The 57,512-nt window shown below is 71.3% G+C and carries 48 protein-coding genes (2 of these 48 only partly in view); 26 read left to right on the forward strand and 22 right to left on the reverse strand.

Features of this window, described 5'->3' with window-relative positions; translation table 11 throughout:
* The 6 genes in view from HS109_12610 to HS109_12635 are tightly spaced (at most 25 nt apart) and all read left to right on the forward strand, a layout consistent with a single transcriptional unit that may run on beyond the window.
* On the forward strand, window positions 1-862 hold the 3' portion of the coding sequence (locus HS109_12610; protein MBE7523211.1) for an MmgE/PrpD family protein. Its footprint begins 521 nt before the window's first position; only the last 862 of its 1,383 coding nucleotides appear in the window; its start codon lies beyond the left edge, outside the window; its stop codon occupies window positions 860-862.
* 15 nt (window positions 863-877) lie between these two features.
* On the forward strand, window positions 878-1,684 hold the full coding sequence (locus tag HS109_12615; GenBank protein ID MBE7523212.1) for a CoA ester lyase: 807 nt from the start codon (window positions 878-880) through the stop codon (window positions 1,682-1,684).
* 20 nt (window positions 1,685-1,704) lie between these two features.
* Window positions 1,705-2,325, forward strand: coding sequence for a class I SAM-dependent methyltransferase (locus tag HS109_12620; GenBank protein ID MBE7523213.1), 621 nt, complete (start codon window positions 1,705-1,707; stop codon window positions 2,323-2,325).
* 25 nt (window positions 2,326-2,350) lie between these two features.
* Entirely contained in the window at window positions 2,351-2,989 is a 639-nt protein-coding gene (locus HS109_12625) for a class I SAM-dependent methyltransferase (protein ID MBE7523214.1), read from the forward strand.
* On the forward strand, window positions 2,986-3,645 hold the full coding sequence (locus HS109_12630; GenBank protein MBE7523215.1) for a hypothetical protein: 660 nt from the start codon (window positions 2,986-2,988) through the stop codon (window positions 3,643-3,645). The genes HS109_12625 and HS109_12630 overlap by 4 nt, the downstream gene beginning before the upstream one ends.
* Window positions 3,642-5,426, forward strand: a complete 1,785-nt coding sequence (locus HS109_12635; protein MBE7523216.1) for a hypothetical protein — start codon at window positions 3,642-3,644, stop codon at window positions 5,424-5,426. The genes HS109_12630 and HS109_12635 overlap by 4 nt, the downstream gene beginning before the upstream one ends.
* A gap of 20 nt (window positions 5,427-5,446) precedes the next feature.
* On the opposite strand, the gene HS109_12640 is transcribed toward HS109_12635, so the two are convergent.
* From HS109_12640 to HS109_12650, 3 genes are all read right to left on the reverse strand, one after another.
* Window positions 5,447-6,709, reverse strand: coding sequence for a hypothetical protein (locus HS109_12640; GenBank protein MBE7523217.1), 1,263 nt, complete (start codon window positions 6,707-6,709; stop codon window positions 5,447-5,449).
* A gap of 766 nt (window positions 6,710-7,475) precedes the next feature.
* A complete protein-coding gene (ydiK, locus tag HS109_12645; GenBank protein MBE7523218.1) occupies window positions 7,476-8,555 on the reverse strand; it encodes an AI-2E family transporter YdiK in 1,080 nt (359 codons plus the stop codon).
* 16 nt (window positions 8,556-8,571) lie between these two features.
* Complete coding sequence (locus HS109_12650; protein ID MBE7523219.1) at window positions 8,572-9,744, reverse strand: amidohydrolase; 1,173 nt, start codon at window positions 9,742-9,744, stop codon at window positions 8,572-8,574.
* Window positions 9,745-9,809: 65 nt separating this feature from the next.
* On the opposite strand from HS109_12650, the gene glpD reads away from it, so the two are divergent.
* Together glpD and HS109_12660 are read left to right on the forward strand one after the other, a co-directional pair.
* The gene (glpD, locus tag HS109_12655; protein MBE7523220.1) at window positions 9,810-11,330 is read left to right on the forward strand and encodes a glycerol-3-phosphate dehydrogenase; all 1,521 of its coding nucleotides are present in this window, start codon (window positions 9,810-9,812) and stop codon (window positions 11,328-11,330) included.
* Between the two features lie 26 nt (window positions 11,331-11,356).
* A complete protein-coding gene (locus HS109_12660; GenBank protein MBE7523221.1) occupies window positions 11,357-12,127 on the forward strand; it encodes an HAD-IIB family hydrolase in 771 nt (256 codons plus the stop codon).
* A 160-nt stretch (window positions 12,128-12,287) separates the two neighbouring features.
* Here HS109_12660 and HS109_12665 read toward each other — a convergent pair whose 3' ends face one another.
* Window positions 12,288-13,265: a tripartite tricarboxylate transporter substrate binding protein gene (locus HS109_12665; protein MBE7523222.1), complete on the reverse strand. Its 978-nt coding sequence runs from the start codon at window positions 13,263-13,265 to the stop codon at window positions 12,288-12,290.
* Window positions 13,262-14,215 (reverse strand): LysR family transcriptional regulator, encoded by a 954-nt coding sequence (locus tag HS109_12670; GenBank protein MBE7523223.1) that lies wholly within the window; start codon window positions 14,213-14,215, stop codon window positions 13,262-13,264. The genes HS109_12665 and HS109_12670 overlap by 4 nt, the downstream gene beginning before the upstream one ends.
* A 91-nt stretch (window positions 14,216-14,306) precedes the next feature.
* Between HS109_12670 and HS109_12675 the strand changes: the two genes are divergently transcribed.
* Window positions 14,307-15,764 carry a sulfatase-like hydrolase/transferase gene (locus HS109_12675; protein MBE7523224.1) on the forward strand — a complete coding sequence of 486 codons (1,458 nt, stop codon included), beginning with the start codon at window positions 14,307-14,309 and terminating at the stop codon, window positions 15,762-15,764.
* Window positions 15,765-15,959: 195 nt separating this feature from the next.
* On the opposite strand, the gene eno is transcribed toward HS109_12675, so the two are convergent.
* Window positions 15,960-17,276: a phosphopyruvate hydratase gene (eno, locus tag HS109_12680; GenBank protein ID MBE7523225.1), complete on the reverse strand. Its 1,317-nt coding sequence runs from the start codon at window positions 17,274-17,276 to the stop codon at window positions 15,960-15,962.
* 77 nt (window positions 17,277-17,353) lie between these two features.
* Window positions 17,354-18,307, reverse strand: a complete 954-nt coding sequence (locus tag HS109_12685; protein ID MBE7523226.1) for a phosphotransferase — start codon at window positions 18,305-18,307, stop codon at window positions 17,354-17,356.
* Window positions 18,308-18,502: 195 nt separating this feature from the next.
* Here HS109_12685 and HS109_12690 point away from each other — a divergent pair, with 195 nt between their 5' ends.
* On the forward strand, window positions 18,503-18,742 hold the full coding sequence (locus HS109_12690) for a hypothetical protein (protein ID MBE7523227.1): 240 nt from the start codon (window positions 18,503-18,505) through the stop codon (window positions 18,740-18,742).
* Here the strand turns inward: HS109_12690 and HS109_12695 are convergent.
* The 5 genes from HS109_12695 to phnD all read right to left on the reverse strand — a co-directional run bounded on the left by HS109_12695 (window position 18,716) and on the right by phnD (window position 23,106).
* A complete protein-coding gene (locus tag HS109_12695) occupies window positions 18,716-19,480 on the reverse strand; it encodes a ParA family protein (protein ID MBE7523228.1) in 765 nt (254 codons plus the stop codon). The two genes, HS109_12690 and HS109_12695, sit on opposite strands and share 27 nt — an antisense overlap.
* A 67-nt stretch (window positions 19,481-19,547) precedes the next feature.
* Window positions 19,548-20,360, reverse strand: a complete 813-nt coding sequence (gene phnE, locus HS109_12700) for a phosphonate ABC transporter, permease protein PhnE (protein MBE7523229.1) — start codon at window positions 20,358-20,360, stop codon at window positions 19,548-19,550.
* On the reverse strand, window positions 20,360-21,316 hold the full coding sequence (gene phnE / locus HS109_12705; protein MBE7523230.1) for a phosphonate ABC transporter, permease protein PhnE: 957 nt from the start codon (window positions 21,314-21,316) through the stop codon (window positions 20,360-20,362). The genes phnE (HS109_12700) and phnE (HS109_12705) overlap by 1 nt, the downstream gene beginning before the upstream one ends.
* Window positions 21,270-22,019, reverse strand: a complete 750-nt coding sequence (gene phnC / locus HS109_12710; protein ID MBE7523231.1) for a phosphonate ABC transporter ATP-binding protein — start codon at window positions 22,017-22,019, stop codon at window positions 21,270-21,272. Before phnC ends, phnE (HS109_12705) begins: the two co-directional genes overlap by 47 nt.
* Window positions 22,020-22,083: 64 nt before the next feature.
* The gene (gene phnD / locus HS109_12715; protein ID MBE7523232.1) at window positions 22,084-23,106 is read right to left on the reverse strand and encodes a phosphate/phosphite/phosphonate ABC transporter substrate-binding protein; all 1,023 of its coding nucleotides are present in this window, start codon (window positions 23,104-23,106) and stop codon (window positions 22,084-22,086) included.
* Between the two features lie 234 nt (window positions 23,107-23,340).
* Here phnD and glmU point away from each other — a divergent pair, with 234 nt between their 5' ends.
* Window positions 23,341-24,693, forward strand: a complete 1,353-nt coding sequence (gene glmU, locus HS109_12720) for a bifunctional UDP-N-acetylglucosamine diphosphorylase/glucosamine-1-phosphate N-acetyltransferase GlmU (protein ID MBE7523233.1) — start codon at window positions 23,341-23,343, stop codon at window positions 24,691-24,693.
* Window positions 24,694-24,911: 218 nt separating this feature from the next.
* Window positions 24,912-25,163: a cysteine-rich CWC family protein gene (locus tag HS109_12725; GenBank protein ID MBE7523234.1), complete on the forward strand. Its 252-nt coding sequence runs from the start codon at window positions 24,912-24,914 to the stop codon at window positions 25,161-25,163.
* Window positions 25,164-25,226: 63 nt separating this feature from the next.
* On the opposite strand, the gene HS109_12730 is transcribed toward HS109_12725, so the two are convergent.
* A complete protein-coding gene (locus HS109_12730) occupies window positions 25,227-25,703 on the reverse strand; it encodes an Lrp/AsnC family transcriptional regulator (protein ID MBE7523235.1) in 477 nt (158 codons plus the stop codon).
* A 162-nt stretch (window positions 25,704-25,865) separates the two neighbouring features.
* Here HS109_12730 and glmS point away from each other — a divergent pair, with 162 nt between their 5' ends.
* Window positions 25,866-27,731 (forward strand): glutamine--fructose-6-phosphate transaminase (isomerizing), encoded by a 1,866-nt coding sequence (gene glmS / locus HS109_12735; GenBank protein MBE7523236.1) that lies wholly within the window; start codon window positions 25,866-25,868, stop codon window positions 27,729-27,731.
* Window positions 27,732-27,889: 158 nt separating this feature from the next.
* On the opposite strand, the gene HS109_12740 is transcribed toward glmS, so the two are convergent.
* A complete protein-coding gene (locus HS109_12740) occupies window positions 27,890-29,113 on the reverse strand; it encodes an MFS transporter (GenBank protein MBE7523237.1) in 1,224 nt (407 codons plus the stop codon).
* A gap of 249 nt (window positions 29,114-29,362) precedes the next feature.
* Here HS109_12740 and HS109_12745 point away from each other — a divergent pair, with 249 nt between their 5' ends.
* Together HS109_12745 and HS109_12750 are read left to right on the forward strand one after the other, a co-directional pair.
* Window positions 29,363-30,580 carry a hypothetical protein gene (locus HS109_12745; protein MBE7523238.1) on the forward strand — a complete coding sequence of 406 codons (1,218 nt, stop codon included), beginning with the start codon at window positions 29,363-29,365 and terminating at the stop codon, window positions 30,578-30,580.
* A 315-nt stretch (window positions 30,581-30,895) separates the two neighbouring features.
* Complete coding sequence (locus tag HS109_12750; protein ID MBE7523239.1) at window positions 30,896-33,112, forward strand: hypothetical protein; 2,217 nt, start codon at window positions 30,896-30,898, stop codon at window positions 33,110-33,112.
* 47 nt (window positions 33,113-33,159) lie between these two features.
* Here the strand turns inward: HS109_12750 and HS109_12755 are convergent, their stop codons facing one another.
* The 5 genes from HS109_12755 to HS109_12775 all read right to left on the reverse strand — a co-directional run bounded on the left by HS109_12755 (window position 33,160) and on the right by HS109_12775 (window position 41,306).
* The gene (locus tag HS109_12755; protein MBE7523240.1) at window positions 33,160-34,119 is read right to left on the reverse strand and encodes a tripartite tricarboxylate transporter substrate binding protein; all 960 of its coding nucleotides are present in this window, start codon (window positions 34,117-34,119) and stop codon (window positions 33,160-33,162) included.
* Between the two features lie 53 nt (window positions 34,120-34,172).
* Window positions 34,173-35,102, reverse strand: a complete 930-nt coding sequence (locus tag HS109_12760) for a hydroxymethylglutaryl-CoA lyase (protein MBE7523241.1) — start codon at window positions 35,100-35,102, stop codon at window positions 34,173-34,175.
* Between the two features lie 53 nt (window positions 35,103-35,155).
* Window positions 35,156-36,334 carry a CoA transferase gene (locus HS109_12765; protein ID MBE7523242.1) on the reverse strand — a complete coding sequence of 393 codons (1,179 nt, stop codon included), beginning with the start codon at window positions 36,332-36,334 and terminating at the stop codon, window positions 35,156-35,158.
* A 66-nt stretch (window positions 36,335-36,400) separates the two neighbouring features.
* A complete protein-coding gene (locus tag HS109_12770; GenBank protein ID MBE7523243.1) occupies window positions 36,401-39,919 on the reverse strand; it encodes an indolepyruvate ferredoxin oxidoreductase family protein in 3,519 nt (1,172 codons plus the stop codon).
* Between the two features lie 19 nt (window positions 39,920-39,938).
* Window positions 39,939-41,306, reverse strand: coding sequence for an FAD-binding protein (locus HS109_12775; protein ID MBE7523244.1), 1,368 nt, complete (start codon window positions 41,304-41,306; stop codon window positions 39,939-39,941).
* Between the two features lie 189 nt (window positions 41,307-41,495).
* Here HS109_12775 and HS109_12780 point away from each other — a divergent pair, with 189 nt between their 5' ends.
* From HS109_12780 to HS109_12800, 5 genes are all read left to right on the forward strand, one after another.
* Window positions 41,496-42,098, forward strand: coding sequence for a helix-turn-helix transcriptional regulator (locus HS109_12780; GenBank protein ID MBE7523245.1), 603 nt, complete (start codon window positions 41,496-41,498; stop codon window positions 42,096-42,098).
* A gap of 37 nt (window positions 42,099-42,135) precedes the next feature.
* Window positions 42,136-42,552, forward strand: coding sequence for a cobalamin B12-binding domain-containing protein (locus tag HS109_12785; GenBank protein MBE7523246.1), 417 nt, complete (start codon window positions 42,136-42,138; stop codon window positions 42,550-42,552).
* Between the two features lie 14 nt (window positions 42,553-42,566).
* Entirely contained in the window at window positions 42,567-44,249 is a 1,683-nt protein-coding gene (locus HS109_12790; GenBank protein ID MBE7523247.1) for a methylmalonyl-CoA mutase, read from the forward strand.
* 662 nt (window positions 44,250-44,911) lie between these two features.
* Window positions 44,912-45,445 carry a hotdog fold thioesterase gene (locus tag HS109_12795; protein ID MBE7523248.1) on the forward strand — a complete coding sequence of 178 codons (534 nt, stop codon included), beginning with the start codon at window positions 44,912-44,914 and terminating at the stop codon, window positions 45,443-45,445.
* 90 nt (window positions 45,446-45,535) lie between these two features.
* On the forward strand, window positions 45,536-47,116 hold the full coding sequence (locus HS109_12800) for an adenylate/guanylate cyclase domain-containing protein (GenBank protein ID MBE7523249.1): 1,581 nt from the start codon (window positions 45,536-45,538) through the stop codon (window positions 47,114-47,116).
* A gap of 15 nt (window positions 47,117-47,131) precedes the next feature.
* Here the strand turns inward: HS109_12800 and HS109_12805 are convergent, their stop codons facing one another.
* Window positions 47,132-48,307: a patatin-like phospholipase family protein gene (locus HS109_12805; GenBank protein ID MBE7523250.1), complete on the reverse strand. Its 1,176-nt coding sequence runs from the start codon at window positions 48,305-48,307 to the stop codon at window positions 47,132-47,134.
* Window positions 48,307-49,482: an FAD-binding oxidoreductase gene (locus HS109_12810; GenBank protein ID MBE7523251.1), complete on the reverse strand. Its 1,176-nt coding sequence runs from the start codon at window positions 49,480-49,482 to the stop codon at window positions 48,307-48,309. The genes HS109_12805 and HS109_12810 overlap by 1 nt, the downstream gene beginning before the upstream one ends.
* 99 nt (window positions 49,483-49,581) lie before the next feature.
* On the opposite strand from HS109_12810, the gene HS109_12815 reads away from it, so the two are divergent.
* The gene (locus tag HS109_12815) at window positions 49,582-50,544 is read left to right on the forward strand and encodes an ornithine cyclodeaminase family protein (GenBank protein MBE7523252.1); all 963 of its coding nucleotides are present in this window, start codon (window positions 49,582-49,584) and stop codon (window positions 50,542-50,544) included.
* Window positions 50,545-50,583: 39 nt separating this feature from the next.
* Here HS109_12815 and HS109_12820 read toward each other — a convergent pair whose 3' ends face one another.
* Window positions 50,584-52,563: an ABC transporter ATP-binding protein gene (locus HS109_12820; protein MBE7523253.1), complete on the reverse strand. Its 1,980-nt coding sequence runs from the start codon at window positions 52,561-52,563 to the stop codon at window positions 50,584-50,586.
* Window positions 52,564-52,730: 167 nt separating this feature from the next.
* On the opposite strand from HS109_12820, the gene HS109_12825 reads away from it, so the two are divergent.
* The 5 genes from HS109_12825 to HS109_12845 all read left to right on the forward strand — a co-directional run.
* Window positions 52,731-54,455, forward strand: coding sequence for a SpoIIE family protein phosphatase (locus HS109_12825; protein ID MBE7523254.1), 1,725 nt, complete (start codon window positions 52,731-52,733; stop codon window positions 54,453-54,455).
* The gene (locus tag HS109_12830) at window positions 54,442-54,735 is read left to right on the forward strand and encodes an STAS domain-containing protein (GenBank protein ID MBE7523255.1); all 294 of its coding nucleotides are present in this window, start codon (window positions 54,442-54,444) and stop codon (window positions 54,733-54,735) included. Before HS109_12825 ends, HS109_12830 begins: the two co-directional genes overlap by 14 nt.
* Window positions 54,736-54,819: 84 nt before the next feature.
* Window positions 54,820-55,374 carry a sigma-70 family RNA polymerase sigma factor gene (locus HS109_12835; protein ID MBE7523256.1) on the forward strand — a complete coding sequence of 185 codons (555 nt, stop codon included), beginning with the start codon at window positions 54,820-54,822 and terminating at the stop codon, window positions 55,372-55,374.
* Window positions 55,371-56,354 (forward strand): hypothetical protein, encoded by a 984-nt coding sequence (locus HS109_12840; protein MBE7523257.1) that lies wholly within the window; start codon window positions 55,371-55,373, stop codon window positions 56,352-56,354. The genes HS109_12835 and HS109_12840 overlap by 4 nt, the downstream gene beginning before the upstream one ends.
* Before the next feature lie 305 nt (window positions 56,355-56,659).
* Window positions 56,660-57,512, forward strand: the 5' portion of a protein-coding gene (locus tag HS109_12845; GenBank protein ID MBE7523258.1) for a GGDEF domain-containing protein. The gene runs 479 nt beyond the window's last position; only the first 853 of its 1,332 coding nucleotides appear in the window; it begins with the start codon at window positions 56,660-56,662; its stop codon lies off the right edge, out of view.

Genomic DNA, 57,512 nt, shown 5'->3' on the forward strand with positions numbered 1-57,512 from the left:
GGCGGTCGGTCGCCTGCTGCGGCTCACGCCCGCGCAGATGCTCGACGCGTTCGGCTCCGCGGGCACGCAGTCGGCGGGGCTGTGGGAGTTCCTGCGCGACGGCGCGGATTCGAAGCAGTTGCACACCGCCCACGCGTCGGCCGCGGGACTCACGGCGGCGTACCTCGCGCGCGACGGCGTCACCGGCGCGAAGCGCATCCTCGAGGGCGCGCAGGGTCTCGCCGCCGGCATGTCGAGCGACGCGGACCCCGCGAAGCTCGACGACCGGCTCGGCGCGCGCTGGACGCTCGCCGAGACGTCGTTCAAGTTCCACGCCGCCTGCCGCCACACGCATCCGGCGGCCGACGCGCTGCAGCAGGTGATGCGCGCGCACCATCTTCGCGCCGAGGACGTGAACCGCGTCGTCGCGCACGTGCACCAGGGCGCGATCGACGTGCTCGGCCCGGTCGTCGATCCGGCGACCGTGCACCAGTCGAAGTTCTCGATGGGAACGGTGCTCGGCATGATCGCGGTGGAAGATCGGGCGGGGCTCGCGGAGTTCGACGGCCACTGGCGCGATCCGCGCGTCGTCGCGTTCCGCGAGCGCGTCGCGATGACGCTCGACGACGAGGTCGATCGCGCGTACCCGGCGCGCTGGATCGGCAAGGTCGAGGTCGAGACGAACGACGGCCGGACGCTCGCGGGCCGCGTCGACGAGCCGAAGGGTGATCCCGGCAACACGCTCGCGCCCGACGAGCTCGAGGACAAGGCGGTGCGGCTCGCGCGCTACCGCGACGGCGCGACCGAACCCGAGATGCGCCGCGCGATCGCCGCGATCCGCGCGCTCCCGACGACGCCGCGCGTCGGACCTCTCCTCGCCTGAAACGGCCGGCCCGCCATGACGCCGCGTTCCTACCTGTTCGTCCCCGCGAGCCGTCCCGAACGCATCGGCAAGGCGCTCGCCGCCGGGGCGGGCGCGGTGATCGTCGATCTCGAGGACGCGGTGGCGCCGGACGCCAAGCTCGAGGCGCGCCACGCCCTCGCGAACTGGCTCGCGCAGGCGTCCGGCTCCATCCTCGTGCGCGTGAACGCGGCGGACAGCGACTGGTTCGCCGACGACCTCGCGCTGTGCGGTCATGCGTCGGTGGCGGGCGTCGTGCTGCCGAAGGCCGAACGGCGCGCCGATCTCGCGCACGCCTCGGCGATCGCCGCGGGCAAGCGGCTCTATCCGCTGATCGAGACCGCGGCGGGCTACGACGCGGTGCGCAACCTCGCGTCCTCGCCGGGCGTCGAGCGGCTGGTGTTCGGCTCGATCGACTTCCAGGTCGATCTCGGCATCGACGGCGAGGAGGACGAGCTGCTGATGTTCCGCACCGGGCTCGTGCTCGCCTCGCGGCTCGCGGGCCTGCGCTCGCCGGTCGACGGCGTGTCCACCGCGATCGACGACGCGGACGCCCTGCGAGCCGACGTCGTGCGCTCGAAGAAGCTCGGCTTCGGCGCGAAGCTCTGCATCCATCCGAAGCAGGTCGCCGTGGTCAACGCCGCCTACCGGCCGAGCGACGCCGAGCGCGACTGGGCACAGCGCGTGCTCGACGCCACGGCGAAATCGGGCGGCGCCGCGGTCGCCGTCGACGGCAAGATGGTCGACAAGCCGGTGATCCTGCGCGCGCGCTCGATCCTGGACGAAGGCGATCCCGATCGCTGAACCGACATCAGGGGCCTGCGATGCAATCGAAGCAGCACTGGGAGAGCGTCTACGCGGGCAACCCCGCCGACCGGGTGAGCTGGTACCAGCCGCACGCGGCGCTGTCGATGCGGCTGATCGCGGAGGCGGGCATCGCGCCCGACGGCGAGATCATCGACGTCGGCGGAGGCGCCTCGACGCTCGTCGACGATCTCCTCGACGCCGGACATCGCGCGATCACGGTGCTCGACCTGTCGGGCGCGGCGCTCGCGACGGCGAAGGCGCGGCTGGGCCCGCGCGAGGGCGCGATCCGGTGGATCGAAGGCGACGTCACGCGGGTGGAACTCGCGCGCCATCGCTACGATCTGTGGCACGATCGTGCCGTGTTCCACTTCCTGACCGATCCGGCCGATCGCGCGGCCTACCGCGCGCAGGTCCTGCGCGCGGTGAAGCCGGGAGGCCACGTCGTGATGGCGACCTTCGCCGAAGACGGTCCTTCGGAGTGCAGCGGACTGCCGGTCATGCGCTACAGTCCCGGCAGGTTGCACGCGGAGTTCGGCGCGGCGTTCGAACTGCTCGAGCATCGTCGCGAGGAACACCGGACGCCTTCAGGCGCGCGGCAGGCGTTCGTCTACTGTTTCTGCCGCCGGTTGACGTCCTGATGCGGCGCGGATTCCGTTCATCCCGATGACCGACCGACCCCAGGCGGACCCCGTCGCGCGTCTCAAGGCGTTCTGGAACTCGCGCTACGCGAACGCCGGCGGCGAGTTCGTCTACGGCACCGAGCCCAACGCGTTCCTCGTGGCGTTCGCCGGCCGACTCGCGCCGGGCGGCAAGGTGCTGTGCCTCGCCGACGGCGAGGGCCGCAACTCGGTGTGGCTCGCGAAGCGGGGTTTCGACGTGAGCGCGGTCGACGTGGCCGAAGAGGGCGTGGCGAAGGCGCGCGCACTCGCCGCGCGCGAAGGCGTGCGCCTCGACGCATCGGTCGCCGACGTCACGCGCTTCGACTTCGGCGACGCGCGCTACGACGCGATCGTGTCGATCTTCCTGCACCTGCCGGCGAAGGCGCGACGCGCGATGCACCGGCGCGCCCTCGCGGGACTCGCACCGGGCGGCGTGTTCGTCTACGAAGCCTACGGACCCGAACAGTTGCGCTACGGCACCGGCGGCCCGCCGGAGCCGGAACTCCTCCATCCGCTCGACGACGTGCTCGCGGACTTCGAAGGCGCCTCGATCGAGCACGCGTTCACCGGCGTGCGGACGGTGCTCGAAGGCCGCGGCCACCGCGGCGACGGCCAGGTCGTGCAGGTGATCGCGCGACGTTGACCGCCGCCGACCGCCGTCACGACGATGCCGAGCGCGACGGCCTGATCGTCGCGGGCGTGACGCGGCTCGCTGCCGCTAGCGCCGCGCGCATCCGAGCCCGGCGTCGCGTTCGTTGCGCAGGCGCGCGAATGCAGTGTGGCGCAGGTACACGGGGGGCCATGAAGGTGCTTCTTCCGACGCTGCCGGTGATTGCCGCCGGAACGGTCACCACCGCGGTGGCACTGCCGGTCGTCGCGCAATCGGTCGAACCCGCCTCCACGCCGATAGAGCGCATGCCGACGATGCGCGTGATCCGAAGTGACGCCAGGCTGTTCAGGCGCACCGGCGATATCCCCCAAAGCGGCGCCTGTCAGGCCGACCCTTCCGCGGCCACGTCCCCCTGTTCCTTCTACTGGGGCATCCAGCGAGTCGCGGGCGCCCATGCCGTGCGCTGGCAGATCGCCACGCAACCCTTCCCGCCCTACCGGGGCGGTACGGCGGGCGACTTCAATCCTCCCGGCTTGCTCGCGCAGGGCAGTGCAGGCGGCATGACGGGTCGGTTCGAAGGCGACTTCAAGCAGCTGCTCGCGAAACGTGCGCCGGCGCAACGCGGACGGCAAGAGCCGTTCAACGTGCGTTCACGCCGGCGGAATCGATCCCGCGGACCGAGGCGATGACCGCGCATCCGCCGAAACCGGAGCTGTCCCTGTCGATCGGTGTCTTCGGGCATCGACCGAATCGGCTGCCGGGCGCCGCGCTTGATCGCGTCGCGGAGGACATCGCGGCGGTCCTCGATGCGCTCGAGACCGAGGCCGCCGCTGCGGGACTGCGTCATCGCGACGTGTTTGCCCCCGGAAAACCGGAACTCACCATCGTCTCGGCGCTCGCCGAAGGAGCCGATCGGATGGTCGCCGAGGCGGGTATTGTGCGCGGCCTTCATCTCGATGCTCCACTGCCGTTTCCTGTCGACGCCTACGCCCTGGATTTTCGGAGCGAAGCGGCGCTCGCGGAGTATCACGATCTCCTCGGCAAGGCGCGTCGCGTCCTGGAACTGCCGGGCTCTCGTGCCGCCAGGTCAGCGGCGTATGAGCGGGTCGGCGTGACGATTCTTGGCGTCAGCGACTTCGTGATCGCGATCTGGGACGGGGGCGCGGCCGCGGGGCGCGGGGGAACGACCTCGATGGTGACGGCGGCGATGCGCATGGGCATGCCTATCGTCCACATCGATGCGACCGGGGCCGTGCGACCGCGCGTCCTCTGGGGCGGCTTTGCCAGGATGCCTGCGCATGCCGAGACCTTGGACAGCCTTCCGGCGTTGAGCCTCGACGTCGGCATGCGCCGCCTTGTCGACGAGCTTGTCCGTCCCCCAAGCGAGGCCGAGGAACGCCGTCACCTCGAACGCTACTATGGTGAACGGGCGCGCCGGTTCAACGTGCGGATCGAGTTTCCCATGCTGATGGCACTCGCCGGAGTCCGCAGGCTCTGCCGCGCCGATCTATGGCCCAGGAATGCTCGGGCAACGGCCGAAGCGTATTGCGCACCCGCTACGGCCCTCCTCGCTTCGACCGGAATGTCGACGCCAACCGACACCGCGCTCTCGTATGGCTGGGCGAGCGCCGTCGGCGGGTATTTCGGGCAGGTGTTTCGCAGCGCCTACGTGTCCAACTTCGTTTTCGGCGCGTTGTCCGTCGCTGCGGCCGCCGCATCGCTGATCATGGGTGCCGCCCACAACCTCGCCATCGTGGAGGTCCTGCTGATGGGGCTCGTGATCCTCAACACCTGGATCGGACGTCACGCGGGCTGGCACCGGCGCTGGATCGAGGCGCGCGAGATTGCCGAACGTCTGCGCGTCGCCACCTGCGTCTGGGCGCTCGCGGATCGTCCCGCCGCATTCCGCGGCGAAGAGCCCACGTGGACGGGCTGGTACGCCCGCGCCTTCGTGCGGATGCAGGGCCTGCGTTCCGGCGCGCTCGACGGGGCCGGCCTGGAGGAGGCGCGACGGCTGCTCGTCGATCTGCTCGCGGATCAGCGCAACTACCATCACGGCACCGCGGTCCGCATGGGGACACTCGAGCGCCGGCTCGAGAGCTTCGGCCTCGCCCTGTTCATCCTGACCGCCGCGATCGCGCTCGACCATGCCACCGGTGGACACGGGCTTCACGCGGTCGTGCCGCACGGCGTCAACGCCGGCCTTCTCGGCACGACGCTGGGCGCTGCGCTGCCCGCACTGGCGGTGGCGAGTTATGGCATCCGGGTCATCGGCGACATCGACGGCATTGCGCGCCGCTCGGAGCATGCCCGTGCGGTACTGGACGAACTTCACGGCCTCGCGTCGGCCGAGCCTCCCGACCTCGTGCTACTCCGGGCTCGGGCGCGTTCGACGGTCGACGCCATGCTCGGGGACGTCGCGAACTGGCGCCTTTCCGCCGAGAGCCGACCGCTGGCACTGCCTGGCTGATTACCCGCGCGATCGGGCGCTCACGCCGTCTTGGCTTCGGGTGCGACGAACTCGTCGTCGATCGCGACTGCAATGGCGATCAGGTACACCTCGAGGGATGAATTGCTCGCGCGCGTTGCGATGACCTTGCCGGCGGGCATCAGCTCCACGAGGAGAAGGTCACGGGTGTCGATGCTGCGCAACGCAGGTGACCATTCGGTGTTGGCCAATGAGTTCACGACGTTGGTCCAGCGATCCTGACGGGACGAAAAGTGCCGCTGATTCCAGAATCGGGCCGGGCGCCCCTCCGGGGGGACGAGGATCACCAGATGTTGCGACCGATTCTTCTCGAGGATCCGGTGGAGCTCCCACTGGATCCACTGGGTGGAACCGGCAATCATCACGATGAGGAGCGACTCCTCGATCCAGCCGAGGACCGCGTCCTGCCATTCCCGGTCGGGAAGATAGGCACGGGCGGCCCCGATCTGCGGAAGCTTCTCTCCTGGCTCGCCGACGGCAATGAGAGGGCCCAACGTCTGGAAGCTGCCGGCGATCGCCTGCTCGAAGCGGCGTGCGACGTTGATGTCCCAGAGGAAATAGCGCCGGCGCTGTGGCGCCATCAGCCGGTCGTCGCGGAAGGACCGCAGAAGGAGAACGGGACGTCGCGGATCCTGCGTGCGAACCTCGGCGATGGAGGGCTGCCTCGCTCGCGCGGCGCGCACGAAGAAGATGCTGGATGCGACCATCACGGGAAGGCCGATCACCGTCGAGACGAAGAGGAAGACCAGCAGCCCACCACCCACCAGACTCCAGGCGATGGTCGTTTGCTGACGTGACTTCTTGCGCATGACGGGGTCGGCGGTTGGCCTGATCGCAACGCGCGGACCCAACGTGGCGGCAAAGCGCTGCACCCGATCGAGCAGCTTGCGCAGCGGAATCCCGGCGCGCGGGACGATCCGATCGAGATCGCCCGGCGACAGGTCGGCCTCGCTCACGAACCCGCTGATGTCCGATTCGAGCCGAACCCGATTGCGAATCACAAAGAAAGCGACGGCGACGCACGCGACGATCACGATGAGAAACAAGACGGCCCCGCCGGCCCGCTCGAATGCCGGGCCGAGTTGCGAGACGAGATACCAGAGGAAGACGAGACTCGCGAGCGCGGCGAGGGAGCCCAGGGCTATTGCAAGCGCCAGCGCCGCAGGGCCCCAGACGCGGCGCCCCTTGTAAGTCTCGCCGAAGGCCGACAGATCGACCCACGTGACGTTCGACGCCCCGATGGCATCGGTGCGATCGTTGCCCATGTTGACCTCCCTCGCCTGTGGCAATCGGGTTCGTGCGGTCCCTTCCGATGTCGGGTCGGGATGCCGCGCCCGATCATCACCTTGCGGGCGGCGTCGTCTCGGCCGCCGCGGTGCCGCCTGCGTTGGGCCAGCACGTAGCACAGACATTCCTCGACGCCCGCCGTCGACAGCGTCTCACCGGGTCGCAGGGTGAGCGCCGGAACCGTGGACTCGCCCTCGCGTCGCGTAGCGCAGCCGCCGCTCTTCGCGTATTCGCCCGACGGGCAGGACCACCAGCTGCTGCGGCAGCCGCGGATTCGTTCGAATACGCCGCGTGCCTCGTCGGCGACGCCGGCGACATGCACCAGCAGCTGGTCGCCGTGCCGCTCCATCCCGAGGTTCATCTGTCCTCCTTCGCTGCGGCCGGCCGCAGCGTCATCCTTGCGGCAGGGGCTCACTTTAGCCTCGTTCGCCGCGCTGTCAATGGTTTCGACCGGCGGCCAGGATCGGCGACACCATGGGGTGTTCAACGATGGAGAGCGTCGCCGTCGACGGACGGCAAATTCAACGCGAGGACGCGCGCCGACGGGAGCGGCGTAACACGTCTGGGCTCGCCCGAACCGATGGAATCGGGGTGCATCAGGCGTTGCCGCGGGGCCAGGAGGGCCCGGGTGCGAGTGTTGGACGAGCGTCAACCGTCGCGGCATCGGGCAGATCCCACCGCGGCGATGGCTACGTCGTGCAGGTGATCGCGCGACGTTGACCGCCGCCGCGCGGCTGCGGGGCGCTACTGCGACGGAGGTGCCGGGTTCTCGTCGGCCTCGGCCACCCACGCGGTGCCGAGCGTGTAGGCGACCGCGAGCACGACCGGTCCGACGAAGAGCCCGACGATCCCGAACGCGAGGAGCCCGCCGAGGACGCCCAGGAAGATCAGCAGCAGCGGCAGGTCGGCGCCGCGCTTGATGAGCGCGGGCCGCAGGATGTTGTCGAGCGACGCCACCGCGATCGACCAGATCGCGAGCACGACCGCCCAGGTGTGGTCGCCGGTGTGCCACAGCCAGATCACGCCGCCGGCCAGCACGATGCCCGGGCCGATCTGCGCGATGCAGCAGATCAGCATCAGCGCCGCGAGCAGCGCGACGTAGGGCACGCCGGCGACGAGGAAGCCGATCGCGCCCAGCACGGTCTGCACGACTGCGGTCACGACGATGCCGAGCGCGACCGCGCGGATCGAAGCGCCGGCGAGCACGACGATCGCGTCGCCACGCTCGCCCTGCAGCCGCCGGAAGAAGCGGCGCACGCCGGTGGCCCCGCTCTCGCCGCTCGCGTAGAGCACGCCGCAGAACAGGAACGTGACGACGAGGTGCACGACCATGCCGCCCAGTCCGCCCAGTTGCGAGAGGAGCCACGAGCCGATCTGCGACATGTACGGCGTCAGGCGCGCGGCGAGCGACGCCGGCCCGGCCTTCGCGATCGCCTCCCACTCCTCGGCCGCCTTCTCGCCGACGAGCGGGATCGAGTGGACCCAGTCGGGTGGCTCCGGAATCTTGAGTTCGAGCGTCTTGAGCGTGGCCAGGTGCTCGGCCTGCCCGGCGATCGTGTTGCCGAGCGAGACGAGCGGTCCGATGACGATGAGGAGCAGGAGCGTCATCATCACGACGACGGCGAGCGTGCGGCTGCCGCGCAGGCGCCGCTGCAGACCGATGAGCAGCGGCCAGGTCGCGACGACGATCATCGTCGCCCAGATGAGGCCGGGCAGGAACGGCTTCAGGATGTAGAGGCTCGTCCCGCCGACGAGCAGGATGAAGGCCACGCCCAGCACGACACGCGTCAGGTTGCCGTGCGTGGGGTTGGTCTCGATCGGCATGGGCTCTCGTCGTCGGTCAGCGGGCGACCGGAAGCTGCTGCTCGGCGAGCGTCACCCAGTAGCTCGTGCCGATCGCGATCGCCTCGTCGTCGAAGTCGAAGCGCGGGTTGTGCAGCAGCGGCGTGTCGGGGCCGCGGCCGGTGCCGAGCCAGACGTAGCAGCCCGGTTTCGCCTGCAGCATGAACGCGAAGTCCTCGCTCGCCATGTTCGGCACCGGATTCGTGTCGACGCGATCGCGGCCGACGACGGCCGCCGCGGCCGCGATCGCGTGGGCGGTCTCGGCCTCGGCGTTGACCGTCGCCGGGTACCGGCGCTCGTAGCGCAGCGTGGCGCTCATCTCGAAGGTCGCGGCGACGCCCTCGACGATGCCGCGCATCCGGCGCTCGATCGTGTCCTGCACGTCGCGCTCGAAGGTGCGCACCGTGCCGCGCAGCACGACCTCGTTCGGAATCACGTTCCAGGTGTCGCCCGCGTGCACCTGCGTGACCGTGACCACGCCGGCCGACATCGGATGCAGATTGCGCGACACGATCGTCTGCAGGGCGGCGATCGCCTGCGACGCGAACAGCATCGGGTCGCGGCCGAGGTTCGGCATCGCGGCGTGCGCGCCCTTGCCGGTGGCGACGATCTCGAAGATGTCGAAGGCGCCCATCTGCGGGCCGGCGCGCATCGCGAACGAACCGAGCGGCAGGCTCGGCCAGTTGTGCATGCCGTAGACCGCGCGCACCGGGAAACGCTCGAAGAGCCCCTGCTCGACCATCACGCGCCCGCCGCCCTCGTTCTCCTCGGCCGGCTGGAACACGAACACCACGCTGCCGTCGAAGCGACTGCGCTGCGCGAGCGCCTTCGCGGCGCCGAGGAGCATCGTCGTGTGCCCGTCGTGACCGCAGGCGTGCATGCGGCCGGCGTGCTTCGAGGCGTGCGGCGCCCCGGTCTCTTCGTGGATCGGCAGGGCGTCGAGGTCCGCGCGCAGCGCGATGGCTTCGCGCGAGTCGCCCTGCCGCAGGACACCCACGACGCCGGTTCCGGCGAGGCCGGTGTGCACCTCGAGCCCCATCGCGCGCAGCCGCTCGGCGACGAAGGCCGCCGTCTCCCGCTCCTCGAACGCGGTCTCGGGATGGGCGTGCAGGTGGCGTCGCCAGCCGCGCAGTTCGGCGTCGAGCGCGACGGCTTCGGGGACGAGGTTCATCGCGTGCGGCGTGCCCGGGCTCTCGGGGAAGGGGGCCATCGTAACGCATCCGGTAGAATCGCGCCGTGGCCGCGAGCGCAGCGACTTTCGACCTCGCCGTCGTCGGCGGGGGCATCAACGGCGCCGGCATCGCGCGCGATGCCGCGGGCCGCGGGCTCTCGGTGCTGCTCGTCGAGCGCGACGACCTCGCGAGCGCGACCTCGTCGGCCAGCACCAAGCTGATCCACGGCGGCCTGCGCTACCTCGAGCACCGGGAGTTCCGGCTGGTCGGCGAGGCGCTCGCCGAGCGCGAGGTGATGCTGCGCATCGCCCCGCACCTGGTCGAGCCGCTCGCGTTCGTGCTGCCGCACGAACCGCACCTGCGGCCGGCCTGGATGATCCGCGCGGGGCTCTTCCTGTACGACCGGCTGGGCGGGCGGATGTCGCTGCCGCGCTCCTCCGCCGTGTCGCTCGACGGCAGCCGCTGGGGCGCCGGCCTGCAGCCGCGCTTCCGCAAGGGTTTCGTCTACGCGGATGCACGCGTCGACGACGCGCGGCTCGTCGTGGCGAACGCGATGTCGGCGCGCGAGCGCGGCGCGGCGATCCGCACGCGCACGCGCTTCGCCGGCGCGGTGCGCGTGGACGGGATCTGGCGGGTGTCGCTCGAAGCGGCGGGCGGCCGCGAGGAGGTGACCGCGCGCGCGATCGTCAACGCGGCCGGGCCCTGGGTCGCCGAGGTGCTGGCCTCGACCGACGCGCCGCCCTCCGGCGCGAGCGTGCGGCACGTCAAGGGCAGCCACATCGTCGTGCCGCGCGTGCACGACGAGGAGCACGCCTACATCCTGCAGAACTCGGACCAGCGCATCGTCTTCGTCATTCCCTACCAGGAGCGCTACTCGCTGATCGGCACGACCGACGTCCCGGTCGACGGCTGGGACGCGCCGCGCATCTCCGACGACGAGACCGACTACCTGATCGCGCTCGCGAACGGATACCTCGCGCAGCCGATCTCCCGCGCCGACATCGTCTGGTCGTACAGCGGCGTGCGCCCGCTCTACGACGACGGTTCGTCCGACCCCTCCGCGGTGACGCGCGACTACGTGCTGAAGGTCGAGGCGACCGACGGGCCGCCCGGGCCGGGCCGCGCGCCGGTGCTCTCGATCTACGGCGGCAAGATCACGACCTACCGCAAGCTCGCGGAAGCCGCGCTCGCGGACCTCGCGCCGTACTTCCCGGGCATGAAGCCCGCGTGGACCGCGACCGCGCCGCTGCCCGGCGGCGACCTGCGAAACGGCGACCGCGCCGCGCTGCTCGCGGCGCTGTGCGCGCGCTATCCGGGGCTGCCGGTCGACCTGCTGCGGGCGCTCGCGCGCCGCCACGGCACGCTCGCGACGGACGTGCTGGGTGACGCGGCATCCCCCGCCGACCTCGGCGAGGACTTCGGCGCGGGACTCACCGAGCGCGAGGTCGAGCACCTCGTCGCGCACGAATGGGCGCGCGAGCCCGATGACGTGCTCTGGCGGCGGACCAAGTGCGGACTCGCGATGACCTCCGCCGAACGCGAACGCGCCGCCGGGTACGTGCGCGCGGCCGCGGCGCGCGCATGACGATGGGGCCGCGCCCGCTGCAGTCGATGCCCGAGGCGACGCGCGCGGCGATCCGCGGCGTGCTGACCGACATCGACGACACGCTGACCACGCACGGGCAGTTGACGCCCGACGCGTACGCCGCGCTCGCGCGCCTGAAGGCCTCGGGCAGGCTCGTCGTGCCGATCACCGGCCGGCCGGCCGGCTGGTGCGACCACATCGCGCGGATGTGGCCGGTCGACGGCGTCGTGGGCGAGAACGGCGCGCTGTGGATGCGCTACGACGCGGCGCGGCGCAAGCTCCAGCGCGGCTACGCGGCAGGCGAGGCGGAGCGCCGAACGAATCGCGAACGGCTCTCGGAGGTCGCCGCGCGCGTGCTGCGCGAAGTGCCGGGCACCGCGCTCGCGTCCGACCAGCCGTACCGCGAGGCGGACATCGCGATCGACTTCTGCGAGGACGTGGCGCCGCTCCCGCGCGAGGCGGTCGACCGCATCGTGGCCATCATGGAAGGCGAAGGACTCACCGCGAAGGTGTCGTCGATCCACGTGAACGGCTGGATCGGCCGCTACGACAAGCTGGGGATGACGCAGAGCTTTCTCGCCGACGCGCTTCGCATCGACCTCGAGCGCGAGCGCGACCGGTTCGTGTTCGCCGGCGACTCGCCCAACGACGCGCCGATGTTCGCGTACTTCCCCAACGCGGTGGGTGTCGCCAACGTGCGCGCGTTCCTCGATCGCATCGCGACGCCGCCGGCATGGATCACGCAGCGCGAAGCGGGCGCGGGGTTCGTCGAGCTCGTCGATTTCCTGCTCGCGTGATGCGTCGCGTCGGCCTGAAGGCCGACCTACGGGGTGAGGTTGTGGGTCGGGCTTCAGCCCGACGGATTTGCGTCGAGGCGTGACGATGGCGTCGGCCTGAAGGCCGACCTACGGGGTGAGGTTGTGGGTCGGGCTTCAGCCCGACAAGCGCGCCACCCGCTCAATCCTTGAGGACGATGCCCGACTGCTTGATGACGTTGCCCAGGCGCGCGCGCTCCGCGGCCATGAACGCCTCGAACGCGGCGGGTGAGTCGCCCGCGGGCACGGCGCCGGTCTTCAGCACCTTCTCCTTCACCTCGGGGCTCGCCATCGCCTTGACGAAGGCCTCGTTCAACCGCTTCACGATGTCGGGCGGCGTGCCGGCGGGCGCCGCGACGCCCCAGGACTGCGTGATCTCGTAGCCCGGCACGGTGTCGGCGACGATCGGCAACGTCGGCAGCGAGGGATTGCGCTCGGTGCCGGTCGTCGCGATGGCGCGCACGCGCCCCGCGTTCATGTGCGCGCCGGCCGCGAGCGGCGAGGTGAAGATGTACTGCGCGTTGCCGGCGATGACGTCGAGCAGCGCCGGCGCGGCGCCCTTGTACGGGATGTGCGTGACCTGGATGCCGGCGAGGAGGTTCAGCATCTCGCCCGCGAGGTGCCCGGGCGTGCCGATGCCCGCCGACGCGTAGTTGAGCGTGCCCGGCCTCGACTTCGCGTAGCGCACGAGATCCGCCACGTTCGCCACCGGCAGGTCGTTGTTGACGACCAGCACGTTCGACGCGGTCGCGAGTCGCGTGACCGGCGCGAAGTCCTTCGTCACGTCGAACGGCAGGTCGCGACGCAGGTTCGGCAGGATCGCGTAGACCGCCGAGGTGATGACGACGAGCGTGTAGCCGTCGGGCGGCGACTTGGCGACGGATTCCGCGCCGGGGATGCCCGCCGCGCCCGCGCGGTTCTCGACGACGATCGGCTGTCCCAGCGTGTCGCCCACCGCGTGCGCGGCGAGCCGGGCGAGCTGGTCGGGCGCCCCGCCCGGCGAGTCGGCGACGATGAGCTTGATCGGACGGTTCGGATAGCCCTGCGCGAGCGCGTTCGCACAGACGGCGAGCGCGAGCGCCGCGCCCAACGCGAGCCAGATGCGGGACAACGTCTTCATGCGACCTCCTTCGCGGGAACGGATCGGCGCGGCCGGGCGCGGCCGCGGTCACTGGCGCCGGCGAGCTCGCGGACGAGCTCGGCGACCGCCCGCACCGCCGCGCTCGTGCGGCGGCGGGCGCTGACGACCAGCGTGAACGACTGGCGGATCTCCGGGCGCACGATGCGCGCGCCGTGGAGTTCGTTCGCGGCGACCTCCGCGGCGATCACGCCGGGCGATGCGAGCGAGTACAGTCCGCCGCGCGCGACGAGCTTCTTCAACACGTGGATCGAGTTGACCTCGACCTCGACGTTGAGCGTGAGGCCGGCGCGACGCGCCTCCTCCTCGACCAGCACGCGCCCGCCGTTGGGCATCGTGGCGATGGCGAGCGGCAACTGCGCGAAGCGCGCGAAGGTGATCGTTCGCGCGCACACCCGCGGATCGCCGGCCTTCGCCACGACGAGGAGCGGGACCTCGAACAGCGGATGGCATTCGCCGAGCGAGGGCGGCGGGGCGAGCGACACGACGCCGAGGTCGATGCGTCCGTCGGCGAGGCCCTCTTCGATCTGCCGGGTCGGCCCCTCGGCGATCTGGAGGCGCACCCCCGGATGGCGGCGGCGCACTTCCGCGATCAGGTCGCCGGCGAGCGGCCAGCTCACCGACGGCTGGACCGACAGGCGGACGACGCCGCGCAGCGATGGCGCATCGTCGCGCACGACTTCGGCGAGGCGGTCGACTTCGGCGGTCAGCGCCTCGGCGCGCGGGAGCAGCCTCCTCCCCGCGGAAGTCAGGCGGGCGCCGCGGCCGGTGCGCTCGAAGAGCCGCGCCTCGAGCCGGCGTTCCAGCGCGCCGATGCGCTTGCTCACCGCGGACTGCGTCGACGAGGCGAGCGCCGCCGCGCGCGAGAAGCTGCCGGTGGCGGCGACCTGCAGGAACAGGCGGAGGGGTTCGAGTTCCATCGCGATGGGCACGGCACTATTCCATGGCAGAATACCTCAATCCAGATCATGTTCCCAGTGGCATGGCCCCCGACATCCCGACCCCGACCCGGACCCCGGCGACATGACCCCGCAGAACCTCCTCGTCCTCATGTCGGACGAGCACAATCCGAAGTTCCTGGGCGCGGCGGGTCACCCGTTCGTCGAGACGCCCCACCTCGACGCGCTCGCCGCGCGCGGCACGCGATTCTCCTCCGCGTACACGCCCTGCCCGATCTGCGTGCCGGCGCGGGCGGCGTTCGCGACCGGCCGCTACGTGCACGACATCGGCTACTTCGACAACGCCGACGCCTACGACGGCGCAGTCCCGAGCTGGCACCACCTGCTGCGGCAGGCCGGCCACCGCGTCGTGTCGATCGGGAAGCTGCATTTCCGCGGCCGCCAGGGCGACGACCACGGCTTCTCCGAGGAGATCGTGCCGATGCACGTCGTCGACGGCATCGGCGACGTGAAGGGGCTCGTGCGCGAGAACATCCCGAAGCGCAAGGGCGGCGACAAGATGGCGAAGCGCGCCGGCCCGGGTGAGTCGACGTACTCGGTCTACGACCGCGACATCGCGGCGCGCGCGCAAATCTGGCTGCACGAGGAGGCGCCGAAGTGGCGCGACCGGCCGTGGGTGCTGTTCGTGTCGTTCGTGTCGCCGCACTTCCCGCTGATCGCGCCGCCGCAGTGGTTCTACCGCTACCTTCGGCTGGACCTGCCGATGCCCAAGCTCTACGCGCGCGAAGAGCGGCCGCGCCATCCGTTCCACGAGATCTACGAGCGCACCGTCGACTACGACGCGCATTTCCATTCGGACGCGGACGTGAAGCGCGCGATCGCCGGATACGCCGGGCTCGTCTCGGCGATGGACGAGAACGTGGGCCTGGTACTGGGCGCGCTCGCCGGCGCGGGGCTCGCGGCGGACACGCGCGTGATCTACACGAGCGACCACGGAGACAACCTCGGCGCGCGCGGGCTGTGGGGCAAGTCGACGTTCTACGAGGAGTCCGCCGGCGTGCCGCTCGTGATGGCGGGCGCGGGCATCGCGGCCGGGCGGGTCGTCGACACGCCGGTGTCGCTCATCGATTGCGCGCCGACGATCCTCGCGGCGACGGGTGCGCCGCTGCCGCGCGGCCGCGAAGCGTTGCCCGGGGCGTCGCTCTTCGACGTCGCGAACGGCGCGACGCCGGCGCGTCCGGTGATCTCCGAGTACCACGCGACCGCGTCGATCGCCGGCGCGTTCATGCTGCGTTACGGCCGCTGGAAGTACTGCCACTACGTCGCGCACCCGCCGCAGCTCTTCGACCTCGAGGCCGATCCGGAGGAACGCCACGACCTCGCCGGCGACGCGCGCCATCGCGTCGAACTCGCCGAAGGCGAGCGGCGCCTGCGCGCGATCCTCGATCCGGAGGCGGTCGACGCGCGCGCGAAACGCCGGCAGGCGGAGCTTCTCGCGAGCTACGGCGGGCGCGAGGCCGCGCTCGCGCGCGGCGATCTCGGGTTCTCGCCGGCGCCGGGGACGGCGGCCGAGATCAACTGATCGTCGATGCGCGCGAAAGCGTCGGCCTGAAGGCCGACCTACGACGGCGGGATGCGCTGTCGGCCTGAAGGCCGACCTACGGGAAGGTGTTGTGGGTCGGGCTTCAGCCCGACAAGCGCAGCGCTTCGTGGGTCGGGCTTCAGCCCGACAAGCGCAGCGCTTCGTGGGTCGGGCTTCAGCCCGACGGGCGCCGGATCATAGCTGCGGCTTGCCGAACACCGCGGTGCGCTTGCGGATCGGCAGCGCGTCGGCGCCGGCGAATTTGGCATCGGCGCCGATCGCCTCCTCGATGCGCAGCACTTCGTTCCACTTCGCCATGCGTTCGCTGCGCGCGAACGAGCCGACCTTGAGCTGGCCGGCGTCCCAGCCGACGGCGAGGTGCGCGATGGTCGTGTCCTCGGTCTCGCCCGACCGGGCGGAGACGATCGTGCCGAATCCGTGCCGGCGACCGGCGTCGAGCGCCGCACGCGCCTCGGTGAGCGTGCCCGCCTGGTTGGGCTTGATCAGCACCGCGTTGCACGCCTGGTCGTATGCCGCGCGGTCGACTTCCGCCGCGTTCGTCGTCAGGTAGTCGTCGCCGATGATCTGCACGTGCGCGCCGACCGCCTCGCCGAAGCGGATCCACGCAACGCGGTCGTCCTCGGCGAACGGGTCCTCGATCGACACGATCGGATAGCGCTCGATCCAGTCGACGAGCATCGCCGACCACGCGTCGCGGTCGAGTTCCTGCCGGTCGAGCGCGAGCGTGTAGCGGCCATCCTTCCCGAACTCGGACGCGGCGATGTCGAGCGAGATCGCCACGTCGGAACCCGGCGCGAGCCCGGCGCGCTCGATCGAGCGCACGAGCATCGCGAGCGCTTCCTCGTTGCTGCGGAACATCGGCCAGAAGCCGCCTTCGTCGGCGACACCGGCGAGGAGACCCGCTTCGGCCATCAGCGCGCCGGCCGCGCGGTAGACCTCGGCGACGATCGCGATCGCGTCGCCGAAGGTCCAGGCGCCGACCGGCATCACCATGAAGTCCTGCACGTCGACGCGCCGGCTCGCGTGCGCGCCGCCGCCGAAGATCTGCACCTCGGGCAGCGGCAGGCGCACCGGGCCACTGCCCGCGAGGTGCTTCCACAGCGGGACGCGCGCGGCGGCGGCGGCGGCGTGCGCCACGGCCATCGACACCGCGACCGTGGCGTTGCCGCCGAGCTTCGCCTTGTTCGGCGTGCCGTCGAGCGCGCCGATCCGCGCGTCGATCGCCGCCTGGTCGAGGGCGTCGCGGCCGCGCAGCGCCTGCGAGAGCGTCGAGCGCACGTGCCCGCAGGCCTCGAGCACGTCGTGCCCGCCGAAGCGCGTGCCGCCATCGCGCAGGTCGACCGCCTCGCGCGTGCCCCGCGACGCGCCCGCGGGCGCGATCGCGCGGCCGGTCGCGCCGCCCGCGAGTTCGACCTCGGCTTCCACCGTCGGTCGCCCGCGCGAATCCCACACGCGGCGCGCGCGGATCGCGGTGATCGAGGTGGCGCTCATCGAGGCGAAGCCGGATTCGCGTGCGGCATGGTCATGCTGTCCTTCGGCCGGGGGAGACGACCGCGCATTGTGCCCGATCAGCGGAAGCGCCAGCCATCCGCAATCGCCTCCAGGCCGCGCTGCGGCTCGACGATCTTCGGCCGCGCGAACGCGCGCACGCGCTCCCGATCGGCCTCGCTCGTCAGGTACTCGACCGGCGACTTGCCGTCGATGCGCGCGAGCAGGAGCGCAGGCAACAGCGCCGCGGCGCGTCGCTCGACCTCGGCCCACGGTTCCCATCGGACCTGCGCGCGGTAGCCGTCGACGAGCGCGCCGAACGCCTCGTGGTAGCGCGCGCGGTGCATCGGCCGCCACGCGCCCTTGAGCAGCAGGTGGTTCAGCACGAACGCGAGATCGAACGCCGGATCGCCGAACCACGCGCACTCGGCGTCGAGGATCACCGGGCCGTGCGGACCGATCAGCAGGTTCTTCGGGCTGAAGTCGCCGTGCACGAGCACGCGGCGTGTGGACGCCGTCGTCGCGACTAGCGCGGCGAACCGCGGTGCGAGGTCGGGATGCGCGCGTCCGGTCGCCTCGAGGTAGGGCTCGAGCCGGATCGCGTGGAAGGTCGCGTCGGTCGCGAATGCGGCGGCGAGGTCCGCGCGGTCCGCGGTCGCCGCGTGGATGCGGCCCAGCACGTCGCCGACCGCGCGCGCGGTCGCGGGATCGGCGACGCCATCGCGCAGCAGTGTCTTCCACACCGGGTGGTGATCGGGCGCGAGCCAGGTCATCGCGAACGCCTGGGCGATCTCGTCGTCGCCGAGGATCGCGGGCACCGCGCGTGGTGCGATCTCACCCACCGTGCGGAACCAGGCGACCTCGTAACGGTTGCGTCCGACCGGGGCGCGCCAGTCGGCCGCGACCTTGAGGCGGGCGAGCGCCCGCTTGACGCAAAACGTCGCGCCCGGGGACTCCACGCGCCAGATATCGGAGGACACTCCGCCCGCGAGGGGGATCAGCCGGATAGGTTGGTGTGCGCTCACTAGCGCCATCCGGGCCAAGGCTTCGTGAATTTCGCGATACACTTCATGGCCTTCCGGCACCTGCGTCAGTGGATCGTCGGTCGTCATCGGCGGAATTCGGCAACGGGGAACGGGATTTGCGTGCAGGTCCGGAATCGGCACGACAAGGACCGCCGCCAAGTCCCTGACGGGACAGGTGGCCGGGACCAGGGGGCAGGAGGAGCAATGATCCGCTACGGGTTCACGATCAAGACGCGCTACGGCCAGCGCGTCGACAACATCCACATCATGGCCGGCACGCAGGACGACGCCGAGCGTCGCCTGCGCCAGATGTACCAACGCTGCGAGATCATCGAATGCCGCGAGCAGGCGGTCGCGCGGCGCAACGACACCCTGGACGTCGAGAGCGTGATCGGCATGATCAGTGCGGCCGCCCCTTCAGCGCAGAAAGCCGGCACCCACTAGCTCGTCGGCCAGTTCCTCGTAGTCGCGCGCGCCCCGGCTGTCCGGCGCGTGGCGGAACACGTCCAGTCCCGCCGCCGGGCTCTCGGCGAGCTTGACGTTCTCGCGAATCCGGGTGACGCACACCTCCTCGGTCCGGAACGAACGCGCCATCTCCTGCACGACCTCCGCGCTCATCCTCCGGCGCATGTCGAAGCGCGTGATCACGTAGCGCCGCGGGAGCCGCTGCTTGAACACCGGCTCGAGCGCGTTCAGGGCGCGCTCGACCTCCTTCGCGCCCTGCACGGCGAGGTAGTCGGCCGACACCGGCACCACGAGGAGGTCGCATGCGAACACCGCGTTGAGCGAGAGCACGTTGAGGAGCGGACAGCAGTCGATCACGACCGGGCCGTCCACCGCGCCTGGCGCGCGGAGCGCCTGGCGCAGCCGCGTGACGACGTTGACGCCCTTGCCGAGCAGCGCGTCGAGCTTCGAGAGTTCCATGTGCGCGGGGCACATCAGCACGCCGCTCGCGCTCACGTGCGCGATGTCCGCGATCGGGCGCTGACGCACGAAGAAACCGTACATCGTGTCGTCGGCCGCGCGCGGCTGCGTGCCGAACACGTGCGACAGGTGGCCCTGCGGATCGAGATCGACGCCGATCGGACGCCGCCCGCGCTGCGCGATCGCGGCGAGCAGGTTGAGCGCGGTCGTCGTCTTGCCGACGCCGCCCTTCTGGTTGAAGACCGCGAGGATCGTCATCGGCGCGAGGATACCGTGAATGCGCGCCCGGTTCGCGCATTGTTGTGCAGCACAGGCGCGCAGGCGATCAGATCACGCGCTTGCGCACCTGGGTGACGACGATCTCGGCCACGACCACGACCGCGAAGATCGCGATCAGGATCACTGCGACGCGGTCCCACTGGAACAGGTTCATCGCGGTGTCGAGCGTCATGCCGATGCCGCCGGCGCCGACGAGCCCCAGCACCGCGGACTCGCGCACGTTGATGTCCCAGCGGAACAGCGCGATCGACCAGAACGCGGGCTTCACCTGCGGCCAGTAGCCGAAGGTCATCCGCGACGCCCAGGGCGCGCCGGCGGCGGTCAGCGCCTCGATCGGGCCGCTCTGCGCCTCCTCGAGCGCCTCGCCGAAGAGCTTGCCGACGAAGCCGATCGAGCGGAACGCGATGGCGAGCGTCCCGGCGAGCGCGCCGGGACCGAAGATGCCGACGAAGAGCAGCGCCCAGACGAGCGAGTTCACGCTGCGCGAGGACACGAGGACGAACTTCGCGGCGAGGTTCACCGGCGTGGAGGGCACGAGGTTGTGCGCGGCGAGCACGCCGACCGGCAGCGCCATCACGAGCGCGAGCAGCGTGCCGAGCGAGGCGATGTGGATCGTCTCCATCAGCGCCGCGTGGACCGATTCCGAATAGTGCGGCCAGTCGGGCGGCCACATGCGCGTGAGGAGGTCCATCATCTGCTCGGGCGCGTCGACCAGGAACTCGGGGATCACCTCGACCGAGCGGACCGCCGCGACGATCGCCGCGACGATCGCGAGCAGGATCGCGAAGCGCGCGAACCGCTGCGCGGGCGTGAAGCGGCGCCACTCGGCCTCGGCGCGGGAGGCGGCGTCGGCGCCCATCAATCGTCCTCGAGCCGCCGTTCGCGCGCGGTGCGCGCACCGCGCCGGAAGAGGTCGCGCAGCGTCGCGCCGTCGAGGAAGACGCGCCGCACGCCGGTCGCCGCGATCTCGCCCAGCATGATCAGCGAGATGATCGCGATCAGGATCGCGCAGACGAAGTCGTAGTCGAAGCGCTGGAACGCCGAGAACAGCGTGCCGCCGATGCCGCCGGCGCCGACGATGCCGACCATCGTCGAGTTCCGCAGGTTGCTGTCGAGCTGGTAGGTCGCGAAGCCGATGAATCGCGAGAACACCTGCGGGAACACGCCGAACGCCAGGATCGAGCCGAACGGCGCGCCGGTCGCGCGCACCGCCTCGACCTGCTTGTCGGAGATCTCCTCGACCGCCTCGGTGAAGAGCTTGCCGATGAAGCCGATCGAGGCGACGACGAGCGCGAGGATGCCCGCGAGCGCGCCGAAGCCCACCGCCTTGACGAACACGATCGCGACGATGACCGGGTGGAACGAGCGGCACGCGACGATGAACGCGCGCGCGGGCCAGGTCGCCCACGGCGGCATCAGGTTGCGCGCGGCGAGGAGACCGATCGGCAGCGCGAGCGCGATCCCGAGCGCGGAGGCGAGCACCGCGATCTCGAGGCTCTCGAAGAGGCCCTTGAGCAGCAGTTCCCAGCGCTCGAAATTGGGCGGGAACATCCGCCCGAAGAAGCGCGCCGCGTTGTGCATCCCGGTCGCGACGCGCTCGACCGAGATCTCCATCTGCATCGACGCGTAGACGACGTACGCGACGAGCGCGGCGAGCGCCACGCGCGACCACGGGCTGCGGCGAAACGGCGCTTCGTGCGCGGCCGCGGGCGCGTTCACGCGCAGGCGCTCCCGGCGGCGGAGGTGCGGGGGCGCGTCGCTCGCGCCATCAGTGCAGCCAGTCCTCGCCGCCGTAGATCGACGCGAGCACGTCATCGGCGAGGCCCGCGGGCGCGCCGTCGTACACGACGCGGCCGCCCGACATGCCGACGATGCGGTCGGCGAAGCGCTTCGCGAGTTCGACGTCGTGCATGTTGACGAGCACCGGGATGCCGCGGCTCTGCGCCACGTCGGCCAGGAGTTGCATGATCTCGACCGAGGTCTTCGGGTCGAGCGAGGAAGTCGGTTCGTCGGCGAGCAGCAGCCGCGGTCCCTGCATCACGGCGCGCGCGATGCCGACGCGCTGCCGCTGGCCTCCGGAGAGCGCGTCGGCGCGGCGGTTCGCGAAACCCGAGAGCCCGACGGTGTCGAGCAGTTCGAACGCCGCGCGCACGTCCTCGTCGGGGAAGCGGCGGCGCCAGGCGCGCCACGCGGACACGTAGCCCAGCCGGCCGGAGAGCAGGTTCTCCATCACCGTCAGTCGTTCCACGAGGTTGTACTCCTGGAACACCATGCCGATGTGCCGCCGCGCGTGGCGCAGCCGGCGCCCCGAGAGCTTCGCGAGGTCCTCGCCCTCGAACAGGATCTCGCCGGCGGTCGGCTCGACCAGCCGGTTGACGCAGCGGATCAGCGTCGACTTGCCGGTGCCCGACGGCCCGATGATCGCGGTGATGCCGCGCGCCGCGATCTCGAGATCGATCTCGATCAGCACCGGCTTGCCCGGCACGTAGGACTTCGACAGGCGCCGCAGCGTCAGCACCGCGCGCTCCGGGGTCGGGCGGGCGGCACCGGGGCTCCGGTGCCGTACCGCGACACGACAACGATCACTTCTTCTTCTTCTTCGCGGCCGCTTCCGCCTCGCGCTTGGTCTCCGTCTCGTAGGTCTGGCGGTCGAAAGCCTGGCCCGAGCCCTTGGCGACTTCGCGCACCACCGCCCAGGTCGTCTTGTAGTTGATCGGGAAGAAGCGGTCCGCGCCGTCGAACGCCTTCTTCATCTCGGGCGGGAAGCGGTAGTCGTAGAAGCAGGTCAGCATCCGGTCGACGAGCTTCGGGTCGAGGTCGTGCGCGTACGCGAACGACGAGGTCGGGAACTTCTGGCTGCGGTAGATCACGCGGAAGTCCGACTCCTTGATCTGCCCGCGCACGCCCATGCGATGGAACACGTCCGAGGCGACTGCCGCGGCGTCGTAGTCGCCCGAAGCGACGCCGAGCACCGACTGGTCGTGCTTGCCGGAGAAGAGCGGCTTGTAGTCGACGTCGGGCTTGAGGCCCTCCTTCGGGAACAGCGCGAGCGGCGCGAGGTGGCCCGAGTTCGACGACGGCGAGGTGTGGGCGACCTTCTTGCCCTTGAGGTCCGAGAGCTTCTGGAACGGCGAATCCGCCTTGACGATCACGATCAGGTTGTAGCCCTGGAAGTCCTTCTCGTAGCCCTTGATCGCGAACGGCACCGCGCCGGCCAGGTTGACCGCGAACGCGGTCGGGCCGGTCGAGAAGCCGCCGACGTGCAGGCGGCCCGAGCGCATCGCCTCGATCTCGGCGGCGTTCGACTGCACCTGGTAGAACACGACCTTCTTGTTGAGGCACGCCGCGAGGTGCGTCGTGAACGGCTTGAAGATGTTCTCGTAGACCGCGGGGTCTTCGACCGGCGTGTAGGTGAACACGATGGTCGACGGATTCTTGAGCTTCTTCGGGTCTTTCGGGACGTCGGCCGTCATGTTGCCGTCGTCGTCGCAGTAGATCGTGTCGAGTTCGCCGTGGTTCTTGCACGCGTCGGCGGCGAACGACGGGGTGATGGGCAGCGCCGCGAGCACGAGCGCGGCCAGGAACGTGCGGAAGGTCGTGGACATCGGGTCTCCTGGAAGTCGGGCCGCGCGCCCCCGGGACGGGTGCGGTGCCGCATCGTCGTGCGGCTCGGTCGGGCGGGCCCGAACGGGAGTGTACACGCGGGAACGCGCATTTCGACACCTGCGGCGGGGCGGGGAGGCCTCGCGCCGCCGTGCGGCGTCGCCCGGCCGCGCGCGTAGAATGCGCCGGAGTTCCGCCTCTCACCTGTGACCGCGACCCCCGTCCACGTCGTCCTGATGGCCGCCGGCCAGGGCAAGCGCATGCGCTCGTCCCGGCCGAAGGTGCTGCACCCGCTCGCCGGTCGCCCGATGCTCGCCCACGTGCTCGACGCGGCGCGGTCGGTCGCGCCCGCCGCGATCGCGGTGGTCGTCGGCCACGGCGCCGACGCGGTGGAGCGCGCACTCGCCGCGCCCGGGCTCGCGTTCGTGCGCCAGGACCCGCCGCGCGGCACCGGCGACGCGGTGCGGGTCGCGCTCGCGACGCTGCCGCGCGAGGGCGTAACGGTCGTGGTGAACGGCGATACGCCGCTCCTCCCGGGGACGCTGCTCCGGGCGCTCGCGGAGCGCGCGGCACGCGGGCGGCTCGCGCTCCTGACCGCGATCGCGCCCGACCCCGCGGGACTCGGGCGCGTCGTGCGCGAGGGCGAGGGGCTGCGCCGCATCGTCGAGGACCGCGACGCGTCGCCCGCGGAACGCGCGATCGACGAAATCTACACCGGCGCGCTGGCCGCGCCGACCGCGCTCCTCGCCGCCTGGGTCGCGAAGCTCGAGCCGCACAACGCGCAGGGCGAGTTCTACCTGACCGACGTGGTCGCGCACGCGATCGCCGACGGCGTCGCCGTCGAGGCGATCGTCGCGCCCGACGAGCGCGACACCCGCGGCATCAACGATCGCGCGCAACTCGCCCAGGTCGAGCGCATCGTGCAGCGCCGGTATGCGGAAGCGTTGATGCGCGCCGGGACGACGATCGCCGATCCCGCGCGCTTCGACCTGCGCGGCACGCTCGAATGCGGCGCGGACGTGTCGATCGACGTCGGCTGCGTCTTCGAAGGCCGCGTCGTGCTGCACGACGGCGTGCGCGTCGAGCCCGGCTGCGTGCTGCGCGACTGCGAGGTCGGGCAAGGGAGCGAGATCCGCGCCTACTCGATCGTCGAGGGCGCGCGCGTCGGCGCGAACGCGTGGGTCGGACCCTACGCGCGGCTGCGCCCGGGAACGATGCTCGACGAGGGCGTTCACATCGGCAACTTCGTCGAGGTGAAGGCCTCGACGATCGGGCGCGGCTCGAAGGCGAACCACCTCGCCTACGTCGGCGACACCACGATCGGCGAGCGCGTCAACTTCGGTGCGGGGTCGATCACCGCGAACTACGACGGCGCCGCGAAGCACCGCACGGTGATCGGCGACGGCGCGTCGATCGGCTCGAACGTCGTGCTGGTCGCGCCGGTCGAGGTGGGCGCGGGCGCGACGATCGGCGGCGGCAGCACGATCGACCGCGATGCCCCGCCGGGCAAGCTCACGCTCGCGCGCGCGAAGCAGGTGACCGTCGAGAACTGGAAGCGGCCGGCGAAGAAACCGAAGGACGCCCGCTGATCCGTGGGTCGGGCTTCAGCCCGACGAGGTCTGTGCCGATTCGGGACGTTACGTCGGCCTGAAGGCCGACCTACGGGAGGTTGCTGTGGGTCGGGCTTCAGCCCGACATCGTTCGTGCCGATGTGCAGGAAACGCGTCGGCCTGAGGGCCGACCTGCGGGAGGTTGCTGTGGGTCGGGCTTCAGCCCGACGACCTGGACGCGAATCGAACGCGACGACATGACGAACGCCCGCTCGAACCGGCGTGAAGAATCCGTCGTGGCGGGATACGACCCCGCACGCTGCCCGCGCTGCGGCGCGGTGAACGCCTGCGCGATGGCCGCGGGCGATCCCCGTCCCTGCTGGTGCACGCGGGTCGTCGTGCCTGCCGCACTCCTCGACGCACTGCCGGACGACGCGAAGGGCGTCGCGTGCCTGTGCGCGGCATGCATCGCGAATGCGGCTGCGGAGGGCGACGCGGCGTCCTGCTGACGCGAACGCGCCGGGCCGGAATCGCGCCATTTTCACCGCGGGCGTTGTCGCACCCGCGCGGGATCACCGCGTCGTTGGCCGCGGCAGTGGAATCGCAGGCGCGAACTTCGCCCGCTTCGCGACGAAAAAGCTCTTCACGTTGCGCACGTGCGCGTCGTCGGTCATCACGCGCTGCAGGAAGGCGTGCCACGCGGGCATGTCGGGGACGGTCGCGAACAGCACGAAGTCGGGCCCGCTCGCGGTGCGGTAGCACTGCTGCACGGCGGGCTCGGCGTTCGCGCGCGCCTCGAACGCGTCGAGCCTCTGCGCGGTCTGCGGCTCGAGCGTCACCTCGACGATCGCGGAGAGTCCAGGGGCGAGCTTGTCGGCGGAGAGCAGCGCCACCGTCTTCTCGACGTAGCCCTCGTCGACGAGGCGCTTCGTCCGGCGCAACGCCGTCGCCGGCGACACGTGCACCCGCGCCGCGAGGTCGAGGTTGGTCAGCGAGGCGTCCCGCTGCAGCTGGTCGAGGATCCGCAGGTCGGTTTCGTCGAGCGACATCATGAAAGAATAGTCGGATATCTCGGCACACATGAAATATTACATTGCATCGCGCCAGCTACGCAATATTCATCCAAAAATAGAATAGAAACGCATGAAATACCCTCACGCATGCGCCTACTCTACTGTCAACTGTCAACTGTCAACTGCCAACTGACTCTGATGTGCGGAATCGTCGCCGCCGCCTCCCCGCGGAACATCGTCCCGATCCTCGTCGAGGGGCTGAAGCGCCTCGAGTACCGCGGCTACGACTCCTGCGGCATCGCGGTCCACCGTGACGGCGCGCTCGAGCGTTCGCGCAGCACCGCGCGCGTCGCCGAACTCGACGCACTGGTCGCGCGCGAGGGCATCGAAGGCGGCACCGGCATCGCGCACACGCGCTGGGCGACGCACGGCGCGCCGGCCGTGCACAACGCGCATCCGCACTTCTCGCACGGACCGGGCGCGGACGCGGCGCACGCGCGGCCCGGGCGCATCGCGCTCGTGCACAACGGCATCGTCGAGAACCACGAGGCGCTCCGCGCGAAGCTCGAAGCGCGCGGCTACGCGTTCGCGAGCCAGACCGACACCGAGGTCATCGCGCACCTGATCGACCTCCACTACGACGGCGACCTGTTCGAGGCGGTGAAGCGCGCCACGCTCGAACTCACCGGCGCCTACGCGATCGCGGCGTTCTGCCGCGACGAGCCGCACCGCGTCGTCGGCGCGCGCCTGGGCTCGCCGCTGGTGCTGGGGCTGGGCGAGGGCGAGAGCTTCCTGGCGTCGGACGCGATGGCGCTCGCCGGCGTGACCGAGCGCATCGTCTACCTCGACGAGGGCGACGTCGCCGACCTGCAGTTGGGCCGCCACTGGATCGAGCGGCGAATCGACGGCTCCGACCGCTGGCAGCGCGTCGAGCGCGAGGTGCGCCGCGTGCCCGCGTGGACCGGAGCGGCCGAGCTCGGACCGTACCGCCACTACATGCAGAAGGAGATCTTCGAGCAGCCGCGCGCGATCGCCGACACGCTCGAAGGTGTCGAGGCGGTGACCGCGGACCTCTTCGGTGACCGCGCGCACCGCGTGTTCGGCGAAGTCGACCGGGTCCTGATCCTGGCGTGCGGCACGAGCTACTACGCGGGCCTGACCGCGAAGGTGTGGCTCGAGTCGCTCGCGCGCATCCCGACCGACGTCGAGGTCGCGAGCGAGTACCGCTACCGCGACAGCGTGCCGCACGAGCGCACGCTCGTGGTCACGATCAGTCAGAGCGGCGAGACCGCCGACACGCTCGCTGCGCTGAAGCACGCGCGCGCGCTGGGCATGACGCGCACGCTCACCGTCTGCAATGTCGCGACGAGCGCGATGGTGCGCGAGTGCATGCTCGCGTACGTGACCCGGGCGGGCGTCGAGATCGGCGTCGCGTCGACCAAGGCGTTCACGACCCAGCTCGCCGCGCTGTTCCTGCTCGCGCTCGCGCTGGCGCAGGTGCGCGGCCGGCTCGCCGACGCCGACGCCGAGCGGCACCTCGCCGCGATGCGCCACCTGCCGGTCGCGCTGCAGGCCGCGCTCGCCCTGGAGCCGCAGGTGATCGCGTGGGCCGAGCGCTTCGCGGCGCGCGAGCACGCGCTATTCCTCGGCCGCGGCCTGCACTATCCGGTCGCGCTCGAAGGTGCGCTCAAGCTGAAGGAGATCAGCTACATCCACGCCGAGGCGTACCCGGCGGGGGAACTCAAGCACGGCCCGCTCGCGCTCGTCGACGCGGCGATGCCGGTCGTCGCGATCGCGCCGAACGACGCGCTCATCGAGAAGCTCAAGAGCAACCTGCAGGAGGTGCGCGCGCGCGGCGGCGAACTCTACGTCGTGGCCGACCGTGACAGCGCCATCCGCGCCGACGAGGGGCTGCACGTCATCCGGCTGCCCGAGCCGGTGGGGATGCTCTCGCCGATCGCGCACGTCGTGCCGCTGCAGCTCCTCGCCTACCACGCCGCGGTCATCCGCGGGACCGACGTCGACAAGCCGCGCAATCTCGCGAAGAGCGTGACCGTCGAGTAGGGCGGCGGGTGGATCAATGGGGTCAGACTCGATTGATGGTCCGCGACGAGCGCTCCGTCGGCCGGCCAGTGGCCGCCAAGGCGCCGGCCGGAAGCATCGACCCGGGAGAGGAAGACCGGGACATGTGACCTCGCGTGTCGCGTTGCGCCAACGAACGATCAATCGAGTCTGACCCCTTTGATCGCCTCCTCCGGCGGCTTCACGCCGCGAAAGCGCGCGAGCAGCAGCACGTCGTAGGCGATCTTGGTCGCGCCGGCCGCGAGGAACGGCCAGCCGAACGGCGAGGCGCCGAGGAGCCAGCCCGCGAGGAACGGACCGATCGCGGAGGCGAGGCTTCGCGGCACCGCGGTCATGCTCGCGGCAGCGGGCCGCTCCGCGGGCGGCACGATCGCCATCACGTAGGAACTGCGCGTGGGCACGTCCATCTGCGAGAGCGCGCTGCGCACGAGCAGCAGCGCGACCACGCCGGCGAGCGAGGGCACGAACGGAATCGCGACCAGGCACAGGTTCGCCGGCAGGTGCGTGAACACCATCGTGTTGACGAGGCCGATGCGTCCGGCGATGCGTACGGCGACCATGAACGAGAGCGCCGACAGTACGCCGGTCCAGAAGAAGAGCGTGCCGGCGGCCGCGAGCGGCAGGTCGAAGGTCTGGTAGAGCCACAGCGCGACCATCGACTGCACGACGAAGCCGCTGCCGAACGAATCGAGACTGAAGAGCGCGGCGAGCGCGTAGACGTTGCGCTTCGAGGTGCGAAGCGGTGCGGCGCCCGCGTGCGCGCCGGCGGCGAGGGCCGGCGGCAGTCCGCGGTAGGCGAACGCGGCCGCGACCGCGCACAGCGCGTAGAGCACGAACATCGCCTGCATCGCGGCGAGCGGCGCGATGCCGAAGGCCGCCGTGGCGAGCGCGGGCAATCCGGCGGCGAGCGATCCGACCGCCGCGGAGAGCGAACCGGTCAGGCTGTAGTGCGCGAACGCGGCGGTGCGGCGATCGTCGCGGGCGAGCCGCGAGATGAGCGCGTGCTCGAGCGGCAGGAACACGCTCACGTCGCCGCTCGACGGATTGAGCGTGCCGACGAACGCGACCACCGCGAGCGGCCAGAAGGCGGTCAGCGTCGCGAATCCCAGTCCGGTCGCGATCATGAGGACGCTGGCGGCGAGGAGCAGCGTTCGGTACGGAAAGCGCGCGGCGTAGCGCCCGACGGCGAGCGTCATTGCGCCGGACCCCAGCAGCGTCGCGGTTGCGACGATGCCGACGCGCAGCGGACTCCACCCGAGTTCGAGCAGGTAGATCGGCAGGAGCAGGCTCACGAAGCCGTCGCCGAACGCACGCAGTCCGCGTGCGACGAGAATGCGTCGGAGGTCGGTCTTCGAAGCGGACATCGAGGGCCGTCGCGGCGCGCTTCGTGCCGCGCGGGCGAACACGATGCCGGCGTCGGCGCATCTCCGCAAGGGGAGGCCGATGCGCGAAATCGCCGTGCGCTGTCAGCGTTGCGTCAGCGAGTCGTCGCGCGCGCCGGGGAGGCGCGCTCCTCTTGGTAGAATGACCGCCCCCGACGAGGGGCGACCATCGCCTGCAACACCAGAAGCGCCGCGACCCCGACTCCGTCCGTTCACGGAGGCATTGCCACCATGTCGAAACACCCATTCCGGCCCGCCGCGCGCGCGCTGGCCGTCGCGATCTTCGGCGCGTCGTTTCTGGGCGCCACCGCGGCCTCGGCCGAGATCATCAACGCCACGCGCGTCCACCTGATCATCAACGGCGCCGACGTCGTGAACGTGCCGGGTGGGGGTCCGAACGTGCCGGCGACGTCGACCGGCACGCGCAACGAGCAGGGCGTCAACGCGGCATTCACCGTGACGGTGAACCAGGGCGTCACCTCGAAGTCGACGCTGTCGGGCACCACGGCCGCGAAACTCGTCCTGCGCGGATCGTCCGCGTTCAACTTCACGTTGCACCCGCCGGCGGGCGTCGCCAGCCTGAAGGGCGCGCAGCTCGTCTTCCACGGCACGCTCGAGGGCCACGTCAGCGACGGCGCGACGCTCAACATGGTCTCCTCGGTCGAACTCGACAGCGCCTCGGGCACCGGTCACGGCGCGGTGATGATCACCAGCAGCACGGTGCCGCAGATGCAGTACGACATGTCGGTGACCGTGTCGCCGTTCGCCGCGCCCGGCGACCTCACCGGTCGAATTCGCCTGTTCGTCGACGCGGTGACCGAGCTGGACGGCATCACCAGCGAGACGTTCAGCGCGGAGGCCACCACCGGCACGGGCATCACCGGGTTCCGCGTGCTGGCGGCGGATGGAACGCCGATGCAAGGTTTCACGATGACCGCGGACGGCGGCGCGATTCCCGAACTCGGCGGCGTGCCGGGCGGCGGCAAGGGCACCGCGATCGAGTTCTACCATCAGGGCTTCAACCACTACTTCGTGTCGTCCGATCCCGGCGAGATCGCGCGGCTCGACGACGGCAGCTTCCCCGGCTGGACGCGCACCGGTGAGCAGTTCAACGTGAGCACGGCGCCCGGCGCGGGACTCTCGCAGGTCTGCCGCTTCTACACGGTCGCCTTCCCGCCGTCGAGTTCGCACTTCTACACGGCGAATTCCGCCGAATGTGACGGGCTGAAGGCGAACAGCAAGTGGCAGTTCGAGAAGATCGCGTTCTACATCGCGGTGCCGAGCGCGCAGGGCGTGTGCCCGGCGCAGACCACGCCGGTGTTCCGCCTGTTCAACAACGGGCAGGGCGGAGCGCCGAACCATCGTTTCACGACGAGCACGGCGATCCGCACGGAGATGCTGGGCAAAGGTTACGCCGACGAGGGCGTGACCATGTGCGCGTCGCAGTAGCGTCGTTCCGGACCGGGGCCGCCTTCGCTTGCCGCGGGCCCGTGCACGATCGCCGAGAGCGCTGTCCGGCGGACGCGAGGATCGGGATCCGGTTTCACGCGCGCGGGGCATCGCGTCGAAAGGCCGGGGGCGCCTCCTCCGGCGTCGCCCTTGCCGTGCTATCGAGTCGACGCGCCCGCGCCGATCATGCATGCTTGCGGACCATGCCTGGTCGGGTCGGCTGACGACGTGGCCCTGCGCACGAGCGCGGAGCGTCGCCCACCTCGTCGTCCTCGATCCGATGGCGCTTCCCCCCCGGCTCGCCGGCTGCCGAACATGAACGTCGACACGCGCCTCGCGGCCGGGACCGCGAACGTCGCACTGCTCGTGATCCCCGCCCTGGGCGTGGCGGCGTGGTTCTCGCTGCCCGCCCAGCTCGACCCTGCCGTGGTTTCGCCGTCCTGGCGCGCCGGCATCGACGCCTGGACGAACTACCTGCGGTTCGCGGTCTTCGCCGTGCTGATGGCGTCGGCGTTCGCCGCGGGCTACCTGCGCGGAACCGGTTGGCTGACCATGGCGGCACGCGCGCTTTCGGGCGACGAACGGACGGCGCGGCGAACGCGGGCCGTGCTCTGGTGCGCGTTCGCGGTCGTGGCCATCGCGTACGCGGTCAATGCGTCGATCAGTTCGGTGACCCATGCGCTCACCGACGACTTCCACGAAGGCGAGTACCTGGGCTTCATCCCGCACCTGCGCGCGGGAGGATCGCTCGACGGCGCGCTCACCACCCACGGGCCGGGCGTCGACCTCTTGCCGGCCTACGCTTCGGTGGCCCTGGCGGGCCCCGACAACGGCATCGTGACCGCGCGGATCGCCTTCGCGGCCCTCCGCGCCGCCGCGGTGGCCGCCGCGATCGCCGCGCTCGCGCTCCTGTGCCGGCTGCTCGCGCCCGGCGATTCGCGCGCCCGCTGGATCGTGACCACGGCGCTGGCAACGCTCGCGCTGGGCGCGGCGCTTCGCTTCGGCGAGTGGCCGGACGATCCGCCGATGCACAAGACGCTGAATCCGCGCGATGTCGTGTACCTCGTGCAGATCGCCCTCGTCCTCGCGTTCGCTCGGGCGATGGGCCGGGCGCCGGCCGCATCGAGCCGCGGGGCGCTCTTCGCGTTCGCCGCCGGCGTGTCGCTCCCGTGGGCGCCGTTCTACTCGTACGACCGGGGGCTCTACGGACTCGCGTTCGTCGCGCTCGTGTCGATTCCGATCGCCGCCACGTCGTGGCGCAAGCCGTGGCTGTCCGGGGTGCTCGGCGGCGCGGCCGCGGGTCTCGCGGCGCTGCTGGCCATCGTGCCGCGCGCCGATCTCGCGGCGGCGGTGGCCCAGATCCGGTACTTCGCGCGCTACGGCCGGGACCTGTTCTCGTACGCCGGCATCGCCACGCCGCCCGAGATCTGGATCCCGTTCCTCCTCGCCGGCGCCGCCGCCGCGCTGGCATGGGCGGTCGCGAGCATCGCGAAGTCGCTCCGCGCGCACGGCTCCGACGTCGCCCTGCGCGAGCCGGCCGCGGTCGTCATGCTCGCCGCGTCGCTGCCGATCCTGCGGACCGCGGTCGAGCGCGGCGACTCGACGCACGTCGCCTGGGCGGTCACGCCGGCGTGGCTGCTCGCCAGCGCACTCCTCGCGCGGTTCGCGGCGACACGGTTCCTGTGGCCGCGCGGCGATCCGGGGAAGGCCGCGGAAGCGACGGCCATCGGCACCGTGCTGCTGTCCGTGCTCGTGGGTCTCGCGATGCCGCTCCTCGACCCGGTTGCCGCCTGGAAGCGCGTCGATCGCGAATACCTGCGCGGACGGCACACGGCCGACGCGAACGTCCTGTCCGCCGCGCAGCGCGAGGTGCGAAGCGCGATGGGTGCGGCGGTGGCGGCGAGTCCCTGCTTCGTCACCCTCACCAACGAGCCGACCTGGTACTACGTGCTCGGCCGACCTTCCTGCACGCGCTACCACGCCGTGACCAACGCGCGTGCGCGGACGGCACAGGACGCGTTCGTCGCCGCACTGGAGGCGAAGCGGCCGCAATGGATCCTGTTCGAGAACCGTGCATGGTCGAACACCGTCGACGGTGTCTCGCTCTTCGACGGCACGCCGGAGATCGTCGCGTACGTGCTCTCGCACTACGAGCCGGACGCCGTGGTCGCCGGCAACTGGTTCTGGCGGCGGGCCGCCGGCCCGCCCGTCTGGTCGGACGATCGCGTCGGCGAGGTGCGCAACTATCCCCGGGCCGCTTCACGCGTGCCGGACGCGCGCATCGACGGCACGCTGCCCGCCGACGAGGCGCAGCGGCTGCCCGAGGCCCTGATCGTGACCGTGGGCACGCCGCCGCGACCGCTGTGGGCGGGACGGCCGGACGCAGGAGCGTGGCGCGCAGGCGCGTGGTCGGTCACGCTGCCGACGGCGGCGTTGTCGCCGGGCACCCACAAGGTGCAGGCGTGGGTTCGGCGGGAGACACCCGGGCGCTTCGTCCGGCTCGGCGAAGCGGTCGACGTGCGCATCGATTGAACTCGGCGCGGCGATCGACGCCCCGGCGCGATCCCGCCACGCCCGACTCACTCCGGACGGATCCCCGCGTCGCGCATGATCTTGTGCCACTTCGTGCCCTCGCGCGCGATCATCGCGCCGAACTCCGGCCCCGGCGTCCAGCGCGCCTCGACGCCGTTGGTGACCATCTGCTGCTGGACCTCGGGCTTCTGCATCACCTTGGCGATTTCCGCCTGCAGGCGCGCGATCACCGCCGGCGGAGTGCCGTTCGGGACGAAGATGCCGAGCCAGCCGGTTGCGTCGAAGCCGGGGAATCCCGATTCGGCCACCGTCGGCACGTCGGGCAGCGCGGGACTGCGCTTCGGCGAGGTGACCGCGAGGCCGCGCAGCTTGCCCGACCTGACGTGCGGCAGGCCCGACGCGACCGACAGCGCGGCGAGTTGCACGTGGCCGCCGAGGAGGTCGGTGATCGCAGGCGACGCGCCCTTGTAGGGCACCTCCACCCACTTGAAGCCGCCGTTCTGCATCAGGAGGTCCACGGCGAGCTGCGGGAACGTGCCGTGGCCGGCCGTGCCGTAGTTGACGGTCGCGCCCGACTTCGCCGCGGCGATCGCGTCGCCGAGCGTCCGGAACGGTGAGTCTGCGCGCGTCATGATGAGCGAGGGCGAACTCGCGATCTGGATCACCGGCGTCAGGTCCTTCAGCGGGTCGAGCGGCGGCGACTTCATCGTCGGCGCGGCGATGATCACGTTGTCCGCCTGGCCCATCACGATGTCGTAGCCTTCGTTGGGAGCCTTCGCCGCTTCGGCGAGGCCGATCATGCCCGACGCGCCGGCCTTGTTCTCGACGACGATCGTCCAGCCCGTCGACTTCGCGAGTTCGCTCGCGACCAGCCGCGACGAGATGTCGGTGCCCCCGCCGGGCGGGAACGGCACGATCAGTCGGATCGGCTTGGCCGGAAAGGTCTGTGCGCCGGCCGGCGCGGCGGCTGCGACGAGCGCCAGGACGGCGCAGAGCAGGCGAAACATGGGTCGATACCTCCTTCGGTGGACTCCCCGTTCCCACGCGGGAACGGAGCACTTCAGCCGACGGCGCGCTGCGCGCCCTCGAGCGAATACTTGCGCAACCGCGGTCCGGCCTTCATGACCTGTCCGGGCAGCGGGCGGCCGATCAGCGTCTCGACGCGCTTCGCGACCTCGATCAGCGCGCCCAGGTCGACGCCGGTGTCGTAGCCCGATTCCTCGAGCAGATAGACCAGGTCCTCGGTGCAGATGTTGCCGGTCGCGCCGGGCGCGAACGGACAGCCGCCCAGGCCCGCGATCGACGACTCGAACTCGCGGACGCCGAGTCCCAGCCCGACGACGACGTTGGCGAGCCCGATGCCGCGCGTGTTGTGGAAGTGCAGGGCGACCGCCATCGCGGGGTAGCGCTCCGCGACCGCGCGCACGAGCGCGGTGACCGTCGGCGGCGTCGCCATGCCGGTCGTGTCGCCGAGCGTGATGCGGTCGATGCCGAGCTGCGCGTAGGCGTCGACGATGCGCAGCGCGGCGTCGACCGGCACCTCGCCTTCGAACGGGCAGCCGAACGCGCAGGCGACCGCGCCGCGCAACGGGACCCGGCCTGCGACGACGCCGTGCAATTCACGGACGTTCGCGAGCGACGCGCCGATCGGCGCGTTCAGGTTCGCGAGGTTGTGGGCCTCGCTCGCCGAGACGAACACGACGATCTCGTCGACGCCGGCGGCGAGCGCGCGTTCCGCGCCGCGCGCATTGGGCGCGAGCGCCGAGATATGCGCGTCGGCCCGGCGTTCGAGTCGCGCGAGGACCTCGTGCGCGTCGGCGAGCTGCGGCACCGCCTTCGGGCTCACGAACGAAGTGGCCTCGAGGTGCCGGATCCCGGCGCCGATCAGCGCGTCGATGACCTCGGCCTTCGCGTCGGTCGGGATGAACGCGCGCTCGGCCTGGAAGCCGTCGCGGGTGCCGACTTCGGTGATGTGGACGCGTTCGCGCATGGTCTTCGGAACGGATCGGAGCGGAATGCGGAATGTAGCCGACGCGGTGGCCGTCAGGCCGCGCGCCTCGCGTGGAGCCCGGCGATCTCGTCGTCGGCGTAGCCCAGCTCGCGCAGGATCGCGTCGGTGTCCTCGCCCAGGTCGGGCGGCGGCCGGTGCACGCGGCAGGGCTCGTCGCTGAACTTGATCGGGAAGCCCAGCACGTCGAGCGGGCCGTGCCTCGGGTGGTCGATCGTGATCCGCATCTGCTGGTGGCGCACCTGCGGATCGTCGAAGACCTCCGGGAGGCTCATCACGCGGCCGCAGGGCACGCCGGCGGCGTTGAGCGCTTCGAGCCAGTGCGCGATCGGTCGTTGCGCGATCTTCGCGCCGACCTCGGCATTGATCGCGCCGCGGCGCTCGAAGCGGTCGTCGTTGGTGCGGAACTCGGGGTGCTCGCGCAGGTGCCCGAGGCCGAGCGCGTCGAGGAGCCGGAAGTACACCTGGTCGTTCGACGGCGCGATCGCGACCTCGCCGTCGGACGCGCGGAACAGCCCGTAGGGCGCGACGAGCGCGTGGTCGTTGCCGGTGCGCCGCGGCTGCTCGCCGGTCGCGAAGTAGTGCGTCGCGAGGAACGCGAGGTTCGCGATCAGCGCGTCGGTGAGCGCGACCGAAACTTCCTCGCCCGCACCGGTGCGGCCGCGGCGGACGAGCGCGGCGCAGACGCCCATCGCGGCGTACGCGCCGGCGATCAAGTCGGAGAGCGGCGGCGCGGCGCGCGCCGGCGGCTCGCCCTCCGCGCCGTTGACGCTCATGAAGCCGCTCATCGCCTGCGCGATGAAGTCGAACGACGGGCGGTCGCGGTAGGGACCGTCGTTGCCGAACCCGGTGATGTGGGCGACGACGAGGTCCGGCTTGATGCGCGCGAGTTCGTCGCGCGAGAGCCCGATCTTCCCCATGACCCCGGGGCGGAAGTTGTCGAGCACCACGTCAGCCGTCGCGATGAGCCGGCGGAGCGCCGCCTTGCCCTCGGCGCTGCGGAGGTCGAGCGTGAGCGAGCGCTTGTTGCGGTTGAACGAGGCGAAGTACAGGCCGACGCCGTCGCGCAGGATGCCCTGCCGGCGCACCGGGTCGCCGCCGTCGACGTCCTCGATCTTGATGACCTCGGCGCCCATGTCCGCGAGGAACATCGAGCAGAACGGTCCGGACAGGATGCGGGAGAGGTCGACGACGCGAATGCCGGAGAGTTGCATGATCGGGAGCGGAGGAACGGCGGAACGGGAAAGCCGACGCGCGGACGAAAGACGACAGACGCGATTCTACGCGGCGACCGGAAGCGCCTCGACCGCGGGTGCGCGGAAGCGCTCGAGAAGCTCGGCCTCGCGGAGCTTCGCCGCGTCGAGGTTGCGGCGCTTCACGTGGCCGTAGCCGCGGATCGACGCCGGGACCGCCGCGATCTCGACGGCGAGCGCGAGGTTGCCGGGAGCGAGCGCGCGTTCGAGTTCGTCGAGCGTCCGCTCGTAGTCCGCGACGAGCGCGCGTTCGAGCCGGCGTTCCTCGCTGTGGCCGAAGGGGTCGAGCCAGGTGCCGCGCAGGGACTTCATGCGCGCGAGGAGCGCGAGCGCGTGGCGCATCCACGGGCCGTAGGTCCGTTTCATCGGCCGGCCGGTGACCTTGTCGGGCTTCACCCAGAGCGGCGGGGCGAAGTGGTAGCGGAGCCGGTAGCCGCCCTCGAACTGCGCGGCGACCTGGCGCTCGAACTCGCCGTCGGTGTACAGGCGCGCGACCTCGTACTCGTCCTTGATCGCGAGGAGCTTGTGGTAGTTCCGCGCCACCGCATCGGTGAGTGCGCCGGCACCACCGGCGATTCGCGTCTCGGCGGCGCGGATGCGCCTGACGCGGGCGCGGTAGCGCTCCGCCAGCGCGGCGTCCTGGTAGGCGGTCAGGAACTCGACGCGGCGCGCGATCGCGGTCTCGAGGTCGATCGCGATCGCGCGGTCGCTGCCGACGTGCTCGCCCGAAGGCTTCGCGTGCCTCTCGACCGCCGCGAGGTCGTGGCGCGCGAGGCGGCCCCATTCGAACGCGCGGAGGTTCGCGTCGACCGCCGCGCCGTTCAGTTCGATCGCGCGGACGAGCGCCTCGTGCGCGAGCGGCACGAGTCCCGACTGCCACGCGTACCCCAGGAGGAAGATGTTGGTCGAGAGCGCGTCGCCCATGAGTGCGGTCGCGAGCCGCGTCGCGTCGAGGAAGGTGGCCGCGTCGGCGCCGATCGCGTCGCGGAGCCCCTCCTCCATCGCGTCCCAGGGTGTGCTGAGGTCCGGGTTGCGGATGAACGCGACGGTCGCCATGCGATTCGTGTTGACGACCGCGCGCGTGAGCCCCTTCTGCAGGCGCGAGAGGATCGCGTTCTCGGCGGTGACGAGGATGTCGCTGCCGATCAACGCGTCGGCCTCGCCCGCCGCGATGCGGATCGTCGTCAGGTCCTCGGGATTCGCCGCGATCTTGACGAAGGTCGTGACCGCGCCCCCTTTCTGCGCGACGCCGGTCATGTCGAGGACCGACACGCCGCGGCCTTCGAGGTGCGCGGCCATGCCGAGGAGCGCGCCGACGGTGATGATGCCGGTGCCGCCGACGCCGGCGACGACGATCGACCAGGGCCGGTCGAGCGGCGGACGCGACGGCTCGGGAATCGCACCGAAGCGATCGTCCGCCGCGGCCTGCGCCTGTCCGCGGCGCAGCGTGCCGCCCTCGACCGACACGAAGCTCGGGCAGAAACCGTTCTGGCAGGAGAAGTCCTTGTTGCACGAACTCTGGTCGATCGCGCGCTTGCGGCCGAACTCGGTCTCGATGGGGATCACCGACACGCAGTTCGACTGGACCGAGCAATCGCCGCAGCCTTCGCACACGCGCGTGTTGATGAACGAGCGGCGCGCCGGGTCGGGGAAGCGTCCGCGCTTGCGGCGGCGGCGCTTCTCGGCGGCGCAGGTCTGGTCGTAGACGAGCGCGGTGACGCCGGTCGTCTCGCGCAGTTCGCGCTGCACCGCGTCGAGGTGGTCGCGGTGGCGCACGCTGACGCCGCGCGCGAACGGGGCGGCGGAACCGTACTTCTCCGGCTGGTCGGTGACGACGACGATCGTCTTCACCCCCTCGGCCTCGAGCTGGCGCGTGAGTCCGGGGACGTTGAGCGGCGAGGGCAGCGGCTGGCCGCCGGTGGCCGCAGTCGCGTCGTTGTAGAGGATCTTGAACGTGATGTTCACGTTCGCGGCGACCGCGGCGCGGATCGCGAGGAGCCCCGAGTGGTAGTAGGTGCCGTCGCCCATGTTGGCGAAGAGGTGCGGCGTGTCGGTGAACGGCGCGCGGCCGACCCACGCGGCGCCTTCGGAGCCCATCGGCGAGAACACCTTCGTGCCGGAGAAGATGTAGGTCGCCATGAAGTGGCAGCCGACGCCGGCGATCGCTTCGCTGCCTTCCGGCACGCGCGTGCTCGTGTTGTGCGGGCAGCCCGAGCAGAAGAACGGGACGCGTCCGGCGTCCGACAGGTAGCCGCGCAACTGCGGCGACAGCGACGGCTTCGACATCGCCTCTTCCTTCGCGCGGAGCCACGCGGCGCGTTCCTCGATGCGCGGCTCGCGACGGAAGCGGCCGATCCGTGCGGCGATCGCGAGCGCGATCCGTTCGGCCGACAGTTCCCCGTTGGGCGGCAACAACCACGTGTTCCGGGGGGTGTCTTCGGCGCGCTTGCCGACGATGCGCGGCCGCCGCGCGTCGGGCCAGCCGTAGAGCAATGCGCGGAGCTGGTCCTCGATCACCGGGCGCTTCTCCTCGACGACGAGGATCTCCTCGAGGCCTCCCGCGAACGCGTGCACCGCCTGCGGCTCGAGCGGCCAGGTGAGCCCGAGCTTCAGCACCCGGAGGCCGATGTCCGCCGCCGCGCGCTCGTCGATGCCGAGGTGGCCGAGCGCCTGGCGCACGTCGAGCCACGACTTGCCGGCGCAGACGATGCCGAGCCGCGCGCGCGGACTGTCGTGGACGATCGGGTTCAAGCGGTTCGCTCGTGCGTACGCGAGCACCGCGGGCAGCCGGTACTCGTGGATGCGCCGCTCCATCGCGAGCGGCTGGTCGGGCAGGCGCAGCGACAGGCCGCCCGGAGGGAGCGCGAAGTCCTCGGGGAGGCGGATGTCGACGCGCGCGGGATCGACGGAAACCGACGCCGAACACTCGATCGTGTCGTCGAGCGCCTTGAACGCGGTCCACGAGCCCGAGTAGCGCGACATCGCGAACGCGTGCAGGCCGAGGTCGAGGTACTCCTGCACGCCGGAGGGCGCGAGCACCGGGATCATCGGCGCGTAGAGCATCGTCTCGCTCTGCGTCGCCACGGTCGAGCTGCGCGCCATGTGATCGTCGCCGCAGACGAGCAGCACGCCGCCGTGGCGCGACGCACCGGCCGAGTTGCCGTGCAGCAGCACGTCGCCGCAGCGCGCGAGCCCGGCCCACTTGCCGTACCACATGCCGAAGACGCCCTGGTAGCGCGCGCGCGGGTCGAGGGAGACCTGCTGCGAGCCCCAGACGGCCATCGCCGCGAGTTCCTCGTTCTGCCCGGGCTGGAACGCGATGTGGTGACGCGCGAGGAGGTCGTGCGCCTCCCACAGCGTCTTGTCCATGTTGTTGAGCGGCGAGCCCTGGTAGCCCGAGACGAAGCCCGCGGTGCGAAGGCCCGCCGCGGCGTCGCGCATGCGCTGCATCAGGAGGAGCCGCGCGAGCGCCTGCAGGCCGGTCAGGTAGACGCGGCCCCTTTCCAGCGTGTACTTGTCGTCGAGGGTGACGGTGGCGAGCGCCATGGGGATTCGCGGAGTCTTCCTACACGACCTTGCCGGGATTCATGAGCCAAAGCGGGTCGAACGCGCGCTTCAGCGTGCGCATCGCCTCGACCGAACGCTCGCCGAACTCCTCGACGAGGAACTCGCGCTTGCCGAGGCCCACGCCGTGCTCGCCGGTGCAGGTGCCGCCCATCGCGAGCGCGCGGCGGACGAGCTTCGTGTTGAGCGTCCACGCCTCCTCGACGTCGGCCTCGCTCCCGGGGTCCACGAGGATCATCAGGTGGAAGTTTCCGTCGCCGACGTGGCCGAACAGCGGGATCGGCATCGAGGCGCGCGCGATGTCCTGCGCGGTCTCCCCGATGCACTCCGCGAGCCGCGAGATCGGCACGCACACGTCGGTCGCGATCATCCGGCTGCCCTCGCGGAGCTGGAGGCAGGCGAAGTAGGCGTCGTGGCGCGCCTGCCACAGCTTCGTGCGTTCCTCGGGCTTCGTCGCCCAAGCGAAGTCCCGGCCGCCGTGCGAGGTCGCGATCGCCTGCATCTGCGTCGCCTGCTCCTCGACGCCGCGCGCGGTGCCGTGGAACTCGTACCAGAGGGTCGGCGCCTCGGCGAGCGCGAGTTTGCTGTAGCGGTTGACGGCGCCGATCGTGAGCGCGTCCAGCAGTTCGACGCGCGCGACCGGGATGCCGCACTGGATCGCCTCGATGACCGAGTCGACGGCGGCCCCGACCGTCGGGAACGCGCAGACCGCCGCCGACATCGCCTCGGGGATCGCGTGGAGCCGCACCGTCAGTTCGGTGATGACGCCGAGCGTGCCCTCGGCCCCGACGAAGAGGCGCGTGAGGTCGTAGCCGGCCGCCGACTTGCGCGCGCGGCCGCCGGTGCGGATCACGCTGCCGTCGGCGAGCACGACGGTGAGCCCCAGCACGTTCTCGCGCATCGTGCCGTAGCGGACCGCATTGGTGCCGGAGGCGCGCGTCGAGGCCATGCCGCCGAGCGTCGCGTCGGCGCCCGGGTCGATCGGGAAGAAGAGTCCCTGGTCGCGCAGGTGCGCGTTCAACTGCTTGCGCGTGACACCGGGCTCGACCGTGACGTCGAGATCGTTCGCGTGAACCTCGAGGATCCGGTTCATTCGCGACAGGTCGAGGCACACGCCGCCGCGCGTCGCGAGCACGTGGCCCTCGACCGAGGTGCCGACGCCGAACGGGATCATCGGCACGCGGTGGCGTGCGCAGGCGCGCACGACGGCGACCACTTCGGTCGTGTCCTGCGGGAACACCACCGCGTCGGGCGGCGTCGCCGGATAGCTCGAGATGTCGGTGCCGTGGTGCTCGCGGAGCGCGTCGGCGGTCGTGACGCGGTCGCCTAACAGCACGCGAAGCTCGTCTTCCAGCGCCGCGGGCAGCATGGTCGGCGCGCGAGACCTCAACGCGGCGAAGTGGCCGGCGGCCGTGAGCCCTGCGTGCATCGTCGTCCTCCTCTGCCCCGGGGTTCGGACACCTGCGTGCCGCCGCGGAGGTGCCGGCCGCCGGTTGACAGCCCCGGGCCGGTCGGGGCATCCTACCAAACAACTGTTTGTTTTGGGAAGGCCCTGCCGATGCCCGCCGCCGTCCGCCGATCGCCGCCGTCCGCCGCGCCGCTGCGCGCCGACAACCGCCTGCCGCTGATCCTCGACGCGGCGGCGCGGTTCTTCGCGCAGAAGGGCTTCGGCGACGCGTCGATGCGCGACATCGCCGGCGCGGCCGGCATGCTGCCCGGCTCGCTCTACTACCACTTCGCCTCGAAGGAGGACCTGCTGGTCGCGGTCTACGCGGAAGGCGTCGAACGCATCCTGGCCGCGGTCGTCCCGGCGCTCGAATCGAGCGACGATCCCTGGACGCGCCTCGAGAACGTCTGCGCGGCGCACCTCGCCGGCCTGCTCGAGGACAGCGACTACGGCCAGGTGGTGATCCGGGTCCGTCCCGACGACGCGCCGTCGGTCGCGAAGCGGCTGACCGCGCTGCGCGACGAGTACGAGGCGACGTTCTCGCGCTCGCTCGCGCGGCTGCCGCTGCCGCCGCGCACCGACCGCCGCCTGCTGCGGCTGATGCTGCTGGGCGCGCTCAACTGGTCGCAGACCTGGTACCGGCCGGGTCGCGACTCGCCGCAGGTGCTCGCGCGCCGCTTCGTGCGCCTCTTGCGCGAGTCGCTCGACGGTTGACGCCGCGCCCTCCCCTCCCTTCGCCCCAGGACCCGCGATGAACGTTCCCCCCAAGGTGCTGATCACCAAGATCGGCCTCGACGGCCACGATCGCGGCAGCCGCATCGTCGCGGCGCACCTGCGCGACGCGGGCATGGAGGTCGTCTACACGCCGCCGTGGCAGGAGATTCCGGCCGTCGTGAAGCTCGCGCTCGAGGAGGACGTCGACGTGATCGGCGTCTCGTCGCTCGCGACCGACCACCTGATCGTCCCCAAGCTGATGGCGGCGCTGCGCGAGGCCGGTCTCGCCGACGTCGCGGTGATCGTCGGCGGCATCGTGCCCGACGAGGACGAGCGCGCGCTCCTCGATGCCGGGGTCGCGCGCGTGTTCCATCCCGGGGCCGCGCTCGACGACATCGCCGCCTGCGTGCGCGATTCGACCGCGCGCGTGCGTGCCGCCCGCTTCCCCGCCTGACCCGAGGCCCCGCGATGAACAAGCCGCTGCCCGATCCGGTTCCCGCCTCGACCGCCGATGCCGAGGTGCGCTGGGAGGCCGACTACGCCGCGCAGATCGGCGTCGACCGGACCGTCCACAACCGCTCCGGCATCCCGATCAAGCCGCTGTACACGCCGCTCGACGTCGATCCTTCGCGTTTCGACGCCGACGTGGGCTTTCCGGGCCAGCCGCCCTACACGCGCGGCATCTACGCGACGATGCACCGCGGCCGCACCTGGACGCAGCGCCAGCTGATCGGCCTCGGAACCCCCGGCGCGTACAACGCGCGGCTGCGCGACATCCTCGACCAGGGGGCGACCGCGGTGTCGCTCATCCCCTGCAACTCGGTGTTCCGCGGCTACGACATGGACGAGGTCGACGCGGAACTCCTCGGGACCTGCGGCGTCGTGGCGAACAGCGCCGGGCACATGGCGACCTGCCTCGACGGCGTCGACCTCGCGACGACCTCGTGCGCGATGAACGACCCGACGCCGTTCACGCTGCTCGCGTTCATGCTCGCGGTCGCGAAGCGGCGCGGCGTCGACCCCCGCTCGATCACCGGCACGTCGAACCAGAGCGACTGCATCTCGCACTTCGTCGCCAACCACATGTTCTTCCGGCTCGCGCTGCCCGGCGCGCGGCGCATCCTCGTCGACCACATCCGCTGGTGCAACGAGCACCTGCCGCGCTGGAATCCGCTGTCGGTGGTGGGCCAGCACATGCAGCAGGCGGGCGCGACGCCGGCGGAAGCGATGGGCTTCACGATCGCCTCCGCGCTCCAGTACGCGGATGATTGCGTCGCCGCGGGCATGGCCCCCGACGACTTCCTGCCGCGCTTCACCTTCTTCTTCGACGTCTCGCTCTCGTTCTTCGAGGAGGTCGCGAAGTTCCGCGCCGGCCGCCGGATCTGGGCACGTCTGACCCGCGAGCGCTACGGAGCTCGCGATCCCCGCTCCCGGCGCTTCAAGTTCCACGCGCAGACCTCGGGCGTCGACCTGACGCGCCAGCAGCCGCTCAACAACATCGCGCGCGTCACCGCGCAGGCGATCGCCGGCATCTTCGGCGGCCTGCAGTCGCTGCACACCGACGCGTACGACGAAGCCCTGTCGTGCCCGACGCAGTTCGGCGCGCGCATCGCCGTCGCGACGCAGAACATCCTGCGCGAGGAGGCGCACCTGACCGACGTCATCGACCCGCTCGGCGGCAGCTACTACGTCGAGGCGCTCACCGACGCGATGGAGGAGCGCGTGCTCGCCGTGATCGCGGACGTCGAACGCGAAGGCGGCATGTACCGCGCGGTCGAATCGGGCTACGTCCAGCGGCGCATCGGCGAGTCGGCGCGGCGGTTCCAGGAGCGCATCGACCGCGGCGAGCAGACGGTGGTGGGCGTGAACGCCTGGCGCGTCGACGAGGCGCCCGACACGCGGCCGGCGCTCGCGAAGCCCGACGTGGCGGACATGCGCGCGCATCTCCACGCCTTCCGCGCGTGGAAGGCGTCGCGTCCGGGCGAGGCGGTCGCGCGCGCACTCTCCGGGCTCGCGCGCAGCGCGCAGGGCGACGGAGGCAACGTGTTCGGCGCCGTCGTCGCCGCCGCGGAAGCGGGATGCACGCACGGCGAGATCTGCGCGACGCTGCGGCGCGAGGTCGGCTTCGGCCATCCGCTCGTCGTCGTGTGATGACCGGACGCATCGACCGGATCCGCGCCGGCGATCGCGCGGCGATCGCGCGCGCGATCACCGAGGTCGAGCGCGCGCTCCCCTCCGCGGACGCGCTGCTCGCGGCCCTCGCGCCGCATGCGGGACGCGCGCACGTCGTCGGCATCACCGGCCCGCCGGGCGCGGGAAAGTCGACGCTGATCGACGCCCTGGTGCGGGAGATCGCCGGGCGCGGTCGTCGCGTCGCGGTCGTCGCGATCGACCCGTCGAGCCCGATCAGCGGCGGCGCCGTGCTGGGCGATCGCATCAGGATGGCGTCGGCGGGCGAGGCGGACGCCGTGTTCATCCGCTCGATCGCCTCGCGCGGCCATCCGGGCGGGCTCGCGAAGCCGGCGCGGCGCATCGTCGACCTCTTCGACGGGGCCGGGTTCGACGTGGTCGTCGTCGAGACGGTCGGGGCGGGGCAGTCCGACGTCGACATCGCCGCGCTCGCCGACACGAGCATCGTCGTCTGTCCGCCGGGCCTGGGCGACGGCGTGCAGGCGATCAAGGCGGGCATCCTCGAGATCGCCGACCTCTTCGTCGTGAGCAAGGCGGACCAGCCGGACGCCCAGCGCACGGCGCGCGACCTGCAGGAGATGCTGCACTTGCGCGCGCGGCGCGACGGCTGGACCGTGCGCGTGATGACGACGAGCGCCGCCTCCGGTGCCGGCATCGCCGCGCTCGCCGACGCGATCGGCGAGCACCTGAAGGCCGAGGGCACCGGACGGCGGCTGCGGCGGGTCGCGCGAAACGGCGGCGAGGATCCGCTGACCGCGACGCTGCGCGGCTTCTCCGAGAGCGATCCGTACCAGCGGCACAACGACCTCGTGTTCGTCGACGCTGGCCCCACCCATGCCACGATGGCGATGACCGTCGCGCGCCACCACCTCAATTTCAACGGCGGCTGCCATGGGGGCGCGCTGTTCACGCTCGCCGACAGCGCGTTCGGCCTCGCGTCGAACGCGCACGGCGTCGTCGCGGTGGGCATCGACACGCACATGACCTTCCAGGTCGCGGTGCGCGAGGGCGAGACGCTCATCGCGCGCGCGGTCGAGGCGAGCCGCAACGCCAAGCTCGCGGTCTACCGCGTCGACGTCACGCGCGGCGACGGTACGCTGGTCGCGACGTTCACCGGCACCGTGCACCTCACGCGGCGAGCGCACGCGCCGCGCTGATCGGCGCCGGCCGGGGCGGAGGGACGAGACGCGCCGACCGCGTCGCGCTAAGCTTGCCGGCCCCGTGGCACGCCCCTTCCGGGAGGTCCCATGCCGACGCACCGACGCCCGCAGATCGATACCCGCACGCGCGCGATCCTGATGTCCCTGCTGGTGGTCGTGCTGCTCGCCGGCCTGCCGCTCGCCGTGTGGCTCGACCTCCGCAACCTGACCGAGGCGGCGCTGCGCCGGCAGGCCAACGACTTGAACTCGGTCGTCACGAGCATGCGCAACTTCTACGCGACGAACGTCGTCGCGCGCGTGCTCGCGAACCACGACGGCGCCACGCAGGTCACGCACGACTACGAGTCGATTCCCGGCGCGATCCCGATTCCCGCGACGCTGTCGCTCGAACTCGGCCGCGTCATCAGCGAGAAGCAGAACACGATCACCTACCGGTTCGTCTCCGACCATCCGTTCCGCAACCGCAAGGCGCACGAGCTCGACGGCTTCGAGACCGCGGCGTTGAAGCGGCTTCGCGCCGACTCGAACGACGTCATCACGGTGGTCGAAGAGTCGTTCTCGCACGACCGCGTGCGACTCATCGCGCCGGTCGTCATGGGCCAGTCCTGCGTCACCTGCCACAACAGCCACGTCGAGAGCCTCAAGACCGACTGGAAGGTCGGCGACGTGCGCGGCATCCAGGAAGTGTCGATCGTGCAGCCCTTCGCCGAGAACCTCCTGTCGTTCAAGTACCTGATCGGCTATTTCGTGCTGCTCGCGCTGACCGGCGCCTCGGTCATCTGGCAGCAGCGGAAGCAGGCGCTGCGGATCGCGGGCATGAATCGCGAACTCGAGGGCACGAACGAGTTCCTGGCGACACTCTCGATGAAGATCTCGCGCTACCTCTCGCCGCAGATCTACAAGAGCATTTTCTCTGGCCAGCGCGACGTCGTGATCCAGACCGAGCGCAAGAAACTCACGATCTTCTTCTCCGACATCAAGGACTTCACCGCGACGACCGAGCGGCTGCAGCCCGAGCAGATCACGCACCTCCTGAACGAGTACTTCACCGAGATGTCGGCGATCGCGCTCCGGCACGGGGGCACGATCGACAAGTTCGTCGGCGACGCGATGCTGATCTTCTTCGGCGACCCGGAGACGAAGGGCGAGGCCGAGGACGCGCGTGCCTGCGTGCGCATGGCGCTCGAGATGCAGAGGCGCATCGCGGAGCTGTCGGTCAAGTGGCGCCACGAGGGCATCGAGAACCCGTTCAAGGCGCGCATGGGCGTCAACACCGGCTACTGCAACGTCGGCAACTTCGGCAGCGCCGACCGGATGGACTACACGATCATCGGCGCCGAGGCGAACCTCGCCGCGCGGCTGCAGTCGGTGGCCGAGGCCGGGCGCATCGTGATCAGCTACGAGACCTACGCGCTGGTGCGCTCGATGATCGAGGCGCACCCGCTCGCGCCGATCACGATGAAGGGAATCAGCCGCGAGGTCGTGCCCTACGTCGTCGAGGGACTGCTCGACGCGACCGGCCGCAAGTCGACGATCATCAACGAGCACACGACCGGGCTCGACATCTACATCGATCCGACGATGGTCGACGAGCGCTCCGCCGAGCGCGCGCAGCACGTGCTGCTGCACGCGCTCGACCTGCTCCGCAAGCGCGGCGGGAAGGCGTAGGACAGCAGCGCCGCGTCAAGGCGGCGCGGTGAGCCAGGGAAAGCCGCGGCGCGCCATCGTGTAGCCCAGCAGGAACAGCTCGTTCATGTAGGCGTGGTCGAAATCGTCCTGCTCCTCGAGTTTGAACGACGCCGGAATGAACGCTATGCGCAGGGCCGACCCGTCGCGTTCGGCGCGCGCGGCGATCTGGTAGAGGTTCCCGACGCCCTGCGTGTAGATCAGCGACGCGATCGCGTTCTTCGCGATCGCCACCGCGCTGCGCGGCACCTCGTGCGCGCGGACATGGAGGTGGGCGTTGCGGATCACGTAGATCGTCCGCTGGCGGAACGACAGGTCGGAGAGCAGGATGTCGCGCGGGAGCAGGAACACCTGCGTCGTCGTGCCCCCGTCGACGTGCATCTCCTGGTAGCGCTTGCCGTCGAGGGTGACGTCGATCATCGCGGGAGGCAGCTCGCCGGGAATCGCGGCCGACGCGACCAGTACGCTGCGGATGAGTTCGAGCGTGCCCGGACCGCGGACCTCCGCCATCAGCGTGAGGTTCCAGAACACCGGCCGGCGCGTGTCGAGGTCGGTGGTCGCGACGAGCAGCGTGCGTCCGCGCAGCGATTCGCGCGCGAGGGCCTCGAGGACCTGCTGGGTCACGTTCGCCTCGACGAGCTGTTTCAGCGGCAGGTTGTCCGCGAGCGCGTCGTCGAAGAGGGCGGCGCTGATGTTGCGCTCCTTGACGATGTCCTTCGACGTCACCTCGGTGTACAGGCGGGTGAGCGTCTTGTCCCACGCCGGGCCGAGGAACGCGAACGGCGCGATCAGCGCGCCGGTCGACACGCCGGTCACGATGCGGAACTCGGGACGGTCGCCGTGCGCGGTCCAGCCGACCAGGAGACCGGCGCCGAACGCGCCGTTCTGGCCGCCGCCCGAGATCGCGAGGAAGTCCGCGTCGGGCAGCACCGAATCGGCCGGATACCCGTTCATCGCGCGCTCGCGACGATAGGTCTCGTCGAGGTCGCGACGCAGATCGTCGGTGTCGCTCGGGAAATAGCGGATCGCGGGCGCGTCGACGACCTCGGCGCGCGCCTCGCCCTGTATCGGCGGCGGCGGCAGCCGGGCCACCGGCGAGATCAGCGACGCGCAGCCCGACAGCAGTCCGATGAGGAGCGCGGCGGACGCGCGCAACGCGACGGATCGGGTCATCACACAACGTTCTCCTCGCGGATCGGGCGCCCGGCGATGATGCGATCGTACCCGAGCGGCGCGAGGTCGAGGGTGCGGAAGCCGCCGTGCACGATCCACTCGGCGAGACCGCGCCCCACGGCCGGCGACTGCTGCAGGCCGTGGCCCGAGAAGCCGTTCGCGAACAGCAGATTGGGAACCTCCGGATGCGGGCCGACGATCCCGTTGCGGTCGAAGGTGTTCATCTCGTAGTAGCCGGCCCACGCGCCGCCCGCGCGGATCGCCTCGAACGCGGGAACGCGCGCGGCGAGCGCGGGCCACAGCTTCTGCTCGAAGTCCACGTGATCGACGTCGAGCGGCAGGTCGTCGGGGTCGTTCGCCTCGTCGGGGGCGAGACCCGCGATGAAGCGACCTTCGCCCTCGGGGCGGAACCACAGCCCTGACGGGTCGATGACGAGCGGGCAGCGGGGCAGCGGCGTGGCGCACGCGAACGCGAACACCGAGCGTCGCCGCGCGCGGACCGGGAGATCGATACCCGCGTAACGCGCGACCGACGCGGCCCAAGGCCCCGCCGCGTTCACGAAGACGTCTGCGGCGATGCGCGAACCGTCGGCCAGGCGCAGCGCCTCGATGCGCCCGCGCGCGTGATCGAAGCCCGCCGCCTCCGCGGTGAGGTAGTGCGCCCCGAGCGCACGCGCGTGACGCCGGAACGCCTGCAGCAGGCTCCAGCCGTCGAACCAGCCTTCGCCCGACAGGCCGAGCGTGCCGGCCGCGAGGTCGTGCGTCGCGAGCCAGGGGAAGCGCGCGGCGAGCGCGGGGGGTTCGAGGATCGCGACGTCGACGCCGAGCGAGCGTTGCAGCGCGAGGTTGCGCTCGAGGATCGCGCGACCGGCGGGCGACGCGAGGAACAGGTATCCCGGTTCGACGAGGCCCACGGCGGGGCGCTCGCCGCCCACCGCGAGTTCGTCGCCCGCCCGGCGCAGGAACGCGATGCCGTAGCGGCCGATCTCGATGTTGACGGCGGTCGAGAACTGCCGGCGGATCGAACTCGCGGAGCGCGCCGAACTCGCCTTCGAGTAGGTCGGGTCGCGCTCGACGACGGTCACCGTGCCGTGAAACGCCGGGTCGCGCAGCGTAAACGACGCGATCGCGCTGCCGATGACGCCGCCGTCGACGATGACGATGCGTCGATTCATGGTGCCGGTGGCATAGTGTGCGTCGGGCGACGACGTTCGCGCCGGGGCCCGGGTGAGCCCGACGGTCTCGATCATAAGCGAGCGCCGATGCAAACCTCGATTCCCGCGATCTCCGCGGAGCGCGTGCACGCGGCGCTCGACTGGTCCCCGCTCGTCGATGCATTGCGCGCCGCGTTCGCCGCCGGTGCGACCGCGCCGGTGCGTTCGAGCCACCGGGTCACCGCCGAAGGCGACCGGCTGCTGCTGATGCCGGCGTGGGACGGCGCGGGGCTCGGCGTGAAGATCGTCACCGTGTTCCCGCGCAACCGGGAGCGTGGACTCGCGAGCGTGGGCGCGTTGTACCTGCTGATGGACGGATCGACGGGGCATCCGGTCGCCCTGATCGACGGCGAGGCGCTGACCCTGCGGCGTACGGCGGCGGCGTCGGCGCTCGCCTCGACCTACCTTGCGCGTCCTGACGCGCGCACGCTCGTCGTCGTCGGCACCGGCGCGCTCGCGCTTTACATGGCGCGCGCGCACTGCGCGGTACGGCCGATCCAGCGCGTGCGGGTCTGGGGACGCCATCCCGACCGCGCGCGCCGCACCGCGGCGATCCTCGCGGCGGAGGGGATGCCGGCGAGCACGGCCGGGCGCCTCGATGCCGCGCTCGGCGAGGCCGACATCGTGACTTGCGCGACGACCGCGCGCGAGGCGGTCGTGCGCGGCGCGGACGTCCGCCCCGGCACGCACGTCGACCTCGTCGGCGCGTTCACCCCCGAGATGCGCGAGAGCGACGACCAACTCGTGCTCCGCGCGCAGGTGTTCGTCGACACCCGCGCGGGCGCGCTCGCGGAGGCGGGCGACCTCGTGCAGCCGATCGCGCGCGGCGTCTTCCGTCGCGAGGACGTGCGCGCGGAACTCGCGGAACTCGTGACCGGGCGCCACCCGGGGCGTCGGTCCGAGGCCGAGGTGACGCTGTTCAAGTCGGTCGGCACCGCCCTCGAGGACCTCTGCGCCGCGCGTCTCGTCGCGGATTCCATGGGGTCAGACTCGAATGATTCCATGGGATCAGACTCGAATTAGGCCACCGCCGCGTCATTCGAGTCTGACCCCATGGATTGTTCAGCCGGCCATCGGGTCGCCGGCGGCGGGGCGGTCGTGGCCGGTAAGGGCGGGTTCGGGGCGGCGCGCCGCGCTGTCCGTGGAATCGATGGGGTCGGACTCGATGGGCGCTGCAGCGGCGGCCTCATTCGAGTCTGACCCCATTGATTCCTCCGGCTCGTCGGCGAGGAACCCGCCGCTCTGGTGCGCCCACAGGCGCGCGTAGAGGCCGTCGCGCGCGAGGAGGCTGCGGTGGTCGCCCTCCTCGACGACGCGCCCGCGCTCGAGCACGATCAGGCGGTCCATCGCGGCGATCGTCGACAGCCGGTGCGCGATCGCGACGACGGTCTTGCCCTCCATCAGCCGGTAGAGGCTCTGCTGGATCGCGGCCTCGACCTCGGAGTCGAGCGCGCTGGTCGCCTCGTCGAGCAGGAGGATCGGCGCGTCCTTCAGCATCACGCGCGCGATGGCGATGCGCTGGCGCTGGCCGCCCGAGAGCTTCACGCCGCGCTCGCCGACGTGCGCGTCGTAGGCGCTGCGCCCCTTGGGGTCGGTGAGGCCGACGATGAAGTCGTGCGCCTCCGCGCGCCGCGCCGCGGCGAGCATGCGCTCGTCGTCGGCGTCGGGCCGGCCGTAGACGATGTTCTCGCGCACCGACCGGTGCAGGAGCGAGGTGTCCTGCGTCACCATGCCGATCTGCGCGCGCAGCGAGTCCTGCGTCGCGAACGCGATGTCCTGTCCGTCGATCAGGATGCGGCCGCGCTCGGTGTCGTAGAAGCGCAGCAGCAGGTTGACGATCGTCGACTTGCCCGCGCCCGAGCGCCCGACGAGCCCGATCTTCTCGCCCGGGCGGATGGAAAGGTCGAGGTCGTCGATCACCTGGCCCTTGCCGCCGTAGGCGAAGCTCACGTGCTCGAAGCGGATGTCGCCGCGGGTGACGACGAGCGGCTTCGCGTCCGGTCGGTCGACCACCGCGTGCGGCCTCGCGATCGTGTTGATGCCGTCCTGCACCGTGCCGATGTTCTCGAAGAGCGCGGCCATCTCCCACATCACCCAGTGCGAGATGCCGTTCAGGCGCAGCGCCATCGCGGTCGCCGCCGCGACCGCGCCGACGCCGACCGCGCCCTTCGACCACAGCCACAGCGTCGCGCCGGCGGTCGCGCCGATGAGCGTCATCGACAGCGCGTGGTTCACGATCTCGAACCCGGTGACGAGCCGCATCTGCCGGTGCACGGTCGCGAGGAACTCGCCCATCGCGGACTTCGCGAAGCCGGCCTCGCGCTTCGCGTGCGAGAAGAGCTTCACCGTCGCGATGTTCGTGTACGCGTCGGTGATGCGCCCGGTCATCAGCGAGCGGGCGTCGGCCTGCTCGCGCGCGATGCGGCCGAGCCGCGGCACGAAGAAGCGCAGCGCCGCCACGTACAGCGCGAGCCACCCGACGAACGGGACCATCAGCACCGCGTCGAACCCGCCGAGCACCGCGAGCATCGTCGCGAAGTAGATGACGACGAAGACGACGAGCTCGGTGACGATGATCCAGGTGTCGCGCACCGCGAGCGCGGTCTGCATGACCTTGGTCGCGATCCGGCCGGCGAACTCGTCTTGGTAGAAGCCCATGCTCTGGGCGAGCATCAGCCGGTGGTAATGCCAGCGCAGCAGCATCGGGAAGTTGCCGGCGATCGCCTGCTGCTTCACCGCGGACTGCAGCGCGATCAGCAGCATGCTGCCCGCGAGCACCCCCGCGAGCGCGAGGAGCCGGGCGCGCTCGGTCTCCCACAGCTTCGCCGGCTCGACCTTCGCGAGCCAGTCGACGACGTCGCCCAGCATGCCGAAGAGGTAGGCCTCGAACACGCCGATGCCCGCCGACAGGAGCGTCAGGGCGACGAGCCAGATGCGCAGGCCCGCGGTCGCGGCCCACAGGAACGCGAAGAAGCCGTGCGGCGGGCGCGCGGGCGGCGCGTCGGGAAACGGGTCGACCAGTCGTTCGAAGAACGGGAGCACGCGGGATCTCCGGCAGCGCGGCGCCGTCCGGAGCGCGCGGCCTCGTGGGCCGCGAGCGGGCGCCGGCGGACGGCCGCGGGCCGCGAAGGATAGCGCAACGCGACCGTCCGCGCCGGGCCGATGTGCGAACCCTCTCCCGGGGCCGATCTGCGCTACATTCGCCCGCCATGGACACGCGCGACCGGCGCGGGCTGTCCGCCGAGGACCTCGGGGCCATCCTCGACGTCACGAGCGCGCTCGCCGCCCCCTTCGACCTGATGACGATGCTGGGCGAAGTCGTCGGCGCGGCGAAGCAGGTGCTCAACGCCGAGCGCGGCTCGGTCTGGCTGCACGAGCCGGCGACCGACGAACTCGTCCTGCGGGTCGCGACCGGCATCGCTCCGATCCGCGTGCCGTCCGGATCCGGGCTCGTAGGCGCGTGCGCGCGCGAGCGGCGCATCATCAACGTGCCCGATTGCTACGCGGATCCGCGCTTCGATCCGGGCGTCGACCGCGCGTCGGGCTTCCGGACGCGCTCGATGCTGACGCTGCCGCTCGTCGACCACCAGGATGCGCTGGTCGGCGTGATGCAGGTGCTGAACAAGGCGGGCGGCGCGTTCGACGCCGACGACGAACGCCTCGCCTCGGCGCTCGCGGCGCAGTGCGCGGTCGCGCTGCAGCGCGTGCGCATGACCGAAGCGGTGATCGAGGGCGAGAAGATGCGCCAGGCGCTCGAGACGGCGCGCGTCGTGCAGATGAGCACGCTGCCTTCGTCGATGCCCGAACTCCCGGGCTACGACCTCGCCGCGACGTTCCGGCCGGCCGAACTCACCGGCGGCGACACCTACGACGTCGCGACCATCGACCAGGGACTGCTCGTCGTGCTGGGCGACGCGACCGGGCACGGCATCGCGCCGGCGCTCTCGGTCACGCAGATGCACGCGATGCTGCGCATGGCGTTCCGGCTCGGCGCGGACCTCGACGCCGCCTACCTGCAGGTCAACAACCGCCTGGCCGAGACGCTCGCCGAAGACCGCTTCATCACCGCGTTCGTCGGGCTCGTCGACCCGGCGTCGCACCGCCTGCGCTTCCACAGCGGCGGACAGGGGCCGATCGTTCGCGTGCGTGCGGCGGATGCCGCCTGCGAGCGCTACAAGCCGACCTCCTTTCCGCTCGGCGCGATGGCGCTCCCGCGCGCGCGCGCGCCGGTCGAGGTCGCGCTCGCGCCCGGCGACGTCGTGGCGCTGCTCTCCGACGGCTTCTACGAACGCGCGAGCCCGTCGGGCGAACTCTTCGGAGAGGCGCGCGTCGAGGCGCTGCTGTGCGAGCACCACGGGTCGTCCGCCGCCGACCTGCTCGCGCGGCTCGAGCGCGCGGTCGAGGCCTTCGCGCAGGGCGCGCCGCAGCAGGACGACATGACCGCGGTGATCGTCAAGCGCTCCGCGGCGCCTTCGGCGTTGTCGCGTTCCTTCGAGCGGAGCTTCGACTCGATCGCACCGATGGTCGCGTTCAGCGCGGAGGCGTTCGACCGGCTCGGTCTCGACCGCGCGCATCTCGCGACCGTCGATTTCGCGGTGGAGGAACTGTTCACGAACATGGTCAAATACGCGACGGGGAGCGCGTCCGCGGTCGACGTCGAGATCCGGGCGATCGCGGGCGGCGTCGAGGTGACGCTCGTCGATCACGATGTCGAGCCCTTCGACGTGACCCGGGCGCCGGACGCCGATGTGCGGGCGCCGGTCGAGGCGCGGCGGCCGGGTGGGCTCGGTCTGCACCTCGTTCGCCGGATGGTCGACGCGATCGAGTACCGTTACGTGGACGCGATCCGCGAGAGCCGCACGACGTTTCGCAAGACCGGCGCGACCGGCGGTGCGCGGGGCCGGACCCCGGGGGAGAACGATGCTGGCCATTGACTTCGGAGCGGACGGGGCGGTCGTCCTGAACGGACGACTCGACGCGGCCCAGGCCGCCGCCGCACAGGCGTTCCTCGACCGCACCAGCGGCGTGGTGACGCTCGACTGTCGTGCCCTCGAGTATCTGTCGAGCGCCGGGCTCGGCGTCCTGCTCAAGACCCACAAGCGCCTGCTCGGTGGGGAGGGGCGGCTCCGGCTCGTGCGAGTAGGCCCTCACTTGCGCGACATCTTCGTCTACTCGGGCTTCGACCAGCTCTTCGAGATCGAGGCCGCACCTTGAACTTCGCCGCCGTCGACACCCCGGCAGCCGATCCGGCTCGGGATGCCGCCGCGCCGCCAACCTTCGCGCGCGCCCGGTGTAATTGTGGACGACGAGGCTGACGAAGTCCTGGTCGAGCGGTACCGCCACGGGGATCGCGACGCGTTCGCGGCGCTGGTGGTCCGCTACCAGCGGCCGGTCTTCAACGCCGCGTGGTGGGTGGTGAAGAACGCGGACGACGCGGCCGACATCGCCCAGAGCGTGTTCCTGAAGGTCGCCGAGCGCATCGACGACTTCGATCCGCAGTACCGGTTCTTCAGCTGGCTCTACCGGATCGCGGTCAACGAAGCGCTCAACAGCGTTCGACGGCACGGGCGCGAGGAGCCGCTGGACGACGAGGTGGATGTGCCCGGGCCGGACGGAAATGCTCCGGATCGCAGGCTCGAGGACGCGCGACTGTCCGCGCGATTGCGCGAGGCGATGGCGCGACTGTCGACGAACGACCGGACCGTGCTGGTGCTGCGGCACTTTTCCGAATTGAGCTATCAGGAGATCGGGCAGGTCCTGGAACTGGACGAGAAGACGGTGAAGTCCCGGCTGCACGAGGCGCGGATGCGGCTTCGGGGCATGCTCGGGGATCTGCGCGACGACCCGAGATGAAGCCGAACGACACCGACCGACTGATCCACGCCGTCCTCGACGGTGAGGCCACGCCTGCGGAAGCCGGCGAGGTCGAGCGCCGCGCGGCGTCGGATCCGGCGCTGGCGAAGCGCCTCGACGAGTGGCGCCGGGTGTTCGGCGCCCTCGAACGGATGCCCAGGGCGCATGTCCCGGAGGGCCTCGTGGCCTCCGTGATGGCGAATATTCCGCAAGACCCGGCCCCCGCCGGCCAACTCCCTGCGCAAGCCGGTGTATTTGGCGCAGGTTCCGATGCCATCCGGGAGAAGATCCCGGCATCCGTCGTCCGGCGCTCCCGGTCGGCGGCATCCCTGGAGGGATTCACCATGAGCGATCAGATGAACGATCCGGCCAACAGGCGGAAAATCTGGATCGGCGCGGGGGTCGCGGCGGTTGCGATCATCGCCGTCGGCGGATTCATGCTCGACAAGCCGGCCACCGACACGCAGGGCACGATCCTGCCGGCGCAGCGCTACGTCGCGCCGCAGAACACTGCGGTCGATCTCCAGTCGACCGGCGCCCCGCGCCAGGCCGCGCTGCCGGTGCCGGCGGGACAGGCCGCGGGTCAAGCGGCCGGGCAAGCCGCTGGACAGGCTGCGGGTCAGGCGGCAGGCATGGCAGCAGGCCAAGCTGCGGCGCAGGCCGCCGGACAAGCGGCAGGCCAAGCTGCGGGTCAGGCGGCGGGTCAGGCGGCGGGTCAGGCGGCGGGTCAGGCGGCGGGTCAAGCCGCCGGGCAGGCGGCCGGACAAGCGGCAGGCCAAGCTGCGGGTCAGGCTGCGGGTCAAGCCGCCGGGCAGGCGGCCGGACAAGCGGCAGGCCAGGCGGCGGGTCAAGCGGCCGGTCAGGCGGCAGGCATGGCGGCGGGTCAGGCCGCAGGCCAGGCTGCTGGCCAAGCCGCGGGGCAGGCTGCCGCACGTGCCGCCGGTCAAGCTGCGGGCCAGGCTGCGGCCAAGGCGCAGTAGCACGACGCCCCGGCGGAGCGTTCCGCCGAACAGCGACCGCCGGCCCGAGTGCCGGCGGTTTGCTTTGGTGCGCCCGGCCCGGCGCACGGACTTGGCGTGGAAGTCGCTCCGCGCGACCCCGGGCGCGCGCCTGACTGATAGCATCTCGAGCCGAGGCTTGGCATCCTCTATGCTGGTCCCCGGATCACGCCCCCCGCGTCTGCGCTCCTCGAGGACGCGTCTGGAAGGGCGCGAGTCGACCGGGGCCGAAGCGCGGATCCGCATTGCGCGGGCAGCGCCGTCAACGCCAGCGACAGGGAGGTGCGATGCAGACGAGTGGCACGCAGGCGTCCGATCCGGCCCCGCCGCGGACCGACGGGGAGGCCGAAGCCGTTCCGCTGCAACTCGTGTGGCGCCGCTACGTCTTCCTGCTCCTGTCGCTCGCCCTCGCCTGTGCGCTGGCGCTCATCGTGCCGCGGCTTCTGCTCCCCGAGACGGGCGTTGGCGGCCAGGTCCTGCTCGGCGTGACGCTGTTCCTCCTGCTCGGAGCGCCGGCGATCTGGTTCCGCCTGCTCGCGCCCCTGATCCAGGATCATCGCGAACGTCTCGCCGACTACGCTGCCAGGACGCGCCTCGCGGAGGACCGCCTGCGGGCGCACGAGAACAACGCGCGCCTCGAGCACGCGCTCGAGATCGCCGAGGACGAAGGCGCCGTCCTGCGCATCGCCGAACAGGCGTTGAGCGCGTTGGCCAACGACGGCGGCGCGCAACTCCTCCTCGCGAACGACGCCGACGGCGACATCGAGCAGAACATCACCGTCGGCGACATGGCCTCCGCGGCGCGTTGCACGATACGGCGCCCGCGCGACTGTCCGACGGTGCGCCGCGGCCAGGGGCTCGTCTACGAGGACAGCATGTCGCTCAGCGCGTGCGCGGGCCTGAGCGGCAAGATCGACTCGAGTTGCGCGGCGGCCTGCACCCCGGTGTTCGTCGGCGGACAGGGGACGGGCATGTTGCGCGCGCTCGGACAGACCGGCGATGCCGCGCTCTACCGTCAGCTGCAGTCGCTCACCTTCAACGCGCACCTGATCGGCCGGCGCCTGGGAGCCATCCGGTCGATGGCGGCGTCGGAGGCGAAGGCGACGACCGACCCGCTCACGGGGCTGTCCAACCGCCGTG

Source organism: Burkholderiales bacterium, from assembly GCA_015075645.1.
Lineage (GTDB): Bacteria > Pseudomonadota > Gammaproteobacteria > Burkholderiales > Casimicrobiaceae > VBCG01.

What these genes read in the sequence shown, in the direction of transcription:
- HS109_12615 (MBE7523212.1), top strand. Translation starts at nt 878, where the DNA reads ATGACGCCGCGTTCCTACCTGTTCGTCCCCGCGAGCCGTCCCGAACGC.
- HS109_12620 (MBE7523213.1), top strand. Translation starts at nt 1,705, where the DNA reads ATGCAATCGAAGCAGCACTGGGAGAGCGTCTACGCGGGCAACCCCGCC.
- HS109_12625 (MBE7523214.1), top strand. Translation starts at nt 2,351, where the DNA reads ATGACCGACCGACCCCAGGCGGACCCCGTCGCGCGTCTCAAGGCGTTC.
- HS109_12635 (MBE7523216.1), top strand. Translation starts at nt 3,642, where the DNA reads ATGACCGCGCATCCGCCGAAACCGGAGCTGTCCCTGTCGATCGGTGTC.
- HS109_12640 (MBE7523217.1), bottom strand. Translation starts at nt 6,709, where the DNA reads ATGGGCAACGATCGCACCGATGCCATCGGGGCGTCGAACGTCACGTGG.
- ydiK (MBE7523218.1), bottom strand. Translation starts at nt 8,555, where the DNA reads ATGCCGATCGAGACCAACCCCACGCACGGCAACCTGACGCGTGTCGTG.
- HS109_12650 (MBE7523219.1), bottom strand. Translation starts at nt 9,744, where the DNA reads ATGAACCTCGTCCCCGAAGCCGTCGCGCTCGACGCCGAACTGCGCGGC.
- HS109_12660 (MBE7523221.1), top strand. Translation starts at nt 11,357, where the DNA reads ATGCCCGAGGCGACGCGCGCGGCGATCCGCGGCGTGCTGACCGACATC.
- HS109_12665 (MBE7523222.1), bottom strand. Translation starts at nt 13,265, where the DNA reads ATGAAGACGTTGTCCCGCATCTGGCTCGCGTTGGGCGCGGCGCTCGCG.
- HS109_12675 (MBE7523224.1), top strand. Translation starts at nt 14,307, where the DNA reads ATGACCCCGCAGAACCTCCTCGTCCTCATGTCGGACGAGCACAATCCG.
- eno (MBE7523225.1), bottom strand. Translation starts at nt 17,276, where the DNA reads ATGAGCGCCACCTCGATCACCGCGATCCGCGCGCGCCGCGTGTGGGAT.
- HS109_12685 (MBE7523226.1), bottom strand. Translation starts at nt 18,307, where the DNA reads ATGGCGCTAGTGAGCGCACACCAACCTATCCGGCTGATCCCCCTCGCG.
- HS109_12690 (MBE7523227.1), top strand. Translation starts at nt 18,503, where the DNA reads ATGATCCGCTACGGGTTCACGATCAAGACGCGCTACGGCCAGCGCGTC.
- HS109_12695 (MBE7523228.1), bottom strand. Translation starts at nt 19,480, where the DNA reads ATGACGATCCTCGCGGTCTTCAACCAGAAGGGCGGCGTCGGCAAGACG.
- phnE (MBE7523229.1), bottom strand. Translation starts at nt 20,360, where the DNA reads ATGGGCGCCGACGCCGCCTCCCGCGCCGAGGCCGAGTGGCGCCGCTTC.
- phnE (MBE7523230.1), bottom strand. Translation starts at nt 21,316, where the DNA reads ATGACGTGCTCGCGTCGATCTACGGCGGCGAGGACTGGCTGCACTGAT.
- phnD (MBE7523232.1), bottom strand. Translation starts at nt 23,106, where the DNA reads ATGTCCACGACCTTCCGCACGTTCCTGGCCGCGCTCGTGCTCGCGGCG.
- glmU (MBE7523233.1), top strand. Translation starts at nt 23,341, where the DNA reads ATGGCCGCCGGCCAGGGCAAGCGCATGCGCTCGTCCCGGCCGAAGGTG.
- HS109_12725 (MBE7523234.1), top strand. Translation starts at nt 24,912, where the DNA reads ATGACGAACGCCCGCTCGAACCGGCGTGAAGAATCCGTCGTGGCGGGA.
- HS109_12730 (MBE7523235.1), bottom strand. Translation starts at nt 25,703, where the DNA reads ATGTCGCTCGACGAAACCGACCTGCGGATCCTCGACCAGCTGCAGCGG.
- glmS (MBE7523236.1), top strand. Translation starts at nt 25,866, where the DNA reads ATGTGCGGAATCGTCGCCGCCGCCTCCCCGCGGAACATCGTCCCGATC.
- HS109_12740 (MBE7523237.1), bottom strand. Translation starts at nt 29,113, where the DNA reads ATGTCCGCTTCGAAGACCGACCTCCGACGCATTCTCGTCGCACGCGGA.
- HS109_12745 (MBE7523238.1), top strand. Translation starts at nt 29,363, where the DNA reads ATGTCGAAACACCCATTCCGGCCCGCCGCGCGCGCGCTGGCCGTCGCG.
- HS109_12750 (MBE7523239.1), top strand. Translation starts at nt 30,896, where the DNA reads ATGAACGTCGACACGCGCCTCGCGGCCGGGACCGCGAACGTCGCACTG.
- HS109_12755 (MBE7523240.1), bottom strand. Translation starts at nt 34,119, where the DNA reads ATGTTTCGCCTGCTCTGCGCCGTCCTGGCGCTCGTCGCAGCCGCCGCG.
- HS109_12760 (MBE7523241.1), bottom strand. Translation starts at nt 35,102, where the DNA reads ATGCGCGAACGCGTCCACATCACCGAAGTCGGCACCCGCGACGGCTTC.
- HS109_12765 (MBE7523242.1), bottom strand. Translation starts at nt 36,334, where the DNA reads ATGCAACTCTCCGGCATTCGCGTCGTCGACCTCTCCCGCATCCTGTCC.
- HS109_12770 (MBE7523243.1), bottom strand. Translation starts at nt 39,919, where the DNA reads ATGGCGCTCGCCACCGTCACCCTCGACGACAAGTACACGCTGGAAAGG.
- HS109_12775 (MBE7523244.1), bottom strand. Translation starts at nt 41,306, where the DNA reads ATGCTGCCCGCGGCGCTGGAAGACGAGCTTCGCGTGCTGTTAGGCGAC.
- HS109_12780 (MBE7523245.1), top strand. Translation starts at nt 41,496, where the DNA reads ATGCCCGCCGCCGTCCGCCGATCGCCGCCGTCCGCCGCGCCGCTGCGC.
- HS109_12785 (MBE7523246.1), top strand. Translation starts at nt 42,136, where the DNA reads ATGAACGTTCCCCCCAAGGTGCTGATCACCAAGATCGGCCTCGACGGC.
- HS109_12790 (MBE7523247.1), top strand. Translation starts at nt 42,567, where the DNA reads ATGAACAAGCCGCTGCCCGATCCGGTTCCCGCCTCGACCGCCGATGCC.
- HS109_12795 (MBE7523248.1), top strand. Translation starts at nt 44,912, where the DNA reads ATGACGACGAGCGCCGCCTCCGGTGCCGGCATCGCCGCGCTCGCCGAC.
- HS109_12800 (MBE7523249.1), top strand. Translation starts at nt 45,536, where the DNA reads ATGCCGACGCACCGACGCCCGCAGATCGATACCCGCACGCGCGCGATC.
- HS109_12805 (MBE7523250.1), bottom strand. Translation starts at nt 48,307, where the DNA reads ATGACCCGATCCGTCGCGTTGCGCGCGTCCGCCGCGCTCCTCATCGGA.
- HS109_12810 (MBE7523251.1), bottom strand. Translation starts at nt 49,482, where the DNA reads ATGAATCGACGCATCGTCATCGTCGACGGCGGCGTCATCGGCAGCGCG.
- HS109_12825 (MBE7523254.1), top strand. Translation starts at nt 52,731, where the DNA reads ATGGACACGCGCGACCGGCGCGGGCTGTCCGCCGAGGACCTCGGGGCC.
- HS109_12830 (MBE7523255.1), top strand. Translation starts at nt 54,442, where the DNA reads ATGCTGGCCATTGACTTCGGAGCGGACGGGGCGGTCGTCCTGAACGGA.
- HS109_12840 (MBE7523257.1), top strand. Translation starts at nt 55,371, where the DNA reads ATGAAGCCGAACGACACCGACCGACTGATCCACGCCGTCCTCGACGGT.